Source organism: Streptomyces sp. ActVer (assembly GCF_027270795.1).
Taxonomy (GTDB): domain Bacteria; phylum Actinomycetota; class Actinomycetes; order Streptomycetales; family Streptomycetaceae; genus Streptomyces; species Streptomyces umbrinus_A.
Window position 1 is genome coordinate 1 of record NZ_JAPWHT010000017.1, and the last position, 49,749, is coordinate 49,749.

At 69.9% G+C, this 49,749-nt stretch carries 46 protein-coding genes and 5 pseudogenes; 21 read left to right on the forward strand and 30 right to left on the reverse strand.

The window, feature by feature from the left end; translation table 11 throughout:
- Positions 1-107 precede the first annotated feature (107 nt).
- Positions 108-602: an LURP-one-related/scramblase family protein gene (locus tag O3Q52_RS04900; RefSeq protein WP_269647546.1), complete on the reverse strand. Its 495-nt coding sequence runs from the start codon at positions 600-602 to the stop codon at positions 108-110.
- Positions 599-1,663, reverse strand: a complete 1,065-nt coding sequence (locus O3Q52_RS04905; protein ID WP_269647547.1) for a GlxA family transcriptional regulator — start codon at positions 1,661-1,663, stop codon at positions 599-601. Before O3Q52_RS04905 ends, O3Q52_RS04900 begins: the two co-directional genes overlap by 4 nt.
- Before the next feature lie 52 nt (positions 1,664-1,715).
- Here O3Q52_RS04905 and O3Q52_RS04910 point away from each other — a divergent pair, with 52 nt between their 5' ends.
- Positions 1,716-2,177, forward strand: coding sequence for a cupin domain-containing protein (locus O3Q52_RS04910; RefSeq protein WP_269647548.1), 462 nt, complete (start codon positions 1,716-1,718; stop codon positions 2,175-2,177).
- Between the two features lie 58 nt (positions 2,178-2,235).
- Here O3Q52_RS04910 and O3Q52_RS04915 read toward each other — a convergent pair whose 3' ends face one another.
- A complete protein-coding gene (locus O3Q52_RS04915; RefSeq protein WP_269647549.1) occupies positions 2,236-2,481 on the reverse strand; it encodes a DUF6458 family protein in 246 nt (81 codons plus the stop codon).
- A 199-nt stretch (positions 2,482-2,680) separates the two neighbouring features.
- Entirely contained in the window at positions 2,681-3,109 is a 429-nt protein-coding gene (tnpA, locus tag O3Q52_RS04920) for an IS200/IS605 family transposase (protein ID WP_269647550.1), read from the reverse strand.
- A gap of 50 nt (positions 3,110-3,159) precedes the next feature.
- Between tnpA and O3Q52_RS04925 the strand changes: the two genes are divergently transcribed.
- Positions 3,160-4,374, forward strand: a complete 1,215-nt coding sequence (locus O3Q52_RS04925; protein WP_269647551.1) for a transposase — start codon at positions 3,160-3,162, stop codon at positions 4,372-4,374.
- Between the two features lie 75 nt (positions 4,375-4,449).
- Here O3Q52_RS04925 and O3Q52_RS04930 read toward each other — a convergent pair whose 3' ends face one another.
- A complete protein-coding gene (locus O3Q52_RS04930) occupies positions 4,450-5,748 on the reverse strand; it encodes a M18 family aminopeptidase (RefSeq protein ID WP_269647552.1) in 1,299 nt (432 codons plus the stop codon).
- Between the two features lie 249 nt (positions 5,749-5,997).
- Positions 5,998-7,824 carry an acyl-CoA dehydrogenase gene (locus O3Q52_RS04935; protein WP_269647553.1) on the reverse strand — a complete coding sequence of 609 codons (1,827 nt, stop codon included), beginning with the start codon at positions 7,822-7,824 and terminating at the stop codon, positions 5,998-6,000.
- A gap of 284 nt (positions 7,825-8,108) precedes the next feature.
- Here O3Q52_RS04935 and O3Q52_RS04940 point away from each other — a divergent pair, with 284 nt between their 5' ends.
- Positions 8,109-8,606, forward strand: a complete 498-nt coding sequence (locus O3Q52_RS04940; RefSeq protein ID WP_269647588.1) for an SseB family protein — start codon at positions 8,109-8,111, stop codon at positions 8,604-8,606.
- Between the two features lie 218 nt (positions 8,607-8,824).
- Entirely contained in the window at positions 8,825-9,796 is a 972-nt protein-coding gene (locus O3Q52_RS04945; protein WP_269647554.1) for a pirin family protein, read from the forward strand.
- Positions 9,797-9,919: 123 nt separating this feature from the next.
- Here O3Q52_RS04945 and O3Q52_RS04950 read toward each other — a convergent pair whose 3' ends face one another.
- Positions 9,920-11,296 carry a cytochrome P450 gene (locus O3Q52_RS04950; protein ID WP_269647555.1) on the reverse strand — a complete coding sequence of 459 codons (1,377 nt, stop codon included), beginning with the start codon at positions 11,294-11,296 and terminating at the stop codon, positions 9,920-9,922.
- Between the two features lie 92 nt (positions 11,297-11,388).
- On the opposite strand from O3Q52_RS04950, the gene O3Q52_RS04955 reads away from it, so the two are divergent.
- Positions 11,389-12,549 carry an AI-2E family transporter gene (locus tag O3Q52_RS04955; RefSeq protein ID WP_269647556.1) on the forward strand — a complete coding sequence of 387 codons (1,161 nt, stop codon included), beginning with the start codon at positions 11,389-11,391 and terminating at the stop codon, positions 12,547-12,549.
- Here the strand turns inward: O3Q52_RS04955 and O3Q52_RS04960 are convergent.
- Positions 12,543-14,666 (reverse strand): annotated as a pseudogene (locus O3Q52_RS04960) (SpoIIE family protein phosphatase); the annotation flags it as partial. The gene O3Q52_RS04955 and the pseudogene O3Q52_RS04960 sit on opposite strands and share 7 nt — an antisense overlap.
- Positions 14,667-14,845: 179 nt before the next feature.
- On the opposite strand from O3Q52_RS04960, the gene aspS reads away from it, so the two are divergent.
- From aspS to O3Q52_RS04980, 4 genes are all read left to right on the forward strand, one after another.
- Entirely contained in the window at positions 14,846-16,609 is a 1,764-nt protein-coding gene (gene aspS, locus O3Q52_RS04965) for an aspartate--tRNA ligase (RefSeq protein WP_269647557.1), read from the forward strand.
- Between the two features lie 369 nt (positions 16,610-16,978).
- Positions 16,979-17,158, forward strand: coding sequence for a hypothetical protein (locus tag O3Q52_RS04970; RefSeq protein ID WP_269647558.1), 180 nt, complete (start codon positions 16,979-16,981; stop codon positions 17,156-17,158).
- Between the two features lie 143 nt (positions 17,159-17,301).
- The gene (locus O3Q52_RS04975) at positions 17,302-18,276 is read left to right on the forward strand and encodes an intradiol ring-cleavage dioxygenase (RefSeq protein WP_269647559.1); all 975 of its coding nucleotides are present in this window, start codon (positions 17,302-17,304) and stop codon (positions 18,274-18,276) included.
- Between the two features lie 219 nt (positions 18,277-18,495).
- Positions 18,496-18,918 (forward strand): hypothetical protein, encoded by a 423-nt coding sequence (locus O3Q52_RS04980; RefSeq protein ID WP_269647560.1) that lies wholly within the window; start codon positions 18,496-18,498, stop codon positions 18,916-18,918.
- Between the two features lie 71 nt (positions 18,919-18,989).
- On the opposite strand, the gene O3Q52_RS04985 is transcribed toward O3Q52_RS04980, so the two are convergent.
- Positions 18,990-20,450 (reverse strand): ATP-binding protein, encoded by a 1,461-nt coding sequence (locus O3Q52_RS04985; protein WP_269647561.1) that lies wholly within the window; start codon positions 20,448-20,450, stop codon positions 18,990-18,992.
- Between the two features lie 88 nt (positions 20,451-20,538).
- Positions 20,539-20,958, reverse strand: a complete 420-nt coding sequence (locus O3Q52_RS04990) for an ATP-binding protein (protein WP_269647562.1) — start codon at positions 20,956-20,958, stop codon at positions 20,539-20,541.
- Between the two features lie 248 nt (positions 20,959-21,206).
- On the opposite strand from O3Q52_RS04990, the gene O3Q52_RS04995 reads away from it, so the two are divergent.
- The 4 genes from O3Q52_RS04995 to O3Q52_RS05010 all read left to right on the forward strand — a co-directional run bounded on the left by O3Q52_RS04995 (position 21,207) and on the right by O3Q52_RS05010 (position 23,905).
- Positions 21,207-22,049 (forward strand): helix-turn-helix transcriptional regulator, encoded by an 843-nt coding sequence (locus tag O3Q52_RS04995; protein WP_269647563.1) that lies wholly within the window; start codon positions 21,207-21,209, stop codon positions 22,047-22,049.
- Positions 22,050-22,052: 3 nt separating this feature from the next.
- Positions 22,053-22,232, forward strand: a complete 180-nt coding sequence (locus tag O3Q52_RS05000; RefSeq protein ID WP_079053342.1) for a DUF397 domain-containing protein — start codon at positions 22,053-22,055, stop codon at positions 22,230-22,232.
- Between the two features lie 405 nt (positions 22,233-22,637).
- Positions 22,638-23,402 carry a hypothetical protein gene (locus tag O3Q52_RS05005; RefSeq protein WP_269647564.1) on the forward strand — a complete coding sequence of 255 codons (765 nt, stop codon included), beginning with the start codon at positions 22,638-22,640 and terminating at the stop codon, positions 23,400-23,402.
- A gap of 137 nt (positions 23,403-23,539) precedes the next feature.
- On the forward strand, positions 23,540-23,905 hold the full coding sequence (locus O3Q52_RS05010; RefSeq protein WP_269647565.1) for a hypothetical protein: 366 nt from the start codon (positions 23,540-23,542) through the stop codon (positions 23,903-23,905).
- Positions 23,906-23,968: 63 nt separating this feature from the next.
- Here the strand turns inward: O3Q52_RS05010 and O3Q52_RS05015 are convergent, their stop codons facing one another.
- Positions 23,969-24,454, reverse strand: a complete 486-nt coding sequence (locus O3Q52_RS05015; protein WP_269647566.1) for a hypothetical protein — start codon at positions 24,452-24,454, stop codon at positions 23,969-23,971.
- Between the two features lie 432 nt (positions 24,455-24,886).
- Between O3Q52_RS05015 and O3Q52_RS05020 the strand changes: the two genes are divergently transcribed.
- Positions 24,887-25,552, forward strand: coding sequence for a hypothetical protein (locus tag O3Q52_RS05020; RefSeq protein ID WP_269647567.1), 666 nt, complete (start codon positions 24,887-24,889; stop codon positions 25,550-25,552).
- 79 nt (positions 25,553-25,631) lie between these two features.
- On the opposite strand, the gene O3Q52_RS05025 is transcribed toward O3Q52_RS05020, so the two are convergent.
- The 3 genes from O3Q52_RS05025 to O3Q52_RS05035 form a co-directional block, all read right to left on the reverse strand.
- Positions 25,632-26,183, reverse strand: coding sequence for a hypothetical protein (locus tag O3Q52_RS05025; RefSeq protein ID WP_269647568.1), 552 nt, complete (start codon positions 26,181-26,183; stop codon positions 25,632-25,634).
- Positions 26,180-27,691 (reverse strand): HAMP domain-containing sensor histidine kinase, encoded by a 1,512-nt coding sequence (locus O3Q52_RS05030; RefSeq protein ID WP_269647569.1) that lies wholly within the window; start codon positions 27,689-27,691, stop codon positions 26,180-26,182. Before O3Q52_RS05030 ends, O3Q52_RS05025 begins: the two co-directional genes overlap by 4 nt.
- 106 nt (positions 27,692-27,797) lie before the next feature.
- Positions 27,798-28,496, reverse strand: coding sequence for a response regulator transcription factor (locus O3Q52_RS05035; protein WP_269647570.1), 699 nt, complete (start codon positions 28,494-28,496; stop codon positions 27,798-27,800).
- A 339-nt stretch (positions 28,497-28,835) separates the two neighbouring features.
- Here O3Q52_RS05035 and O3Q52_RS05040 point away from each other — a divergent pair, with 339 nt between their 5' ends.
- Together O3Q52_RS05040 and O3Q52_RS05045 are read left to right on the forward strand one after the other, a co-directional pair.
- Positions 28,836-29,654, forward strand: a complete 819-nt coding sequence (locus O3Q52_RS05040; RefSeq protein WP_269647571.1) for a DUF3152 domain-containing protein — start codon at positions 28,836-28,838, stop codon at positions 29,652-29,654.
- A 167-nt stretch (positions 29,655-29,821) separates the two neighbouring features.
- Positions 29,822-31,165 carry a polysaccharide lyase family 1 protein gene (locus tag O3Q52_RS05045; RefSeq protein ID WP_269647572.1) on the forward strand — a complete coding sequence of 448 codons (1,344 nt, stop codon included), beginning with the start codon at positions 29,822-29,824 and terminating at the stop codon, positions 31,163-31,165.
- Positions 31,166-31,221: 56 nt separating this feature from the next.
- Here O3Q52_RS05045 and O3Q52_RS05050 read toward each other — a convergent pair whose 3' ends face one another.
- Together O3Q52_RS05050 and O3Q52_RS05055 are read right to left on the reverse strand one after the other, a co-directional pair.
- Entirely contained in the window at positions 31,222-31,419 is a 198-nt protein-coding gene (locus tag O3Q52_RS05050; RefSeq protein ID WP_269647573.1) for a DUF397 domain-containing protein, read from the reverse strand.
- An 8-nt stretch (positions 31,420-31,427) separates the two neighbouring features.
- Entirely contained in the window at positions 31,428-32,279 is an 852-nt protein-coding gene (locus tag O3Q52_RS05055; RefSeq protein ID WP_269647574.1) for a helix-turn-helix transcriptional regulator, read from the reverse strand.
- A 223-nt stretch (positions 32,280-32,502) separates the two neighbouring features.
- Between O3Q52_RS05055 and O3Q52_RS05060 the strand changes: the two genes are divergently transcribed.
- On the forward strand, positions 32,503-32,919 hold the full coding sequence (locus O3Q52_RS05060) for an ATP-binding protein (protein ID WP_269647575.1): 417 nt from the start codon (positions 32,503-32,505) through the stop codon (positions 32,917-32,919).
- Positions 32,920-32,932: 13 nt separating this feature from the next.
- Here the strand turns inward: O3Q52_RS05060 and O3Q52_RS05065 are convergent, their stop codons facing one another.
- Entirely contained in the window at positions 32,933-33,895 is a 963-nt protein-coding gene (locus O3Q52_RS05065; RefSeq protein WP_269647589.1) for a helix-turn-helix domain-containing protein, read from the reverse strand.
- Between the two features lie 107 nt (positions 33,896-34,002).
- On the opposite strand from O3Q52_RS05065, the pseudogene O3Q52_RS05070 reads away from it, so the two are divergent.
- Positions 34,003-34,791, forward strand: a pseudogene (locus O3Q52_RS05070) (saccharopine dehydrogenase NADP-binding domain-containing protein); the annotation flags it as partial.
- 330 nt (positions 34,792-35,121) lie between these two features.
- Here the strand turns inward: O3Q52_RS05070 and O3Q52_RS05075 are convergent.
- The 5 genes from O3Q52_RS05075 to O3Q52_RS05095 all read right to left on the reverse strand — a co-directional run bounded on the left by O3Q52_RS05075 (position 35,122) and on the right by O3Q52_RS05095 (position 41,260).
- Positions 35,122-35,691 carry an RICIN domain-containing protein gene (locus tag O3Q52_RS05075; protein ID WP_269647576.1) on the reverse strand — a complete coding sequence of 190 codons (570 nt, stop codon included), beginning with the start codon at positions 35,689-35,691 and terminating at the stop codon, positions 35,122-35,124.
- 289 nt (positions 35,692-35,980) lie between these two features.
- Entirely contained in the window at positions 35,981-36,106 is a 126-nt protein-coding gene (locus O3Q52_RS05080; RefSeq protein WP_269647577.1) for a hypothetical protein, read from the reverse strand.
- Positions 36,107-36,149: 43 nt separating this feature from the next.
- Positions 36,150-37,886, reverse strand: coding sequence for a methionine--tRNA ligase (metG, locus tag O3Q52_RS05085; RefSeq protein WP_269647578.1), 1,737 nt, complete (start codon positions 37,884-37,886; stop codon positions 36,150-36,152).
- Positions 37,887-38,082: 196 nt separating this feature from the next.
- Entirely contained in the window at positions 38,083-39,765 is a 1,683-nt protein-coding gene (locus O3Q52_RS05090; RefSeq protein WP_269647579.1) for a VWA domain-containing protein, read from the reverse strand.
- Positions 39,766-40,336: 571 nt separating this feature from the next.
- Positions 40,337-41,260 carry a LysR family transcriptional regulator gene (locus tag O3Q52_RS05095; RefSeq protein ID WP_269647580.1) on the reverse strand — a complete coding sequence of 308 codons (924 nt, stop codon included), beginning with the start codon at positions 41,258-41,260 and terminating at the stop codon, positions 40,337-40,339.
- 227 nt (positions 41,261-41,487) lie between these two features.
- Between O3Q52_RS05095 and snpA the strand changes: the two genes are divergently transcribed.
- Positions 41,488-42,156 (forward strand): snapalysin, encoded by a 669-nt coding sequence (snpA, locus tag O3Q52_RS05100; protein ID WP_269647581.1) that lies wholly within the window; start codon positions 41,488-41,490, stop codon positions 42,154-42,156.
- Between the two features lie 106 nt (positions 42,157-42,262).
- Here snpA and O3Q52_RS05105 read toward each other — a convergent pair whose 3' ends face one another.
- The gene (locus O3Q52_RS05105) at positions 42,263-43,267 is read right to left on the reverse strand and encodes an endonuclease/exonuclease/phosphatase family protein (protein ID WP_269647590.1); all 1,005 of its coding nucleotides are present in this window, start codon (positions 43,265-43,267) and stop codon (positions 42,263-42,265) included.
- Positions 43,268-43,527: 260 nt separating this feature from the next.
- On the reverse strand, positions 43,528-44,304 hold the full coding sequence (locus tag O3Q52_RS05110; protein WP_269647582.1) for an alpha/beta fold hydrolase: 777 nt from the start codon (positions 44,302-44,304) through the stop codon (positions 43,528-43,530).
- A 77-nt stretch (positions 44,305-44,381) separates the two neighbouring features.
- Between O3Q52_RS05110 and O3Q52_RS05115 the strand changes: the two genes are divergently transcribed.
- Positions 44,382-45,704, forward strand: coding sequence for a PLP-dependent aminotransferase family protein (locus O3Q52_RS05115; RefSeq protein WP_269647583.1), 1,323 nt, complete (start codon positions 44,382-44,384; stop codon positions 45,702-45,704).
- Here O3Q52_RS05115 and O3Q52_RS05120 read toward each other — a convergent pair.
- The 5 genes and pseudogenes from O3Q52_RS05120 to O3Q52_RS05140 all read right to left on the reverse strand — a co-directional run bounded on the left by O3Q52_RS05120 (position 45,619) and on the right by O3Q52_RS05140 (position 48,095).
- On the reverse strand, positions 45,619-46,503 hold the full coding sequence (locus O3Q52_RS05120) for a hypothetical protein (RefSeq protein WP_269647584.1): 885 nt from the start codon (positions 46,501-46,503) through the stop codon (positions 45,619-45,621). The two genes, O3Q52_RS05115 and O3Q52_RS05120, sit on opposite strands and share 86 nt — an antisense overlap.
- A 297-nt stretch (positions 46,504-46,800) precedes the next feature.
- A pseudogene (locus tag O3Q52_RS05125) lies at positions 46,801-46,962 on the reverse strand (transposase); the annotation flags it as partial.
- Positions 46,963-46,966: 4 nt separating this feature from the next.
- Positions 46,967-47,623: pseudogene (locus tag O3Q52_RS05130) on the reverse strand (ABC transporter permease); the annotation flags it as partial.
- A gap of 67 nt (positions 47,624-47,690) precedes the next feature.
- Positions 47,691-47,934 (reverse strand): annotated as a pseudogene (locus O3Q52_RS05135) (hypothetical protein); the annotation flags it as partial.
- Positions 47,922-48,095 (reverse strand): hypothetical protein, encoded by a 174-nt coding sequence (locus O3Q52_RS05140; RefSeq protein WP_269647585.1) that lies wholly within the window; start codon positions 48,093-48,095, stop codon positions 47,922-47,924. The gene O3Q52_RS05140 and the pseudogene O3Q52_RS05135, both read right to left, overlap by 13 nt.
- A 310-nt stretch (positions 48,096-48,405) precedes the next feature.
- Between O3Q52_RS05140 and O3Q52_RS05145 the strand changes: the two genes are divergently transcribed.
- Positions 48,406-48,969, forward strand: a complete 564-nt coding sequence (locus O3Q52_RS05145; protein ID WP_269647586.1) for an SH3 domain-containing protein — start codon at positions 48,406-48,408, stop codon at positions 48,967-48,969.
- Positions 48,970-49,094: 125 nt separating this feature from the next.
- Here the strand turns inward: O3Q52_RS05145 and O3Q52_RS05150 are convergent, their stop codons facing one another.
- Positions 49,095-49,493, reverse strand: a complete 399-nt coding sequence (locus O3Q52_RS05150; RefSeq protein WP_269647587.1) for a hypothetical protein — start codon at positions 49,491-49,493, stop codon at positions 49,095-49,097.
- Positions 49,494-49,749 lie beyond the last annotated feature (256 nt).

Sequence of the window (49,749 nt, forward strand, 5' to 3'; positions counted from 1 at the left end):
ACCCCCGCTCCTCAAACGCCGGAGGGGCTGAATTTCAGTGGGGGTCTGGGGGCGTCAGCCCCCAGGGGAAGGGAATGGGTAGGGGCGGCGGGGGCGAGGAATCCGTCTCAGTCCGAGTCCCGTTCCCTTTCCGCCAGGTGGATCACGCATACCGCCACTGCGATCAGCAGGGCGGGATCCGCGTCGTCGCGTACGACCTCGACGCCGTAGGTCTCCCGGACCCGCAGCCACCGGCGGGAGATGTGGGCGAGGAGTTCGCCGTCGTACTCGACGACGAACTCCCGGTCGAGGATCTTGCCGCTGACGTCGAGCTCGGTCCCGTCGGCGAGGGCCACGCGGTAGTGGTTGCGGAGGAGTGACAGCCGCTTGCGGCGGATGGTCGCCAGCGGCTCACCACCCCGTTCGATGACCATCGTGTCCCGCAGGGCGAGCATCTTCTTGTGGATGTCGATCAGCACCCGCCCCTGCGCGTCCTTCAGCTCGAAGGTGTCCCGCAGCCGCATCGCCTTGCCGTCGACGAGGAAGGCCTTGCGGCCGTGCTCGTCCTCGATCCAGTAGTCGTCACCGATGCCCAGGAGCCGGTCGCGTACGAGGAATTTCATGCTCTTAGCGGTTCCCCGGCAGCAGGTCCGAAACGCCGTCGGTAGGCCGACGGGCTGAGCCCGGTCTCGCGGCGCAGCCGGGTCCGCAGGTTGGCGGCGGTGCCGAGACCGCTGCGTTCCGCGACGACGTCCAGTCGTTCCTCGCCGCGTTCGATGAGCCGGCAGGCCAGCGCCACCCGTTCGCCCGTCAGCCACGCCAGTGGGGTCGTGCCCAGCTGGGCACGGAAGCGGCGGTGGAGTGTGGCGGGCGACACGGCCGCGTGCGTCGCGAGGTCCGCGACCGTCAGCGGTTCGCCGATCCGGGCCTGCGCCCAGGCCAGCAGCGGTGCCAGGGACTCGTCCCGGACGTCGGGAAGTGGGCGTTCGACGAACTGCCGCTGCCCGCCGTCGCGATGGGCGGCGAAGACGAGCCGCCGGGACACGGCGTTCGCGATCTCGGCGCCGTGGTCGCGGCGCACGATGTGCAGCCCGAGGTCGAGTGCGGCCGCGCTGCCCGCCGCCGTCAGCACGTCGCCTTCGTCGACGAAGAGCACGTCCGGCTCAAGCAGGACCTTCGGGTGGAGCTCCCGGAAGAGGTCGGCCCAGCGCCAGTGCGTGGTGGCCCGGCGCCCGTCAAGGATTCCGGCTTCGGCGAGCGCGAAGCTCCCGGTGCACAGGCTCACGACGCGGGCCCCGCGGGCGTGGGTGCGCCGGACGGCGTCGAGTACGGCCTCGCCGCGCGGCACGACGTTGTCGGGGCGGCCGGGGACGACGAGGGTCTCCGCGTCGTCCACCGCGTCGAGCCCGGGCACCCCGCTCAGCGTGAAGAAGCCGTGGTTCATCCGGACCCCGGGGGTGGGGGTGCACAGCGTCAGCTCGTACAGCGGCTGGGGCAGACCGAGTTCGGGCCTCGGCAGTCCGAACAGCTCGGTCGCGACGCCCACTTCGAAGGGGTTGGTGCCCTCGTCGACGATCACGGCGACGCGGTGCGGCCGCCGCCCCTGAGACGAAGGCGGAGCAAGCAGCGCAGGCGGAGCAGACGGAGCAGGCGGAGTCGAGTGCTGCGAGGATCCTTGCGGCATGTGCGATTTCTAGCACTCGTATGCCCGGGCCGTCCGGCCGCACGATGAACCCATGGCCCAGACCCGAGCGACCCAGCCTCAAGCCACCCAGCCTCAAGCCACCCAGCCCCAAGCCGCCCAGAACAGCGAACCCGTCTCCCTCGCCGCCGCGCTCGCCTCCTTCGACGACCTGTGGAGCCCGCGCATCGTCACCGCCGTCAACGACTACGACGTACGCCTCGCGAAGGTCGAGGGCGAGCACGTCTGGCACACCCACGACCACACCGACGAGTTCTTCCTGGTCGTGGAGGGCGAACTGCGCATCGCCCTGCGCGAGCCCGGCGGCGAGCGCACGGTGGTCCTGCCCAAGGGGTCGCTCTTCACGGTCCCGCGCGGCACCGAGCACAAGCCGAGTTCACCCTCCGGCGCGGCGATCCTCGTCATCGAGCCCACCGGCACGCTGTCGGTCGGGGACCGCCACGAGGAGGTCCCCGACCATGTGGACGCCACCACCGGACACGTGCTGAACAGCTGATTCGTACGGCGGTCGGATGCCGGAGCCGTCGGTGGTCGGATGCTGAGGTCGTCGGTGATCAGGCGCCGTAACCGTCGCTGTACCCGCCGCGGCTGCGCTGCTCCTCGGTGACCACCGGTGTGGTGGGCGGTACCACGACCCGGCGCCGCTTGGCGATGCTGCTGAACGTCGCCACACCGATCAGCCCGACGATCATGAAGATGATGCCGACCAGGTCGAGGTTGACCCCCTGCATGTCCCAGTCGGTCGCGAACGTGAGGATCGCCCCTGCGGCGATCAGAATGATGCACCCGCCCAGGCCCATGGGTGTCGCCTCCTGTTTGAAACACAGTTCGTTCCGGGCCCGGAGACCGTGCGGTTCCCGGGTCCGGGGCGAGTACCCGGACCGCGTCCCTCCATCCCTTGTTCTTCGCAGGGAATCCCGGCCTTCAGGCCGGGCGGGAATGTGATCCTCGGCCCGGAGGCGCGAAGCGCCGGAGATCACTGCGCCTGTGTGATGACGGTCAGGCCGGTCGCTTCTGGTTCTCGATGTAGTCCTTGACGATGCTCAACGGTGCGCCGCCGCAGGACGCGGCGAAGTAGGACGGGGACCAGAACACCGAGCCTGTCCCGATTCGGTTGATCCGGTCGATGTACTCCGCGCGCAGGTATCGGGAGCTGACGCCCTTGAGGCTGTTGACGAGCTTGGACAGGGAGATTTTCGGCGGGTAGTGCACGAGCAGGTGAACGTGATCGCCTTCGCCGTTGAACTCCCGCAGCTCCGCGCCGAAGCTCTCGCACACGTCCCGCATGATCTCCTCGCAGCGCGTCAGCATCTCACCGTTGAAGATCTCCCGCCGGTACTTCGTGACGAACACCAAGTGTGCATGGAGGTTGAAAATGACATGATTCCCCCTTCGGACATCGGGATCTGGTTCCCAGCGCGGTGACATACACCAAGTGTAGTAGGATCAAGCGATCCCGACCGGAGGGGGTGGGCTGGATGATCCGTGCGTACAAGTTCCTCCTGCGGCCCACCGTCCGCCAGGCCCAGGCACTCGCTGAGATGCTGCGGGACCACTGCTCCCTCTACAACGCGGCGTTGCAGGAACGCCGCGATGCCTACCGGCATGTCTCGAAGACCACCGTCAAGTACGGGATGCAGTCGGCGCAGCTCAAGGAGATCCGGGCGTTCGACCCTGAGCGTCAGGGCCGCTGGTCGTTCAGCTCGCAGCAGGCCACCCTGCGCCGCCTGGACAAGGCGTTCGCCGCGTTCTTCCGCCGGGTCAAGTCCGGTGAGGTTCCCGGCTATCCGCGCTTTCGCGGGGTGAACTGGTTCGACACGGTGGACTTCCCGAAGGACGGGGACGGCTGCCGGTGGAACTCCACTCCGCACGACCCGACCGCCCGCGTCCGCTTCCAGGGCGTGGGCCACGTCAGGGTCAACCAGCACCGCCCGGTGTTGGGAAAGGTCAAGACCATCAGTGTCAAGCGTGAGGGCAAGCGCTGGTACGTCGTGCTGACCGCCGAGCAGGCTGCACCGGAGCCGCTGCCGACGACAGGCTCCGTGGCCGGTATCGACCTGGGCATCGCGAACTTCCTCGCCGACTCGAACGGCGCTTTCGTGCCCAACCCGCGCCACGGCCGCCGTGCATCCGAGAAGCTCAAGGCAGCGCAGCAGGCCCTGTCCCGGTTCCCGCGCTGCAAGGCGAAGGACCGGACCGCTAACCACCAGCGCGCGGTGGACAAGGTTGCCCAGATGCACGGCAAGGTGCACCGCCAGCGGCTCGACCACGCCCACAAGACCGCCCTCGGCCTGGTCCGCGCGCACGACTTCATCGCGCACGAAGACCTCAAGATCTGCAACATGAGCAAGGCCCCGGAACCCAAGCCCGACCCCGGCCGGCCGGGCACCTTCCTGCCCAACGGGGCGGCCGCCAAAGCCGGGCTCAACAAGTCGATCAACGATGCCGGATGGGGGGTGTTCCTGACGATCCTGCACGCCAAGGCTGAAAGCGCTGGACGGGAAGTGATCGCCGTGGACCCCCGCAACACCTCCCGTGAGTGCCCCGAATGCGGGCACACCGCCAAGGAGAACCGGCCCACACAGGAAAAGTTCCACTGCGTCGCCTGCGGCCACCACGCGCACGCCGACACCGTGGCAGCCACCAACGTTCTACGGGCCGGGCTGGTCCGTCGCAACGCCAACCCGGCATAGCGAGAAGCCCCCGGCCTCAGCCGGGGGAGGAGTCACGCAGGGGAGATCTCCGCGGCCTGCCCCTCCGGAGCTCGCCTACCCCTCCAGGAACCCCACCAACGAGTTCGCCAGCAGGAACGGGTCGGTGGCGCCGCAGAGTTCGCGGGCGCTGTGCATGGAGAGGATGGCCACGCCGATGTCGACCGTCTTGATGCCGTGGCGGGCCGCGGTGATGGGACCGATGGTGGTGCCGCAGGGCATGGAGTTGTTGGAGACGAAGGTCTGGAAGGGCACGTCGGCCCTCTCGCAGGCGGCGGCCCACACGGCGCGGCCCGAACCGTCCGTCGCGTAGCGGTTGTTGACGTTCACCTTGAGGATCGGGCCGCCGCCCGCGCGCGGGTGGTGCGTCGGGTCGTGCCGCTCGGCGTAGTTCGGGTGCACGGCGTGGCCCGTGTCGGAGGAGAGACAGACCGTGCCGGCGAAGGCGCGGGCCCTGTCCTCGTACGAGCCGCCGCGCGCGAACACCGAACGCTCCAGCACGCTGCCCAGCAGCGGCCCGTCCGCCCCCGTGTCCGACTGCGAGCCGTTCTCCTCGTGGTCGAACGCCGCGAGGACCGGGATGTAGGAGAGGGCCTCGTCGGCCGTCGCCACGCCGGCCAGCGCCGCCGTACCGGCGTGCACGGACAGCAGGTTGTCCATGCGCGGGCCCGCGAGCAGCTCCTTGTCGCGGCCCAGGTAGGCGGGCGGTTCGATGGAGTGGACCATCAGGTCCCAGCCGGTGGTCTCGCCCTCGGTGAGCCCCGACTCCTCCTCCAGGAAGCGGATCAGGTCGCCGTCGCGCACGTCGTCGCCCAGGCCCCAGATGGGCTGCAGATGCCGCTGCTTGTCGAGCTTGAGGCCGTCCGAGGTGACGGACCGGTCCAGGTGGATGGCGAGTTGGGGCACGCGCAGCAGCGGCCGGTCGATGTTCACCAGGCGCGTCGAGCCGTCCCGGAGCGACAGCCGTCCGGCGAGGCCCAGGTCCCGGTCGAGCCAGGAGTTGAGCAACGGACCGCCGTAGACCTCGACCGCGACCTGGCGCCAGCCGTGCGCACCGCTGTCCGGGCGCGGTTTCACCCGCAGGTTGGGGGAGTCGGTGTGCGCCCCGACGATGCGGAAGGGGGTGTGCGGCTCGGCGCCCTCCGGCACGTACCAGGCGATGATCGCGCCCCCGCGCAGCACGTACTTTCCACCGCTCGTCCCGTCCCACGCGTCGGTCTCCGCGACCTGCCGGAAGCCCGCCTTCTCCAGCCGCTCGGCGGCGTTCGCCACGGCGTGGTACGGGGACGGGCTCGCCGCCAGGAAGGACATGAGGTCGTCGGTGTGTCCGCGGTCGAAGCGTGGGGGTGTGCGCATGGGTTCACCTTAACGACGTACGAAGGCCCGCCCCCGGGGATGGGAACGGGCCTTCGTGAGGGGTGTGTACAGACGGTGGGACGGGTCCGGACGTTCGGCGCGAACGCGACGGCTCACGGCCTGATCGCCGACCCTGCGGGTGCGTGGGGGCTGGTCGCGCAGTTCCCCGCGCCCCTGAAGAAAGGCGGGGGCCGCGCCCCGCCTTTCTTCAGGGCCCCGGGGGCCGCAGCCCCCAGAGGTGGGCCCCGGTCAGAACGCCGACTCGTCCAGCTCCATCAGGTCCAGCTCGACGCCCTCGGCGAGCTTGCGCGCACCGGTGACGCCCGGCAGGACGTTCGCAGCGAAGAACTTCGCCGCGGCGATCTTGCCGGTGTAGAACGGCCGGTCCTTCGCCGAGGCCGTCTCCAGCTTCTCGGCGGCGACGGCGGCACCCTTCAGGAGCAGGTAGCCGACGACGACGTCACCGGAGGCCATCAGCAGGCGGGTGCTGTTGAGACCGACCTTGTAGATGTTCTTGACGTCCTGCTCGGTCGCCGCGAGGTCGGTGAGCATCAGGCCGACGATGGCCTCCAGCTCTACGGCCGCCTTGGCGAGGTGCTCGCGGGCGCCGGACAGCTCCTCGCCGCCGGTGCCGAGCGCCAGGAACTTCTTGATGTCCTCGGCGAGGGAGTTGAGGGCCGCGCCCTGGTTGCGGACGATCTTCCGGAAGAAGAAGTCCTGGCCCTGGATCGCGGTCGTGCCCTCGTACAGGGTGTCGATCTTGGCGTCGCGGATGTACTGCTCGATCGGGTACTCCTGCAGGAAGCCGGAGCCGCCGTAGGTCTGCAGGGACTGGGCGAGCTGCTCGTAGCCCTTCTCGGAGCCGTAGCCCTTCACGATCGGCAGGAGCAGGTCGTTGAGGGCCTCCAGGGCGGACGCGTCCTCGCCCTCGGCCTCCTTGACCTGGATCTCGTCCTGGAGCGCGGCGGTGTGCAGCACCAGGGCGCGCATGCCCTCCGCGTACGCCTTCTGCGTCATCAGCGAGCGGCGCACGTCCGGGTGGTGCGTGATGGTGACCTTGGGCGCGGTCTTGTCCATGAACTGCGCGAGGTCGGGGCCCTGGACGCGCTCCTTGGCGTACTCCAGAGCGTTCAGGTAGCCCGTCGACAGCGTCGAGATGGCCTTCGTGCCGACCATCATGCGGGCGAACTCGATGATGCGGAACATCTGGCGGATGCCGTCGTGCTTGTCGCCGATGAGCCAGCCCTTGGCCGGGTGGCGGTCGCCGAACGTCATCTCGCACGTGTTGGAGGCCTTGAGGCCCATCTTGTGCTCGACGTTCGTCGCGTACGCGCCGTTGCGCTCGCCCAGCTCGCCGGTCTCGAAGTCGAACTCGTACTTCGGGACGAGGAAGAGGGACAGGCCCTTGGTGCCGGGGCCGGCGCCCTCGGGACGCGCGAGCACGTAGTGGAGGATGTTCTCCGACATGTCGTGCTCACCGGACGTGATGAAGCGCTTGACGCCCTCGATGTGCCAGGAGCCGTCCGCCTGCTCGACCGCCTTCGTACGCCCCGCGCCCACGTCCGAGCCGGCGTCCGGCTCGGTGAGCACCATGGTGGAGCCCCACTGCTTGTCCACGGCGATCTTCGCGATGTGCTTCTGCACCTCGTTGCCCTCGTCGAAGAGGATGCCCGCGAAGGCGGGGCCGGAGGAGTACATCCACACGGCGGGGTTGGCGCCGAGCACCAGCTCCGCGTACGCCCAGATCAGGGAGCGGGGGGCGGTGGTGCCGCCGATCTCCTCGGGGAGGCCGAGCCGCCAGTACTCGGAGTCCATGAAGGCCTGGTAGGACTTCTTGAAGGATGCCGGGACGGGCGCCGTGTTGGTCTCCGGGTCGAAGACCGGAGGGTTGCGGTCGGCGTCCGCGAAGGACTCCGCCAGCTCGTTCTCCGAGAGGCGCGTCAGCTCTTCGAGGATGCTCTTGGCGGTCTCGGTGTCCATCTCCGCGAACGGGCCGGTGCCGTACAGCTTGTCGCGCCCGAGCACCTCGAAGAGGTTGAACTCGATGTCGCGGAGATTCGACTTGTAGTGCCCCATGGCGACGGCTCCGTAAGGGATCGGGGAGGTGGTGAGTCCTCGGTGACGAGTCCTCGCACCTGGTTCGAGTCTTTCGAGTCTGGCGCGCATCTGGTTCGCGTACCAACTAGTAGCTACGATGATGCTACCCGTCGGTAATAAGAATCAACCCCTGATTGCCCAAGTGTGAGCAGGGTCTACATTTCGGGGTCCACCTTCGGGTGGGAGTACACGGCTCCGCCACCTGTTCGAGGAAATCCGCCGTGGACGACCGGGCGGCCCGCCCCGCCAGTACTCTTGCCCCCATGTACGGCTACGACCAGAACGTGGGACCGGGGCAGCAGCAGTACACGCAGCCCCAGCCGCCGCCGCAGCAGCAAATGCCCGGTGGTGTCGGAGGCGTCGGCGGGTACGGCCAGCAGCCGCCGCTCTACCCCGAACCGTCGCCGCCGTCGCTCGCGGACGCGGTGCGCGCGTTCACCACGGGGTCGCTGACCCCCGAGGACTTCCAGCAGGTCTTCGCCACCTCCAAGGTCTACTGCCCGCGCGGTGACAACCCCGGATTCCTGGCGCTGCACAACACCCAGCAGCCCGTGATCCCGATGTTCACCTCGCTCAAGGAACTGCGCCGGTACGCCGGCAAGGAGTCCAAGTACTTCGTGGTCATCGGCGCCGAGGTGATCGACCTGCTCCCCACCGGCTACGGCTTCGTCCTCGACATGGAGGGCGAGCACCGCATCGTCTTCGACGCCAAGGCGGTCGAGCAGATGGTCGACTTCGCCATGCGCCGGATGTACGGCTGACCGCGGCTGCTCCACAGACGGCCGACAGGCACCGCCACGCGCAGACGGCAAGCGCGTACTGCCCGGTAGGAACGGCCCGCACGACCGGTTCGCACAACCGGCCCGCACGAACCGCTCCACACCGGAACGCCCGGAGGGAATGCCCTCCGGGCGTTCTGCGTTCCAGGTGGCAGAAAGTTCGACATTCAACTAAACTTCGAGCACAAGGAGGTACCGACATGCCTGCAGTGACCGTCGAGAACCCGCTGACCCTGCCCCGTGTGGCCGCGTCGACCGAGGCCGTGGCACGTCCTGTGCTCGCCGTGACCACCGCGCCGAGCGGCTTCGAGGGTGAGGGCTTCCCGGTCCGCCGCGCGTTCGCCGGGATCAACTACCGCCATCTCGACCCGTTCATCATGATGGACCAGATGGGTGAGGTGGAGTACGCGCCGGGCGAGCCCAAGGGCACCCCCTGGCACCCCCACCGCGGCTTCGAGACCGTGACCTACATCATCGACGGCGTCTTCGACCACCAGGACTCGAACGGTGGCGGCGGCACCATCACCAACGGCGACACCCAGTGGATGACCGCGGGCTCGGGCCTTCTGCACATCGAGGCCCCGCCGGAGGCGCTCGTCCTGTCGGGCGGTCTCTTCCACGGGCTCCAGCTGTGGGTGAACCTGCCGGCCAAGGACAAGATGATGGCGCCGCGCTACCAGGACATCCGCGGCGGCTCGGTCCAGCTGCTCAGCACGCCCGACGGCGGCGCGCTCCTGCGCGTCATCGCCGGTGAGCTGGACGGCCACCAGGGTCCCGGCATCACGCACACGCCGATCACCATGATCCACGCGACCGTGGCGCCCGGCGCCGAGCTCACGCTCCCGTGGCGCGAGGACTTCAACGCCCTCGCGTACGTGATGGCAGGACGCGGCAGTGTCGGTGCGGACCGTCGCCCGGTCCACACCGGGCAGACCACCGTCTTCGGCGCGGGTTCGTCGCTGACCGTCCGCGCGGACGAGAAGCAGGACGCCAACACCCCGGACCTGGAGGTCGTCATCCTGGGCGGCCAGCCGATCCGGGAGCCGATGGCCCACTACGGCCCCTTCGTGATGAACACCCGCGAGGAGCTGCAGCAGGCCTTCGACGACTTCCAGAAGGGGCGGCTGGGGACCATTCCCGCCGTGCACGGAATGACGGAGGGCGGGCTGTAGTCGCCCGTTCGACGCCCTCTCGACCCCCGGTCCGCGGTCGGCCCGCAGGGTCCGGTGCAGCACGAGACAGGCCCGAAGCCGCAGGTTCGTCCTGCGACTTCGGGCCTGTTTCGTTGTGTGCGGTCAGCCGCGGGCCCGCACCCGTACCCGTGCCGGACCCGTCGCCTGGAGGGTGATTCCCGCTGCCAGGGGGACCTCCGTGTCCAGGGCCTCCAGTTCGTACGAGCGCAGCAGGGCCGCCAGGGCCAGTACGGACTCCAGCATCGAGAAGTACTGGCCGATGCAGGCACGCGGGCCGCCGCCGAAGGGGAACCAGGCGTAGCGGTGGCGGGCCGCCTCCCGCTCGGGGGTGAAGCGGTCGGGGTCGAAGCGTTCCGGGTCGTCCCACAGGTCCGGGTGGCGGTGGGTGACCCAGGGCAGGACCAGGACGTCCGCGCCCGCCGGGATCAGGTGCCCGTCGACCTCCGCGGCCTCGACGGACCGGCGGCCGACCACCGGAGCGGCCGGATACAGCCGCATGGACTCCTTCAGCACCCTTGTCAGGTACGGGAGTTCGTCGAGGTCGGCGGCCGAGGGCGGCCGCCCCGACGGCAGCCGGTCGGCCTCCTCCTGGGCCCGCTTCTGGGCCTCCGGGTGGCGGGCGAGGAGATGGAGCGCGAAGGCCATGGACGTCGCGGTGGTCTCGTGGCCCGCGACCAGGAAGACCAGCACCTGGTTGCGGAGTTCGGCCGCGTCGAGGCTGCCGTCCTCCTCGCTGCCCGCCCGGGCCAGAAGGGAGAGCAGGTCGTCGCCCTCGGCGGAGGCGGTCCCGGCCGTCGCGTCGGCCGCCCTGCGCTCCGCGATGATCCGGTCGCAGACCGCGTACACCGTCTGGGACGCGGCCCCGGCCCGGCGGTTGGACGGGAGGGGCCAGGAACGCGGCAGGTTGACGGGGGAGAAGCCGCGCCGCGTCACGTACTCGCTGACCACGGGGAAGTTGTCGTGGATGACGTCGACCGTGGCCTCGACGTCCGCGCCGAACAGGATGCGGGAGACCGTGCGCAGCGCGAGCCGGTCCATCTCCCGGACCACGTCGACGACGCCGTCGGCCGCGTCCCGCCAGCGCTCGACCGCGCCGTCGGCCTCCAGTGTCACCGCCGTGGCATAGGTGTCCACCTGCCGTTTCGTGAACAGCGGCTGGATCAGACGGCGTTGGCGCCGGTAGTCGGCGTCCTGCGCGGTGAGCAGGCCGTTGCCGGCGGACTGCCGCAGCTCCTCGTAGAACTGGTTGTCCTTGCGGAAGTTGGCCGCCTGCGAGGCAAGGATCTGCTGAACGCCCTCCGCGGAGAAGACGCAGTGCAGCACCGTACGGACTCCCGGCGGCCCCGCGGAGAGACGCACCACGTCGCCGTGGTCCCGCCGGGCCCGGAGGAAGACGTCCAGCGAATCGCGCCGGAGATCGAGTGCCGAGCCGAGCAGGGGGAGGCCTTTGGGCCCTGGTATCTCAGTGATGGCGGCCATGGTTCGCATCATTGCGCACCCGTCCCCCGGCAGGTCCCCCTTTCAGCCCCTCCCGGAGCGCCGCCCCGACTGACGCATGGTCAGGTGGAGCCGTGCAGCCCCTGCTTCCGGAATCCGCCCGGCTCCTGCCCGAACCCGTACGCCGCGTGGCCGCCTGGTGCGTCGTCGCTCTGCTGGTGACCGGGGTCGTGGTGGTCGGGGTGCGGCTGTGCGTCGAGTTCAAGACCGCGGTGGTGCCGGTGCTGCTCGCGCTGCTCGGGACGGCGCTGCTCCGGCCGCTGTACGGGCGGCTGGTGCGGGCGAAGGTGAACCGGTCGATCGCGGCCGGTGTGACCTGCGCCGCCGTGCTCGCCGTCGTCGGCGGGGCCACGTACATCGTGGTGGCCGCGCTGATCGACACCGGTGACGAGATCACCGCCTCGCTCAAGCAGGCCGCCGAGTCGCTGTCCGAGCACTTCGGGGCGGCCGGCACCTCGCTCGACGACCTCGCCTCCAACGCCAAGGAGCTGCTGGGCAAGTTCGGCGGGACGGCGGCGTCCGGGGTGATCAGCGGGATCAGCGTCGTGGGCCAGGCCATCGCCATGGCCGTCCTCGCGCTGCTGCTCGTCTTCTTCTTCCTGCGGGACTCGCACCGGGCGGCCGGGACCCTGCGCTCGCTGGTGCCGCGGGGCTCGGGCGACATGGCCGAGGCGATGGCGCGGCGGGCGTACCGGGCCGTCGAGGGGTTCATGCGCGGGACGACGTTCATTGCGCTCATCGACGCGATCTGCATCACCGTGGGCCTGCTCGTGCTGCGGGTGCCGGGGGCCGTCGGGCTCGGTGCGCTCGTGTTCGTCGGTGCGTACATCCCGTACCTGGGCGCTTTTCTCTCCGGCGCGGTGGCGATTCTGGTGGCCCTCGCGGACCGGGGTTTCGTGATCGCGCTGTGGGCGCTGGGGGTCGTCCTGGCCGTGCAGGTCCTTGAGGGGCATGTGCTCCAGCCGATGATCCAGAGCCGGACCGTGCAGATGCACCCCGCCGTCGTCATGCTGGCGATCACCGCGGGTGCGTCCGTGGCGGGCATCCTCGGAATGCTGCTGGCGGTGCCCCTGACGGCGGCGGCGTTCGGGGTGATGGCGGAACTGCGGGGGCGTTACGCGTTTCCGGGGACCTCGGAGACGTCGGAGACCCCGGAGAAGCCGGGAACCCCGGGCTCGGCCTCGCCGCCCGGCTCCTCCCCGCCCGGCTCCTCCCCGTCCGGCTCCTCCTCGTAGAGCTCGAACCAGATGCTCTTGCCCTCGCCCCGCGGGTCCACCCCCCACGCGTCCGCGAGCAGCTCCATCAGCATCAGGCCCCGCCCGGAGGACGCCAGTTCGCCGGGGTGCCGCTTGTGGGGCAGGTCGTCGCTCCCGTCCGTCACCTGGATCCGTATCCGACGTGCCCCCGGCCCGCCCGTCATCTCGGCGACGAGCAGCGCGTCCGCGTCGGTGTGGACGAGGACATTCGTGATCATCTCGGAGACCAGCAGGACCGCCGAGTCGACCTGGTCGGCGGAGGCCCAGTCGTGCAGGAACTCCCGCAGCTGCTGCCGGGCTCCCGCGACCCGCTCGTGCTCGGCCTGTGCGACGGTCACCATGGTCCGGCGTACGGAGGGCCGCTCGGTCAGGGTGCCCCCGAGGTCGCTGTGCTCCCCCGCCCTGTTCAGCAGCAGCACCGCTATGTCGTCCTCGCGGCGGTCCACCAGCGGCCCGGTCGTGTGGTGGGAGGAGGGCCCGTGCACGGCCTGGACCAGCGCGTCGGCGAGCTCCTCCATGTCGCCGTCGTGGCTCTCCAGGATCCTGCGGATCCGCCGCCAGCCGGTGTCCAGGTCGTGCCCGCCGGTCTCGATGAGCCCGTCCGTGCAGATCAGCATGGTCTCGCCGGGCTCCAGGACGAGCCGCGTCGTCGGATAGTCGGCGTCCGGATCGATGCCGAGCGGCAGCCCGCCCGCGGTCGGCCGGGTCAGCACGGTCCCGTCGGCCATGCGTATCGCCGGGTCCGGATGCCCGGCCCTGGCTATCTCCAGGACCCCGCTCTCCGGATCGACCTCCACGTACAGGCAGGTCGCGAAGCGCAGGTCCGCGACCTCCTCGTTGTACGTGATCCCGTACAGGAAGCGTGAGGCGCGGGAGAGGACCGCGTCCGGGCGGTGTCCCTCGGAGGCGTACGCCCGCAGTGCGATCCGGAGCTGGCCCATCAGTCCGGCGGCGCGTACGTCATGGCCCTGGACGTCGCCGATGACCAGGGCGAAGCGGCCACCCTCGGGGCTGTTCCGGGAGGTGCCGCCGGGCAGCGGGATCATGTCGTACCAGTCGCCGCCCACCTGGAGTCCGCCGCCGGTGGGCACGTACCGGGCCGCGACGCTCATGCCCGGGATCTGCGGCCCCAGGGTGGGCAGCATCGAGCGCTGGAGGCCGTCCGTGAGCTCCCGCTCGGACTCGGCGACCCCGGCCCGCGAGAGGGCCTGTGCCAGCATCCGCGCCACCGTCGTCAGCACGGAACGCTCGTCGGGCGTGAACGTGACGGGGTACGTGAAGGCCGCCATCCACGCGCCCATCGTGCGGCCCGCGAACGTGAGCGGCAGGAACGCCCAGGACTGGCGGTCGAAGTGCTGGGCGAGCGGCCAGGCGGCCGGATAGCGGTCCCGGTAGTGGTCGGGCGAGGAGAGATAGACGGCACGGCCGGTGCGGACGACCTCCGCGGCCGGATAGTCCGTGTCCAGCGGCATCTGGGTGAACGGCTCCTCGTCCCCGGGGTTGTGCCCGTGGTGGCCTATGACCGTCAGCCGGTCGCCCTCCGCGCCGAAGACCGCGAGCCCGTCCGGCGAGAAACCGGGCATCGACAGGCCCGCCGCGACCCGCAGCACCTCCGCCGTGGACCGCGCCTCGGCCAGCGCCCGCCCCGCGTCCAGCAGGAACGCCTCCCGCGAGCGTCTCCAGTCACCCGTGACCGGCGTACGCGCGGCGGAGCCCGGCTGCGGTTCGGTGACCTCCTGCATGGTGCCGATCAGCTGGTACGACCTGGTGCCCGGGTCGATCGACGGCTTGGAACGGCTGCGTACGGTACGGATCACATGGCCCTGCTCGTCCATGACCCTCAGCCGCAGCTCGGCGAGTGTGCCCTCGACGACGGCGAGCTGGACGACCCCGTTGACCTCGTTCCAGTCGACGGGGTGGAAACGGGCGCGTACACCTGCCTCCGTGAGCACGGTCGGCTCCGCGGGCAGGCCGAGGAGCCGGGCGGCCTCGGCGTCGAGGGTGACCTTCCCGGCGGCGTCGTCCCACCTCCACAGGCCGGTGGCGAGGGTGGCGAGGACGTCCCCCACTGAGGGAAGGGGATCACCGATGCGCATTGCCCCACTGTATGGAGAGGTGAACGAAAGCTGCCACCGAGGCAGGTGAGACGCGGATGAGCACCCAGGGCCGGCAAGGTGGCGGAACTATTGCGAACGGCGATCTTGGGGCGGCCGGTAGGCTTGCTGTGTTTCACGTGAAACAACGCCCCCGACCGCGAAGACTGGATGAAACGACGATGCATCGGTACAGGTCCCACACCTGCGGCGAGCTCCGCGCCTCTGACGTCGGCAGCGACGTCCGGCTGAGCGGCTGGCTGCACAATCGCCGAGACCTGGGCGGCATCCTCTTCATCGATCTGCGCGACCACTACGGCATCACGCAGCTCGTGGCCCGCCCCGGCACCCCCGCGTACGAGGCCCTGGACAAGCTCTCCAAGGAGTCCACGGTCCGCATCGACGGCAAGGTCGTCTCGCGTGGCACGGAGAACGTGAACGCGGAGCTGCCGACCGGCGAGATCGAGGTCGAGGTGGGCGAGGTCGAGCTGCTCGGCGCGGCCGCCCCGCTGCCCTTCACGATCAACGCCGAGGACGGTGTGAACGAGGAGCGGCGTCTGGAGTACCGCTTCCTCGACCTGCGCCGCGAGCGTATGCACCGCAACATCCTGCTGCGTACGTCGGTCATCTCCGCCATCCGTCACAAGATGACGGCCCTGGGCTTCAACGAGATGGCGACCCCGATCCTCAGCGCCACCTCCCCCGAGGGCGCGCGCGACTTCGTGGTCCCGTCCCGCCTGAACCCGGGCAAGTTCTACGCCCTCCCCCAGGCGCCGCAGCAGTTCAAGCAGCTGCTGATGATCTCGGGCTTCGACCGGTACTTCCAGATCGCGCCCTGCTTCCGTGACGAGGACGCGCGTGCGGACCGTTCGCCGGGCGAGTTCTACCAGCTCGACGTGGAGATGTCCTTCGTCGAGCAGGAGGACGTGTTCCAGCCCATCGAGAAGCTCATGACCGAGCTGTTCGAGGAGTTCGGCAAGGGCCGTCACGTGACGTCCCCGTTCCCGCGCATCCCGTTCCGTGAGGCGATGCTGAAGTACGGCTCGGACAAGCCGGACCTGCGGGCCCAGCTGGAGCTCACCGACATCACCGACGTCTTCGAGGGCTCGGAGTTCAAGGCCTTCGTGGGCAAGCACGTACGTGCGCTGGCGGTGCCGGACGTGTCTGCGCAGTCCCGGAAGTTCTTCGACCAGCTCGGTGACTACGCGGTCTCGCAGGGCGCGAAGGGCCTGGCCTGGGTGCGGGTGGCCGAGGACGGTTCACTGACGGGCCCGATCGCCAAGTTCCTGACCGAGGAGAACGTCGCCGAGCTGACGAAGCGCCTGTCGCTCGCGGCCGGCCACGCCGTCTTCTTCGGCGCGGGCGAGTTCGACGAGGTCTCGAAGATCATGGGCGCGGTCCGCGTCGAGGCCGCCAAGCGCGCCGGGCACTTCGAGGAGGGCGTCTTCCGGTTCTGCTGGATCGTCGACTTCCCGATGTACGAGAAGGACGAGGAGACCGGGAAGATCGACTTCTCGCACAACCCGTTCTCGATGCCGCAGGGCGGTCTGGAGGCCCTGGAGACCCAGGACCCGCTGGACATCCTGGGCTGGCAGTACGACATCGTCTGCAACGGCGTCGAGCTGTCCTCCGGCGCCATCCGGAACCACGAGCCGGACATCATGCTCAAGGCCTTCGAGATCGCGGGCTACGACCGTGAGACCGTCGAGGAGCAGTTCGCGGGCATGCTCCGCGCCTTCCGCTTTGGCGCCCCGCCGCACGGCGGTATCGCTCCGGGCGTCGACCGCATCGTCATGCTCCTCGCCGACGAGCCGAACATCCGGGAGACCATCGCCTTCCCGCTGAACGGCAACGCGCAGGACCTGATGATGGGCGCGCCGACGGAGCTGGACGAGACGCGACTGCGTGAGCTGCACCTCTCGGTGCGGAAGCCTCAGCCGAAGTAGGGCCCTGCGGGCCCCGCTCTCCTCAGGTTCGGCTTGCGGGCCCGGCTCTCGGGTCGGGTCCGCGGGGCGCTCCGCTGGAGGGCGCTGTTTCGCCTGCGGGCCCGGCTGTGGCTGGTCGCGCAGTTCCCCGCGCCCCTTTGGGGCGCTTGGGGCGCGGGGTGGTGAGTTCCCTCAGTCCGGGGCGCGGTCGTAGCGGTGTATGCGTACCTGGAGGTTCATGCGCCGGGAATCCTTGCTGAGGCGGCGTCGCTCGCGTCGGCCGGCTTCGGCGTCGTCCAGTTCGCGAATGTGCCGTCGCCCGGCACAGCTGTTCTCGGCCAAAGCCGGAGCCGTGGCGTTCTGGACGCGGGCGGGGGGAGGACGGCCTGCGTGTCCACCGCGACGACGGCCACCTGTTCGTCGTGCAGATCTCCGGGACCGCCGCCGAGTGCGGAAGAGACCGCCGACGAGCTGCTCACCGGGCTCGCCGAAGCACTCGGGCGCGTGGACCGGGCCGCCCTGGTCCGCGACCTGTCGCGCCGCGCGGCCGAGACCCGCGGCAGCCGCTGAGCCGCAGGGGCCCGATCGCGAGCCGCAGGGCTCCGGCCGTGAGCCGCAGGGCTCGATCGATTCGCGCCACGTTCTTCATGAGCACAGCAACCCACAGTCCGTGCCCACGCCCTTGACAGTCTTCTTACCTAACTTCCCTGTCCATGACGGGAATCCAAGGAAACCAAACAGCCCAGGGTCCGAAACACAAGCGGAACGTGACGCGCCGCAAGGTCGTCGTGGCAGGCGGCGCGGCGGTGGCCGCGGTGGGCGTGGGCGGCACGATCGCCGCGACCGCGAACGCCGGCCAGACGAAGAAGGGCGCCTCACCGACCGCCTCCTCCACTTCATCGGAGACGTGCTACAAGCTCACGTCGGAGACCACCGAGGGCCCGTACTACATCGACGCGGACAAGCTCCGCCAGGACATCACCGAGGACCGGGAGGGCATCCCGCTCACCCTGCGCCTCAAGGTGATCGACAACGAGACCTGCAAGCCCATCAGAAACGCCGCCGTCGACATCTGGCACTGTGACGCGCTGGGCTTGTACTCCGGCTACGAGGACTCCTCCTCCGGTGGCGGCGGGGGCACACCTCCCAGCGGAACGCCCACCGATGTCCCGTCCGGTACGCCGACCGGCTCCCCGCCCGCGGGCGGCGGCGGTGGCGGCCACCAGGAGCCCACCGACGACAAGCGCTACCTACGCGGCACGTGGAAGACGGACAAGCAGGGCTTCGTCACCTTCAAGACGGTCTTCCCGGGCTGGTACCAGGGTCGCTGCGTCCACATCCACACCAAGGTGCACGTCAGCGGCACCTGGACGGACGCCGGGTACGAGGGCGGGAACACCTGCCACACCGGCCAGTTCTTCTTCGACGAGGAGTCGGTGCTCGCCTCGGCGGAGGTCGAGCCGTACTCCACGTCGACGACCGAGCGCACGACGCTCACCGAGGACACCATCTACGACCAGTCCGGCACGGCCGGTGGCCTCCTCAAGCTCAAGTACAAGAAGAACGGCATCGCGAAGGGCGTGCTCGGCACCATCACCATGGGCGTCGACCCGGACGCGACCCACGAGGGCACGGACGACGCGGTGCAGCCGGGCGCGTCGGCGACCACGTCCGCCTCCGCCTCGTAGTCCGCTCGGCGAATTGATCACAGGGCGGGCCCGGGGAGTGGGACCCCGGCCCGCCCTGCTCGCTCGGCGGCCATGGATCCGCAATGTGTGGGCACCTGATCAGGTGGCACACAGGATTCTCGTCGGAGACGCACAGCGGCAGGGAGTCTCATGGGCTGTGCGGGATGAGAGCCTCCCGCAGGAGACCGGCAGCGCCGGAGGAGACCACCGGAGGACATCATGGGATTCGCCGTGCTGCTCGCACTGCTGCTGATCGTCGGGGCGGTGGCCGCGGTCGTCGTACAGCGGCGGTCGAACGGCGTGGGCGCCATGTCCGACCTGGACGCGGAGGCCGAGGCCAACCGCTGGGTGGTCCGGCTGGGCGGCAGCCTGTCCGCCTTCACCGCGGGCGCGCGTGCCGACCGGACCGCGGCCCGCGAACTCTCGGCCGCCGCCGAACGCCACCGCACCGCCCGCCACCAACTCGCCAGCGCCCGTACCCCCGCCGAGTACGCGGTGGTGACGCGCACGGCCCTGGAGGGCATGCACCATGTCCGGGCGGCGCGCACGGCGCTGGGCATCGCCCCGCCCTCGGGCCTGCCGTCCGTGGGGATGCCGTCTCCGGGCCAACGCCGACACCAAAGAGATCACGTCCGGACGTAACCGGATCCCGTAACGAGATCCAGTAACGACATCCAGTCCGGACCTGGTGAGGCGACGCTGACGTTCCGCTCTCAGGACCAGGCGGAGATCACGTCCCGCGGGCCCCACACCAGCTCGACCCCGCCCCCCGTCCCGCTTCCGTCCACGGGGCCGGTCGCCCCCGACAGGGACACCACGGCCAGCCCCGTGGAGCCCGGAGTGAAGCCGGGAACCTGGGCGGCGCCCGTCCGCAGCGCGGTCAGGTCGTGCTGGTCGAACGGCGAGGCCAGCCACTTCACGGAGCCCGCGAAGCAGAGGGTGCCCGCGACGGGGGCACGGTCCGCGCCGACCAGATCGATCTCAGGGGAGAACTGCCGGTTCCACCAGCCGCCCACGAACTCGGTGTCCGGCCAGGGGAAGTCACCTGAGGCGGCGGCCAGTTCCAGTGCCTCGCGGATCAGCGGTTCGACGGCCCGCCCCCGCCAGGATGCCCATCGTCGCTGGACGAGCCCGTACGCGGCCTCGGACCTGCCTCGCCTCGACAGCTCCTGAGCGGAACGCATCGCGGCCAGATACAGACGAAGGTTGCTGTCGGCCACGCGATAGAGGGCGGGTTTGCCGGGGCGTGTGGAGAGCGGGGTGTCGGCGGCGAGGACACGCTTCTCCTCGGTGAGCCGCCGCAGCAGGGGGGACAGTATTCCGGAGGGCAGCGCTCCACTCTGGCTCCCGGCCGTCGCCGCGATGGTGGCGTGCGTACGGTCGCCGCTTCCCACGGCCTCCAGTACCCGGCGGGACTGGTCGGGGGCGGGGAACTCGGCCATGAGGGCAGCCTCGGGGACCCCGAAGAGCGGTGAGGCGGGATCGGCGCACTCGGCCTCGATGAAGTCGAGAGCCGGGGTGCCGTGCGGCCAGGCGCGCAGAATCCCCGGCAGCCCGCCGGAGACGAGGTGCGCGTCGATGGCGTCCGCCGCGTCCAGCCCCAGCGCGTCCCCGGTCTCGGCCGGGTTGAGCGGACCGAGAACCAGGTTGTCGGCCCGTCCGTAGAAGGGCCGGTCGTACGCCGTGAAGCGTTCCATCATGTGGAGATCACTGCCGAGCAGCAACAGGAGCACGGGCCGGTTGGCCATCAGCCGGTCCCAGGCGGTCTGCAGCGCCCCGTCGAACACGGGGTCCTGCTCGGCGAGCCAGGGCAGTTCGTCGAGGACGACGATGCTGGGGGATTCGGGCAGCACGGCCGCGAGCGCGCGAAAGGCGTCGGGCCAGTTGGTCGGCGCGCTCGCCGGTACGAGGTCAGGTTCGGCCGGGAGAGAGGACTCCCGCAGCTCGGCCATGAACGCGGCGATGCCCTCCACCGGGGAGGCCCCCTTGGTCGCGGTGAAGAAGACATACGGCCGCCGCGCCCTGTCACAGAACTCCTGCACGAGCCGCGACTTTCCGACCTGCCGCCGCCCCCTCATTGCAAGGGCAGCGCCCGCGCCGCCGGCGGTGACACGGTCGAGGCGCTTGCGGAGGAGAGCCAGCTCCGCCTGACGGCCTACGAAGGGTGTGGGCATGGGGCGCCTCCCGGACAGGGAATCTACGTAGATTCAATCTACGTAGATTCAATCTACATAACATTCCAACGGGTGCCCAGGCGGACGTTCACGCAGCCGGGGTGAGCTCGCACCAGACGTACTTGCCGGGCTCACCGCTGCTCCTTGCGTCCCGCTGGAGCGTCCAGCCCCAGATGTCCGCGCAGGTGTGGACGAGGGCCAGACCGCGGCCGTGCTCGGCGTCCGGTGCGGTGCCTTGTGACGGCCTCGGCGGGGTGGGGTCCGAGTCCCACACGCCGATGCGCAGGGCTCCGGCGGAGACGCGGAGCCGTATGGCGGCAGGGCCCTTCGTGTGCTGCACGGCGTTGGTGATCAACTCGGTCGCCAGGAGCTCGGCGGCCTCCGTGAAGTGGGGAAGGCCGTGGGCGGTGAGGATCAGACGGAGGGTGCGGCGGCAGATCGTGACGGCCCGGAGGTCGTTGGGGATGTGGAGGGTGTACTCCAATGGTTCTTCGACGGCTTCGGACATGCGTCAACTCCGGTTCGTGGTAAGTGAGATGGAGTGCGCGGCGGCTGTCGGGCGGTGGCTGTGTCGCTCCCGTCGTGGCATGGCGGGGCGGTGCGCTTCCGGGGTCCCGGGGTTCCGCATCGTGTGCGTTGCGTCACTGACGGTAGGGCCAAATGTTTCGCCCAGGCAAGTCGTTCGCGTAGCCTGACACCCGATCGGGGACGTTCAACCCCGTCCGAGGACCGTGTTGTTCAGGAAGTGGGGGCAGTGTGCCCGCGAGGATTCAGCCGACTGCTCGGCAAGTACGCCTCGGTGCTGAGCTGCGGAAATTGCGGGAGGCGGCGGGGCTGACCTCCCGGCAGGCGGCCGCGTTGCTGGGGACCAACCCGGCTCAGATGAGTCAGATCGAAGCGGGCAACGCGGGAGTCAGCGGAGAGCGCGTGCGCAAGCTCGGGGTGCAGTACGACTGCTCCGACACCGAGTTGATCGACGCCCTGGTGGAGATGGCGACAGACCGTACGCGCGGTTGGTGGGAGGAGTACCGAGGTGTGCTGCCCGCCGTCTTTCAGGACTTGGCGGAGCTGGAACACCACGCCACCTTCATGCGGGTGGTCGGTACCGTCCACGTGCCTGGACTGCTTCAGACCGAGGAGTATGCGCGGGCGGTGTTTGCGTACGTGGTGCCGGAACTTCCCGAGAACGAGGTGGAGTTGCGTGTGGAGCACCGGATGCGCCGCCGACAGATCCTCTCCGGAGCCCCCTACGAGGCGGTGCTCCACGAGTCCGTACTGCGCACGCGCGTTGCCGATCGCCGGGGTGCCCGTGCTCAACTCGACGAGTTGCTCAGCCAGTCGGAGCGGTCGAACGTAAGCGTGCGGGTGATCCCGTTCGACGCCGATGGGTTTGCCGGGGCGGGCGCGATGATGCTCTACGCCGGTGGGCGGGTACCGGCGCTGGACACCGTGCAGCGGGACGCCCCGTACGGCTCGATGTTCCTGGACGCCTCTGCTCGACTGCTGGCCATGCGAACGCTCTTCCGTAGGGTGGAGTCGGCAGCCCTGACGCCTGCCCAGTCTCGGGACTACATCAGCCGACTGACGAAGGAGCTGTGAGCCGTGATCCAGTGGCAGAAGTCCTCATTCTCCGGTGGCGGAGACGGCAATGAGTGCGTTGAACTCGCCCCCGGAGACGGCTTGTTGCTCCTCCGTGAAAGCGATGACCCCGCCCGAATACTCTCCGCCACCCCCACCGGCCTCGCCGCCCTACTCCACCACCTCCGGGCGAACCGTCCCTGACCGTGGACGACGACGAGGAATTCACGTACGCCCTCAAAACCGTCCTGCGAGACCTGCGCGCGCAATGCCCCGTACAGCCGGACATCCGCAAGGAGGACGACGAGTTTCGCGGGGTCATGCTCTACGGCCCCGACGGCTCGGGCCGGGGCGTGTACGCGGAGCCGGACGGCAGGCCCGCCATGCTGCTCGCCCACGTCGCGGACCAGGTTCAGGAGTGGGCGGTGGAGGCTCTGTGGGGGACGGGCAAGCCGGCGGTCTGGCCGCAGTGCCCGACCCATCCGGACACCCACCCTCTGGCCGCGACCGTGGAAGAGGGGGATGAGGCGGACGCGGTCCGGGTCTGTCCACAGACCGGCAGCACCGAGGCTCGCATCGGCGAACTGCCCGCGTCCGATTCCGGTGAGGGTGTCAGCAGTCGGGCGTTTCGGCGAGGTCGGCGCAACCGCTGCGGAGGGCGATCTGACCGTCGACAAGGGGACGTTGAAGGTCACGTCCGCCGTCGAGGGCATCGAGGGCGCCGACATCTCCGTGAACGGCGGCACGGTGGACATCCGCTCCAGTGACGACGGGATCAACGCGGCGGGCGGTACCAGTTCCTCGGGCAGTGGCGGAGGAGGGGGCGGAGGCGGTGGCGGCTTCGGCGGAGGTCCGGGTGGCGGAGGCGGCGGTGAGAGCGTCGGTGAGTACAAGCTCACCGTCAGCGGCGGCACCCTGGTCGTCGACTCCGAGGGCGACGGCCTCGACTCCAACGGCACCGCCGAGATCACCGGCGGCACGGTCGTCGTCAACGGCGACTTCGGCATCAGCGGCGGAGTCCTGCTGGCCGCCGGCAGCGCGGGCATGGCCGTCACCCCGTCCACCGACTCCGAACAGGGCTGGCTCTCCGCCACCCTCGACTCGTCGGTCCCGGCCGGCACGACCTTCCATGTCGTCGACTCCGACGGCAAGGTCGTCGCCACGTACGGCACCTCGAAGTCGATCCAGAACGTCGTGTACTCGTCCTCCGCGGTGAAGAGCGGCGAGGAGTACGAGATCCACTCGGGCGGCACGAAGTCCGGTACGGGTAGGGGAGGTCTGGCGTCCTCGGGCACCCTGGGCTCGGCCGAGCGCATCGCCACGGTGACGGCGGGCGAGGCACCGGAGGGAGGCTTCGGGAGCGGCCGGCGATAGGCGAGCTGTCGCACACCGTGGGCCCCGGGGCCAGACTGGAAGGAGGCGGAGATTCCCGAGACGCCGAGAATCCCATGAGCGGAGATTCCCGAGACGCGGACCCCGAGACCCCGCAGCGGACCGGCCATGGAGGAATCATGACGGCAACCACGCGGAACGACACACCCCTTGCGATCGAGGGCAACGGTGTGGAACTGCGCATGCGGGAAGTGGGCGGCGGTATGAGCGTCGCCTTCGCGAGCCTCCCCGGGGGCACGGACATGGCACCGGCGGTGAAGGGCCTGCCCGACGACCAGTGCCAGTGCCCCCACTGGGGATACCTCCTCAAGGGGCGGCTCAGGATGCGCACCAAGGCAGGGAGCGAGGTCTACGAGGCGGGGCAGGCCTTCTACTGGGCGCCCGGCCACGTACCGGAGGCGCTTGAGGACTGCGAGTACGTCGACTTCTCGCCGACGAAGGAGTTCAACGAGGTCATCGACCACGTCAAGGCGCAGATGAGCTAGGGCCGGGGCAGGGCAGCCTGTCCGGCGGACCGGTCGAACCCGCAGCGGAGCGGCGGCGCCGGATCACGTCTCGTACAGCCCGTCCCAGGGTGGGCCGAAGCCCAGCCGGTCCGGGTAGAGCTCGGCCCAGGGCTCCCCTTCGTCCTCGCCGGTCAGCATGCCGAACAGCACGCCGTCGACGGTGAGCCTGAAGGGGCGGACCGCGATGTCGGTGTACCGGCGCCGGGGGAGGCTCCTGAGGAGTTTGGCCAGGTGGGCCTGGGCCCGGGCGAGGACCGTGTCCTGGGCGTACTGGCCCTCCGGGGCGCGCTGCTGCTCGGCCCACGTGCCGGCACACCAGATGTCCGAGTCCCGGTAACGGCCCTCGGCGTCGAAGGTGTGGAGCACCGCGTAGAGACGTTTGTGCTCTTCCCAGCCGTCGTCCGGCCGGTACCCCTCGGGGAACGCGTACGTGATCGACCCAAGGAACTGCCCCTCCGCGTAGTGACCGATGGCCTCGGTGCGGTGGCGCGGCTCGTAGGCGATCGGGATGACCTCGGGGACTGCCATGGCGAAACCATACGGATGAATCGTGGACATGCCACAGGCGGGGCCACCGTAACAGTCCTCGGACTCCGGTCCGACTCCGGGCGGATGCGAGGTGTGTTCGAGACGTTCGTCGTGTTCGGCTCGTTTTCGACGGTTGTGCCTGACGATCGCGCCGAGGCAGATCGGCGGCTTCACGGCAACACCACTCCTGGCGACTCGACCCGGGAGACCGTCCGTACGCGACCCCGTCCGCCTTGCTGCGGCTTGCCGGGTGTCCGGTTTCCGATTCGCTTTCGCGCAGGAACCCATTGGAGTTTCGCGTGTCGGCTGATGTGTTGATCGTACGGGGGAGTCCTTCAGTCGTTGCGTCCGCGACCCGATGTTTGCAGAGGAAGCTCGAACTCGCTTCCGGTGCACTCGCACATCTGTACCTTCGGATCAAAGGAGCAATGCATGAGTCCTGAACTCAGGACAAGGTCCTCCCTGAGCCCCCTCGCCGCCCGTGGCGCGTGGCTGACCGGCGGGGCTGTTGCCTCGCTCGCTCTCATGTTCGCGGGCGTCGCGACTCCCGCATCGGCCTCGGTCACCCCGGCCGCCGACAGCGTCGTGGCCGGCCCGTCGAACGAAGACTGCAAGAAGGAGAACGGGCGCCAAGACAAGTACCAGCCGGAGGGGAAGGCCCAGACGCCCCCCGGACCGGGTCACGAACAGTGCGAGAAGCGGGACCGCGACAAGCAAGAGTGCTCGGACATCGACTCGATCATGAACCCCCTGCGCGGTATGGAGCTCAGCGCCGTGCTGAGTGGCGGCAAGGCATACGCCGGCCTTCGGGACCAGTCCCCGCTCGGCGAGTACAACTGGGACGAGATCAGTGACGAGAGCAACTTCCCCAAGAACGCCTGCTCCATCTCCATCAGTGTCTCGACCGTCGGGAACGACGCCTGGATCAAGGTGTTGACCACGAAGGGCCGCGTCTACGAGACGCACGGCAACAGGGCCGACGACGAGTTCATCTGGGACGAGGGCTGGGAGAAGCTGACCACCCCGGACGACGACAACGTCACGAACACCACCCGTGAGAAGGGTGACCTCGTGGCGCCGGTTCAGCCGAATTCCTGACACCTTCCTGGTTCGCCGCGCGCGCAGGGCTGCAGCCGGGCGCGCGCGGCACCCCGGGCCTCCGGGGCCGGTTGCCCGGTCACTCCGCCGTCGCGGATCCGGGGCACGTATCGCCGGAGCCCTCGGCCTGTCCGGCGCCGGGGATCGTCACGGTCACCTTCGTCGACGACGCCGTGTCGCCCCCGCCGCCGGAGCCCGCGGACACGACGAGGCGGGCGTTGGCGATCGTGCACGTCAGTTGAGAGAGGGCCGTCCTGGTCAGGGGCTCGGTGCCCCGGGGCAGTCCGACCGACACCCGCGCCCCGTCCGTCCGGACGGTCGGTGTGGACGCCAGCGGCGGAAGTTCCGTGGTCAGGCCCTTGCGGCCGAGGATGGCGTCCGGCCCCCGGAACAGCAGTTCCACCGCCGTTCCGATGTCGAAGGTGCCGGGGACCTGGCTGCGGACGCCGAGCAGCGTGTCCTGCCTGACGAAGTAGAGGACATAGGCGGGCCGTATGCCGGTGGCCGCCTCACCCGCCTCCACCACACCGGTCGAGGGAATCCCGCAGGACGAGAGCAGCAACGCGGCGGCCGTGAGCGAAAGCCCGGACCGCGCCGCCCGCCGACCGCGCCTCGTGAGCAGCGGCCTCATATCTCTCGTACCCCTTCCTCTTTCTCTTCTTCTTTCTCCTCTTCCTCTTTTTCCTCCTGGCCCAGGGGGATCTCGACCGTGAACACCGCCCCGCCGCCCTCCGCCCGGTTCGCCGCCCGGACCGTACCGCCGTGCAGCCGGACGTTCTCCACCGCGATCGAGAGTCCGAGGCCGCTGCCCTCCGACCGGGTCCTGGCGGTGTCCGACTTGTAGAAGCGGTCGAAGACGTGCGGCAGGACGTCCGCCGGAATGCCGGGCCCCCTGTCCGTCACCTCGATGACGGCCCACACCCTGTCGTCGGCGGCATCCGGCATCTCCCGTGCGTACAGACGCAGTTGTACGGGGCGTGCGCCGTGCCGCAGCGCGTTGCCGACCAGGTTGGCGACGGCCACGTCGAGGCGGCGCGGGTCGACCCGGCCGCGCAGTTCGCCGGGTCCGGGTAGCCGCGTGTCCACCGTGTCCTGCCAGCCGCGGGCGGCCAGGGTGCGCCGCAGGGACTCCGCGAGGTCGAGGTCGTCCAGTTGCAGGCCCGCCGCGCCCGCGTCGAAGCGGGAGATCTCCATCAGGTCGCCCACGAGCCTGGCCAGCTTCACGGTCTCGCCGCTGATGAGCCGTACGGCCATGGCGGTGTCCGGGTCGAGCCGGGCCGCGTCCTCGTCCAGGACGTCGGTGACGGCCGCCATCGCGGCGAGCGGGGTGCGCAGTTCGTGCGAGACGTCCGCGACGAAACGGCGGGCGCGGGCCTCCATGCGGCGCAGCTCGGCCACGGACTCCTCAAGGGCGGCGGCGGTCTCGTTGAACGTGTGCGACAGGTCGGCGAGTTCGTCGGAGCCGTTGACGGCGAGCCGGGTGTCCAGATGTCCCTCGGCGATGCTCCGGGTGGCGCGGCGCAGTTCGCGTACCGGGCGCAGCACTCCGCGGGCGGCCAGCAGGGCGAGCAGGACGGCGAGGCCGAGGGCGGGCACGACGGCGCGTCCGATGGCGGTGACCAGGGCGTCGACGTACCCCTGTTCGCCGGTCTGCGGCACGGTCAGGAATACCGCGACCCCGGACGCGGGGCGTTCGGCGGGCTCGCTGAAGGTGACCGGCAGGCCGACGACGAGCGAGGAGCGGCCGTCCGTCCGCACCCGCTGGAAGACGGCGGCCCGCCGGGAGCCCACGGCCGACCGCATGTCGGCCGACAGCTCGGTGAACGTGTCCTGTGGTCTGGAGGTGGCCCGCAGACCGCGATAGGTGGCCAACACCCGCCAGTTCTGCGCCGGTTCGGCGGCGGCCACCTCCTGCGCGACCCACTCCAGGTCGCTCTGGGCCGGAGGGTAGGCGATGCCGGGCGCCAGGCCGTCGACGTGTGCCCGCAGCCGTTTGATGACGGTGTCCTGGCTCTGCTGGAGCACGGCGATGCGGGCCTCCCGGAAGGTGAGGGCGCCGGTGGTGAGGGTGGCGACGACGGTGAGCAGCACGAAGGCGATGAGCAGCCGCCCACGCAGCCCGCGCAGCGGTCGCTTCACCGGGTCACCCGTTCATGACCGGCCCACCCGCGCGTACGGCCACCGTCCACGCTCCACCCGCGCATCCGGCCGCCGTCCCCGGCCCACCCGCGCATCCAGGTGTCGCTCACCGGGACTGGAACCGGTAGCCGAAGCCGCGGACGGTCTGGATGTAGCGGGGCCGGCCCGCGGGCTCGCCCATCTTGGTGCGCAGCCGCTTGACGCACGCGTCCACCAGCCGGGAGTCGCCGTGGTAGCTGTGCTCCCAGACCGCCTCCAGCAACTGCTGCCGGGAGAACACCTGGCCGGGCGAGGCGGAGAGGGTCAGCAGGAGCCGCAGTTCGGAAGGGGCGAGGGCGACCGGCACACCCCGCCGGGTGATGGCCAACCCGGCCCGGTCGATGGTCAGTTCGCCGTCGTCGCCGTGGCTCTCGATCTTCGGTATGCCGCCGGGGTTGGGCGTGCCGCCGACCCGGCGCAGGACCGCGCGGATACGGGCTTCGAGTACGCGTGCCTGCACCGGCTTGACGACGTAGTCGTCCGCCCCGGCCTCAAGCCCGACCACGATGTCCGTGTCGTCGCCCCGGGCGGTCGCCATGACGATCGGCACCTGGTCCTCGGTACGGATCCGGCGGCACACCTCAAGACCGCTGAGGCCGGGCAGCATCAGGTCGAGCACGACGACGTCCGGCCGGAAGGACCGCAGCAGGGCCAGCCCCTCCTCGCCGGTCCCGGCGGCGGTGACGTCGTGCCCCTGACGGCGCAGTGCGAGCCGGACGCCCTCCCGAACGGCGCGGTCGTCTTCGATCAGCAGGACGCGTGGCATGTGCTCAGTATCCGTACGGCTCGGGGGAGTTGAGGCAGGTACCGGCGTCGGTGGGGGAACTGTTACGGGACGATCACATAGGCCGGACGGGTGATCGACCGTTATCTCTTCGTTATCCGCTGAGCGATATCCCATCACATGCCGTACTCACTCTTGATGACCATGAACACGACTGCCCGCCGCACGAAGCCGTCCTCGACCAGGGGGTCCTCCGCCTCCCGACCGTCCCGGCGTCGTCGCAGAGGTTCCGCGCAATCCGGTGGTCCGGGGCGGTCCGGCGGGGGGTCCGGCGGGCGTGGCCGGAAGAGCAAGGGCCCGTTACTCGGCGGCCTGGCGGCGGTGGTCGCGTTGGTGATCGCCGCCGCTGTGGCCGTGAACTGGACGACGTCCTCGTCCTCCGACGCCGCCGACGGATCCGCCTCCTCGTCGCCGTCCGTTCCGTCGCCGGACCCGACACCGGAACCGAGCGGCGGGACGGAGTCGGCCGAGGCGAGTGGGAAGCCCGACGAGAAGGCCGGTGGGAAGGCCGACGCCGAGCCGTCCGGGAAGGGCAGCCCCTCCGCCTCCTCGTCCTCCTCCGCGCCCGAGATCCCGGCCTCGGGTCCCGGCACGTTCGCCACCGCCGGCGGCGGGAGCGGGACCGTCGGGAAGGGCAGCCGGGTCCTGAGCTACAAGGTCGTCGTCGAGGACGGCCTCAAGCAGTCGGCGGCCGATGTCGCCAAGCAGGTGGAGGGCATACTCGCCGACCCGCGCGGCTGGACGGCCGACGGCCGGTCGGGTTTCCGTCGCGTCTCCGGCGGTACGTCCGACTTCGTCGTACGGCTCGCCACGCCGGGAACGGTGGACGCCATCTGCGGCAGGTACGGCCTGAACACGCGCGGCGAGGTCAACTGCAACGTGGGCAAGGACGTTGTCGTCAACCTCAAGCGGTGGCTGCTGGCGACGCCGGTCTACGCCGCCGACGTGGACGCGTACCGCGCGCTGATCATCAACCACGAGGTCGGCCACTTCCTCGGCCACGGCCATGTGACGTGCCCCGGAGCGGGCAAACCGGCCCCGGCGATGATGCAGCAGATCAAGGGGATGCTCGGCTGCAAGCCCAACGTCTGGCCGTACGACTCCAATGGACGGTTCGTCACGGGGCCGGCCGTGTCCTGAGGGCGCCCTGAGAAGGACGTGAGGGGTGCCCTGGAGGAGGGCCTGAAACGCGCTGTCAGGAAAGAGGGCAACCTTTCCGGCCGCCGCGACCACAGATGAGTCGAACCCCGTTCACACGGGCTCCACACAACGCACGAGCCCCACAAGAACCACGTAAGGACTCATCCGTGGCATCCCCCTCCCACCGCAGGTCCCTCCGCAAGCGGCGCACCGCTCTTCTCTCCGCCGCTGCCGTGGCGGCCGCGGGTCTCGGCGCCGTCCCCTTCGTGATGAACGCGAACGCGGGTGTCGTCGACCTGGCGCACCAGGCCCTGCCCGCCAAGGACGGCTGGGCGGCGTCCGGTTCGGGCACGACCGGCGGTTCGAAGGCCGACGCCGCGCACACCTTCACGGTCAGCACCCGCGCCCAGCTGGTGAAGGCGCTCGGCTCGGCCACCGACTCCACCCCGAAGATCATCAAGATCAAGGGCACGATCGACGCCAACACGGACGACGCGGGCAGGAAGCTGACCTGCGCCGACTACGCCTCCGGCACGGGCTATTCGCTGTCCGCGTACCTGAAGGCGTTCGACCCGGCCACGTACGGCAAGAAGGCGCCCGCGGGCACGCAGGAGAAGGCCCGCGCGGCGGCCCAGACCAAGCAGAAGAAGAACATCGTCTTCCGGGTCCCGGCCAACACCACCGTCGTCGGCGTCCCGGGCACCAAGGCCGGGATCACCGGCGGGAGTCTGCAGGTGCAGGACGTCGACAACGTCATCATCCGCAACCTCTCGCTCACGGCCACCGAGGACTGCTTCCCGCAGTGGGACCCGACGGACGGTTCCTCGGGTGAGTGGAACTCCAACTACGACTCGGTGACGCTGCGCGGCGCGACCCACGTCTGGGCGGACCACAACACGTTCAGCGACGCGCCGTTCTTCGACAAGTCCGAGAAGACGTACTTCGGCCGCAAGTACCAGATCCACGACGGCGCCCTCGACATCACCAACGGCTCGGACCTGGTGACCGTCGAGCGCAACCAGTTCACCAACCACGACAAGACGATGCTGATCGGCAGCAGCGACACCGACAGCGTCGGCAAGCTGCGCGTCTCCATCCACCACAACGTGTGGAAGGGCATCACCCAGCGCGCCCCGCTGGCCCGCATCGGCCAGATCCACCTCTACAACAACGTCTACGACACGACGACCCTCAACGGCTACGCCCCCAAGTACAGCCTCGACTCCCGGGCCAAGGCCCAGGTGGTGGCGGAGCACAACTCCTGGACGCTCCCGTCCGGCGCGAAGGTCGCCAAGCTCCTGAGCGGCGACGGCACGGGCTCGGTCGCCGGCACCGGCAACCTCGTCAACGGCAAGTCCACGGACATCGTCGCCGCGTACAACGCGGCGAACTCGAAGAAGCTCAAGACGACGGTCAACTGGAAGCCGACCCTGACGGCAGGCCTCCAGACCTCGGCGAGCGGCCTGCCGGCGGAGCTGCTGAAGACGACGGGCGCGGGGGTTCTTTCCTGACCTTGCCCTTCTGAAGGCACGTGAGTGGCCCGGGACTTGGCGTCCCGGGCCCACTTTTATACGCCGCCGAGGCTGCCGGAGCGTATGCCGTGGAGGAGATGGGATAGGGGCGTAGGAGTGGTGACGAGCTGTATGGAGGGGTCGTCGCTCTCGCGGAGATGGATGGTGCGGGAGGTCGAGGCGAGTTCGACGCAGTTGTTGCCATCGCCGCCGCCGGAGAACGACGACTTCTGCCAGTTCTGGGGCGTGGTCATGGTGCGCCTCACAGTTCCTTCGTGAGCCTGTGGATGAAGTCACGCGACCGTTCGGGTTCGAGTGACGCAGCCTTCACTTTACGGAAAAGCGTTCGAAAGGCGCTGAGCTGGGCTTTGGAGTCGATGAAGGCAACGCCGTGAGGTGCATCGCGTACGACCGTGTCCAGTTCGGGCACGGTTCCGGCCGCGTACATCATGGTGCTCCAGGCTCCGGCGAAGCCGTCCAGGTCGAAGGGGACGACCCGCACAGTGATGTGGTCTGCTTCGGAGAGTTCCAGGACGCGCTTCAGCTGCGCCCGTGAGGCGGCGCGATCGCCGACCCTGATGCGCAGCGCGGCTTCATGGATCACCGCTTCGTACGGGATGGGGGCGGGGCCCTCGACAACGAGCTTGCGCTCCATCCGGTGGCGAACTCGCAACTCCGTCTCGTATGAAGGGAGTTCAGGGACCCGGTATGAGAAGACGGCTCGGGCGTAGTCCTCTGTCTGAAGAAGTCCTGGGACGTACAGGGACTCCACATCGTGCCGTTGCACGGCGTGGTGTTCCAGCTCGGCGATGTCCAGGAACGGTGTGGGCAGCAGGCCCCGGTACTCCTCCCACCAGCCGCGCGTCCGATCGCCCGCCATCACCACCAGCGACTCGATCAACTCCGTGTCCGTACAGGAGTAATGAGCGGCAAGCCTGCGCAGGCGCTGTTCGCTCACACCCCCGATCCCGGACTCCATCTGGCTCATCTGCGCAGAGTCGGAGCCGATCAGCGTGGCGGCTTCGCGTGCCTTGAGCCCTGCGGCTTCGCGTAGTTTCCGCAGTTCAGTGCCCAGGCGTTCCTGGCGTGCGGTGGGCTGCCGTCTACGCGGCATGGCTTCCTCCTTGCCCCAACTGTCATGAGGCAGTGACTCGTTCGAGGGGCAGACTTCGACTGCGGCTTGCGTGGCACCAAATTTTACCCATACCGTCAGTGATGCGACGCGCACTCTGTGAAATCAACGGGGCCTGGAAGCGCACCGCTCCGTCCTGCCACGACGGCTGCGGCATGCCACCTTCCCCCACCTCAACCCCTCACTCGCGAAACGGAGTTCACGCATGCCGCAAAACGCCATCGAGCCATGGGAGTACACGCTCCACATCCCCCACGACCCCCGCGCGGTGACGGTCTGCCGCCGAACCCTCCGCCTGATCCTCACGATCCACGGTCTGATCCGCCTCACGGACGTCGCCGAACTCCTCGCAACGGAGCTGATCTCAAACGCCGTACGCCATACAAAGGGCCCCGCCGCCCTACGCCTCCGCTGGCGCGACGGAGTCCTCCGTATCGGAGCGTGGGACGCGAACCCCGAACCCCCTGACCCCGCACCGGCGTTGGGCCAGGACTCCCTGGACGCGGAGACAGGCCGAGGCCTGACCCTCGTCCAGGCCTGCGCCGACGTCTGGGGCTGGCACCCGCTTGCCAGAGGCGCCGACCGGGGCAAGTACGTGTGGTGTGACCTTGGTGCCGCGTAGCGCGGAGGGCCGATCAGAAGCGTGTCGAGCCGGGCAGGGACGCCGTGCGGAACGTGCGGCGGTACGTGTCCGGGGGGACTCCGATCGTGCGGTTGAAGTGGCGGCGCAGGGTGGTGGCTGTGCCCATTCCGGTGGCTGTGGCGATTGTGTCGATGCTGTTGTCGGTGGTTTCCAGGAGTTCCTGGGCCCGGCGGATGCGTTGGGTCAGGAGCCATTGCAGTGGGGTGGTGCCGGTTGCCGACCTGAAGTGGCGGCCCAGGTTGCGGGAGCTCATGCGTGCCTGGCGGGCCAGGTCCTCGACGGTCAAGGGGTGGTCGAGGCGGTTGATGGCCCAGGGGAGCAGGTCGGCGAGCGGGTGGTCGTCCCGGGCGGGGACCGGGGCGGCGACGAACTGGGCCTGGCCGCCTGCCCGGTGCGGGGGCACGACCAGGCGGCGGGCGACGGCGTTGGCGACCGACGAGCCGCGGTCGAGGCGCACGAGGTGCAGGCACAGGTCCAGCGCGGCGGCCTTGCCCGCGGAGGTGAGCACGCTGCCGTTGTCCACGTAGAGCACGTCCGGGTCGACCTCCACCTCTGGGTAGCGGGCGGCCAGGACGTCGGTGTGCGCCCAGTGCGTGGTCGCGCGCCGCCCGTCCAGCAGACCGGCCGCGGCCAGTACGAACGCGCCCGTGCAGAGCGAGGCCACGCGGGCGCCCGCCTCGTGGGCGGCACGTACCGCGTCGACCAGGTCGGCGGGCGGGTCCTCGTCGACGTCCGCCCAGGCCGGGACGATCACGGTGTCGGCGCTGCGGAGTTGGTCGAGACCGTGGTCGGGGTCAAGCCGGAACCGTCCGACCCGCACGGCTGCCGACCCGCAGACGGACACGTCGTACCAGGGAGCGGCCACGCCGACCGGCGCGGAGTCGAACACCTCGTACGCCACGGACAGTTCGAAGTGCAGCATCCCGTCGGTGACGGCCAGCGCGACAGAGCCCATGTCCGTGTCCACACCCGTTGTCCTGCCCGTGTTCATGTCCGGAATTGTATGGGGCGTGTCGTTCCGGACACTCACGGTGGGGCGCCCGCCCTCGACAGGATGTCCGTATGAGATCAGAGGCGGGGTCGGGGCAGACGGTGGCGGTGTTCGGTGCGTACGGGCACACCGGGCGGTTCGTGGTGGCGCAGTTGCTGGAGCGCGGGTTCGTCCCGGTCCTCTCCGGCCGTGACGCCGGCCGGCTGGGGGAGCTGGCGGCGGCGTACGGTCCCGGGCTCGACGTCCGGCCGGCGTCGGTCGACGACGCGGCCGCGCTCGACCGGGCCCTGGCCGGCACGGCGGCGGTGATCAACTGCGCCGGGCCCTTCGCCACGACCGCCGCTCCCGTGATCGAGGCGGCCCTGCGCGCCGGGATCCCGTACGTGGACGTCGCGGCGGAGATCGAGGCCAACGCCGACACGTTCGCCCACTTCACGGACCGCGCCCGCGCCGCCGGAGCGGTGATCGTCCCAGCGATGGCCTTCTACGGCGGCCTCGGCGACCTGCTGGTCACCGCCGCGATGGGCGACTGGACGACGGCCGACGAGGCGCACGTCGCGTACGGCCTGAACAGCTGGCACCCCACGCCCGGGACCCGCGAGGCGGGCAGGATCTCCCGGGAGCGGCGCAACGGGCGGCGCGTCCGCCACACGAACGGGAAGCTGGAGTACCACAACGACGCCCTGCCCACCCTGAAGTGGCCCTTCCCCGAACCGATGGGCACCCGGGCCGTCATCGGAGAGTTCACGATGGCCGACGTCGTCACGATCCCCAGCCATCTGACCATCCCCGAGGTGCGCACCTACATGACCGTCGAGGCGGCCGGGGACCTGGCCGCCCCGGACACCCCGGCACCGTCCGACAACGTCGGTCTCCAAGTCCACGACCACGTCTCGGAGACCGACGTCATGAGGGTTCCCGGTTCAACCGACAGCGTCGGCGGAGTCGGGCCGGGGACTCGTTCGATCAGGACGACGGTCCGGTCTCCACTGCCTGAGCGTGCTCACCGGAACGGGGACGGAGCGACAACGGACACCTCGACAACTGCATCGGCCTGCGAAACAGCACCGAGCACGCCCGCTGATCATGCTGGCGCACCGGGAAGTTCCAAGATTTCCGACAGAGCCAAGCTGAGCAGGGTCGGGGACTGGAAACGGAGCGGCAGCCACCGCGCCAGTCCCCGACACGACTCAGTATGGTTGCAACGTCCAGTGCTGCAGGGGGCTGCCCGTCTCGTTCCAGATGCCGACCGGGTTGCCATTGAGGCCACCGCTGCTGGCATAGGCGTCCATCGGCGCGGTCCCGTTGCGCTCCACGTAGATCTTGTAGAAGTTACCGGCAGGCACCAGCTTAAGATCCTGCGACGCCGAACCGTTGCAGTCCCATAGCTTGAACTGCCAGCCGATGGCGCCTTGGGACTCGGCAGGGTAATCCAGGCAGCGATTACCTTCCGGCGTCTGACGCTGGTTCACGAGAGCGTAGGGATAGCCGGGGTTGCCCGAAGCGACGAGCCGCCACTGCTCGGTGACGCCGTCGTTGCAGTCCCACAGCCCGACGCCGTTGCCGTTGCCGCCGCCGCCGGACCAGAAAGCGTCGAGACAGCGCCCGGTGCCGCGATTGACGAGTCGGAAGACATCAGCCAGCAAAGTCGCATCGGTTGAGTTGGAGCGGGTCGGCGCCGCCGTCGCTGAGGTGAGCGATCCGGTGATTAACGCTGCGGCGACGGCCAGCACCGCCAGCGCACGGATGAAGACGCGCATCAGTTCCCCCTATTCGAATGAATGTTTGAATGCCGTCTTGATCGGTGTGTCCGAGGTGAGGTGAGTTCGGGTTCGGACGCGCCGTCAGCCAGCAATTCCGGAGCAGCCTCTTGAGGATGAAGGATTCGGCATACCCACGGTCCTGACATCTGTCAGGGGTTCGCGAGCGGCCAACAAGACTCCGGCACGCCCTCCGGGCAATCCCAGCGGTCCTGGCCACGGCGCCGACGACCGCTGGTGCGCGTCCATCGGACGCTGCCTGCAGCGCGGAGGTTCGCAAACAGGCACTTCACGAGGTGCCGCACTGCGTCACGTCATCGGTGATCGTCCCCAGGACGTCGTCCGAGATGGTGACCGGTGTGACCGCCTTGGAAACGGGGTGGCCGGACGTCGTACGGCCATGACGTCCGGCCACCCCGTTTCCGGATGCGCGGGGCTGTGTTCGTACTACTCCGGGGTCACTGCTCCGGTGCGCCGCCGAAGCGCTCCTTGTACGTTTCCAGGTCCTCGTCCGTGATCTTGGCGAAGAGGACCGGGGGGACCGTGAAGGGGGTGCCGGCGGGGAGGAAGGTCAGGGACTTCGCCTCGGCCTCCGTCGCCCAGGTCGCCGTGTCGTCCTGGAGGGCGAATGCCGAGCGCATCGCCTTGGAGGAGGCCGGGATGAAGGGTTCGGAGATGACCGAGTAGAGGTGGATGAGGTTCATCGCGACGCGGAGGGTGAGGGCCGCGCCGTCCGGGTTGGTCTTGATCTCCAGCCAGGGGGCCTTCTCCTCCAGGTAGGAGTTGCCCGCCGACCACAGGGCGCGCAGGGCGGCCGCGGCCTTGCGGAACTGGAGGGCCTCCATCTGGGTCTCGTACTCCGAGAGAAGGGCCGCGATCTCCTCGCCCAGCTTCGTCTCGGGCTCGCCCGCCTCCGCGCCCGCCGGGACCTCCTCGCCGAAGCGCTTCTTGGAGAAGGAGAGGACTCGGTTGACGAAGTTGCCGAGGGTGTCCGCCAGGTCCTTGTTCACCGTGGCCGTGAAGTGCTCCCAGGTGAAGGACGAGTCGTCCGACTCCGGGGCGTTGGCGATCAGGAAGTAGCGCCAGTAGTCGGCGGGGAGGATCTCCAGGGCGTGGTCGGTGAAGACGCCGCGCTTCTGGGACGTGGAGAACTTTCCGCCGTAGTACGTCAGCCAGTTGAAGGCCTTGACGTAGTCGACCTTCTTCCACGGCTCGCGCACGCCCAGCTCCGTGGCGGGGAACATCACCGTGTGGAACGGGACGTTGTCCTTCGCCATGAACTCCGTGTAGCGGACCGGGTTCTCGCCCGTGTCCGCCTCGTACCACCAGGACTTCCAGTCGCGGTTCTCCGGGTCCTTGTCGGACCACTCCTTCGTCGCGCCGATGTACTCGATCGGGGCGTCGAACCAGACGTAGAAGACCTTGCCCTCGGCGGCCAGCTCCGGCCAGGTGTCCGCCGGGACCGGGACGCCCCAGTCGAGGTCACGGGTGATCGCGCGGTCGTGCAGACCCTCGTTCAGCCACTTGCGGGCGATGGAGGAGGCCAGCTGCGGCCACTCCGGAGCCTTCTCGGAGGTTCGCGCCACCCACTCCTCGACCTCGTGCTGGAGCTTCGACTGGAGGAGGAAGAGGTGCTTCGTCTCCCGGACCTCCAGATCCGTCGAACCGGAGATCGCCGAGCGGGGGTTGATCAGGTCGGTCGGGTCCAGGACGCGGGTGCAGTTCTCGCACTGGTCGCCGCGGGCCTTGTCGTAGCCGCAGTGGGGGCAGGTGCCCTCCACGTAACGGTCCGGGAGGAAGCGGCCGTCCACCGGGGAGTACACCTGGCGGATCGCGCGCTCCTCGATGAAGCCGTTCTCGTTCAGGCGGCGGGCGAAGTGCTGGGTGATCTCGCGGTTCTGCGGGCTGGAGCTGCGGCCGAAGTAGTCGAAGGCCAGCTCGAAGCCGTCGTAGACCGCCTTCTGGGCATCGTGGGCCTGGGCGCAGAACTCGTCGACCGGGAGGCCCCGCTCCTTCGCCGCCAGTTCGGCCGGGGTGCCGTGCTCGTCCGTCGCGCAGATGTAGAGGACGTCGTGGCCGCGCTGGCGGAGGTACCTGGCGTACACGTCCGCCGGGAGCATGGACCCCACCATGTTGCCCAGGTGCTTGATCCCGTTGATGTACGGAAGGGCGCTGGTGATGAGGTGTCGAGCCATTGCGGGCTGCTCCCGGGTCGTTACGTGGGGTGACGGTTCGGTGGGTGATGCTTCGATCGTCGACCGTCTTACGAACCTTGAAATCGTAGCCGACATGGGTGGGCCGCCCGCTCCCCCTTTCAAGGGGTGGGAGGCGGGCGGCCCGGTGGGTGCTGCTGGGTGTTCCTGGTTGTTCCTGCTGGGTCTTCCTGCGGGGCTACGGGCGCCAGTTCGCCAGTACGCCCTCGTAGACCTCCGTGTCCGTGAGCTCGCGCGGGGTCGGGCCCGCGTGGAAGAACGCGGTGTTGTCCGTCTTGAGCTTGCGGAGGTAGTCGAAGGCCTTGTTGTCCTGCTCGCCGAACGCGATGAAGGAGAAGAACACGCCGGGGTGGTTCTTGGCCGCGTCCGTGAGGGACTGGGTCGCGGGGGTCTTGGCGTCCGGGGCGCCGTCCGTCTGGAAGATCACGAGGGCCGGGGCCGTGGGGGCGTCCGACTTCTCGTGGTGGGTGAGGACTTCCTGTACGGCGGCGTGGTAGCTCGTACGTCCCATGCGGCCGAGGCCTGCGTGGAGTTCGTCGATCTTGTTCTCGTGGTCGGGGAGGGCGAGTTCGCCGGTGCCGTCCAGTTCGGTGGAGAAGAAGAAGACGTGGACCGTGGCGGTGGGGTCCAGGTGGGCGGCCAGGGCGAGGGTCTGTTCGCCGAGGGCCTGGGCGGAGCCGTCCTTGTAGTACGGGCGCATGCTCGCGGAGCGGTCGAGGACGAGGTAGACCTTGGCGCGGATGCCGGTGAGGTTGTGCTTTTCGAGGGCGGAGGTGGCGGCGTTGTAGGCGGTGAGGAGGCCGGGGGCGTGGGCCTTCACCTGGGTGAGGGTGGTGGCGGGAGCCGCCTCCCCGGACTCGGCTTCGCCTTCGTCCGCGCCGGATTTCCCACCCGCACCGCCCGTGACGCTTTCGTCGTCGGCTGCGAGTGGCCCCTGTGGGTCCTCATCACCGTCGGCGGCCGCGGGCTCATCCGCCTGCGCGGTGACGGGCTCGGCCTCGGGGGTGACCTCGGCAACCACGGGCTCGGCTTCGGGGACGGCCTCGGCAACCACGGTCTCGGGTTCGGGCTCGACGACCGGCTCGGGCTCCGGGGTCACGTCGGCGACGACGGGCTCGGGCTCGGCTTCGACGACCGGCTCGGGCTCGGCCTCGACCTTGGCCTCCGGCTCGGCGTCGACCACAGGTTCGACCTTGGTCTCCGCCACTGCTTCCGCCTCCACGACGGGCTCGGGCTTCACCTCGGCCTCGGGCTCGACGACCGGCTCGGGTTCGACGACGGCCTCGGCCACGGGCTCGGCCTTGGCTTCCACGACGGGCTCAGCCTCGACGACGGGCTCGGCCTCGGCCTCGACAACCGGCTCGGGCGCGGCTTCCACAACCGGCTCAGCCTCGGCCACCGGCTCGGTCTCGGCGACCGGCTCAGGCTCGACTTCCGCAACCGGCTCAGCCTCGGCCACCGGCTCGGTCTCGGCGACCGGCTCCGCCGCAGCCGTCGGCTCTGCCACCGGCTCCGCCTCGACCACCGGCTTGGCCTTGGCCTTTTCAGCCGGCTCAGGCTTCGTTTCCGGTTCTGCCGTCGGAGACGCCTGCTTCGGGACCGTCACATTGTCGAAGGCCGCCGAAACCAGGTCCTCCACCACTGAGGCCTTGGGCTCGGTGGCGGGGGCCGGCACCATGGCCTCCGGCTGAGCCGGCTCGGCCGGTGAGCTCGGCTCGGCCGCCGTAGGCACCGGCTCGGGAGCCGTCTCCTGTCGGGCCGCCGGCACGCTCGGCTCGGCGGCAGGGGTGGCGGCAGCAGCGGCAGCGTCCCCCTTGCGTGACTTTCCGAACGCATTCCGCAGGCGGGTGAGAATGCCCATGTGCGCAACCCTTCGCATGAGTTGGTTCCGTCAATCCCTGGCCAGGACGGACACGTAAGGTTAGCCGCAGGATTTGGAGATCTTGGGCAGGGTCGATTATGGCCTCCAAGTTAGGGTCCCCTTACCTTCCCTTTGCCTCGACTCCCCTGCGGACTCCGGGGGTTCACCCGCCGTTCACCTCACGGCTGCGCCTGTGAACGTGCGTGCCCATAGCGTCACGCCGGACACAGACATAGGGGAGTGAACGTGCGCAACCTGCTGCCGTTGATCGGCTCGACCGGCTCACACCCGGGCGGCCGTTCGCGTCCTCGTCGCGGTCCAGCACCCGGGCGAGATCACCGGCGCAACCGTCGAGAACCCCGCCAGCATCTGGCCCGACGGCCCCGGCAAGATCGTCCGCCCGTCGGTAGTGGCGGTCTGGCGCAAGGACGGCTGCGACATCGGCACCTGACCCACAACAGGGGGTGCCCTCTCCAAGAAGAGGGCACCCCCTGGTGCTTTTGTCTTTTAGGGGCGCGGGGAACTGCGCGACCAGCCCCCACCGGGCCCGCACCCGACACACGACCGCACCTCAAACACCCACCCGATCCAGCCACTCCCGATACCCCGGCGCCTCCCGGGCAACCTCCGAGTACGCCTCCCACAGCCCCGGAAAAACAGAGTCCAACTCCCCCTCCGTACGCGCCGCGAGCAAAAGCCGCACACCCAGCGGATCCCCCTGAATCCGCCGAACCGCCATCGCCGGCCCGGGCTGACACGTCGGCTGGCACACCGTGACGACCTCACCGGTCGAGACGAGTGACGCGGCCGTGTGGTAATCCCCGTGCAGCACACGGGGACTGAGCCCCGCCGCCCGCAGCATCCGATGCACCGCGTCCCACTCGCCGTCCACCGTTGGATCGATCATCCAGCGGTCCTCGGCCAGGTCGGAGAGCTGAACCTCCGAGCGCGCGGCCGCCGGATGGTCGGCGGGCAGGGAGACGAACTGCGGCTCGCGTTCGACCAGGACACGCAGGGCCAGCCCCTCCGGCACGCGCAGCGGACAGCCCTCCACCTCGTGCACGTAGGCGACGTCGAGCCGGCCGTCGGCGAGCATGCGCAGCAGCGCGTTCGGGGAGACGTCCATCTGGAGGACCGGCTCCCGCTGCCGCGCGCGCAGCCGCCGCAGCCAGCCCGCGAGGGCGCGGCTCGCGGTGGAGCCGATCCGGAGCTGGGGACCGTCGTCGTCCTTCGCGGCGGCCCGCGCCTCCGCGACCAGGGCACGCATTTCGGCCACCAGCGGGCGGGCGCGGCCCAGGACGACACGGCCGAGCGGGGTCGGCCGGCAGCCGGTGCGTTCGCGGAGGAAGAGCGGGCCGCCGAGCTCCTGCTCGATGCGCTTGAGCTGGGTGCTCAACGAGGGCTGGGCCACGCCGAGTTGCCGGGCCGCCCGGTGCAGGCTGCCGGTGTCGGCGATGGCGCACAGTGCGCGGAGGTGCCTCACCTCGAGCTCCATGCGGTGAGCCTAGGACGGCCGCACGGGCCGCACCAGACGCACAAACCCCAACTGATGGGGGCGAGTTGGGTTGGATACTGATCGGTAAGTGATCATTGATCGACCATAGATGATCGTTTCCGACCGGGTGATAGCTGCGTCCTATCTCCGATTGCCATCATCACAGCTGCCCCACAGACGCAGACACTCACCGATGACGACTTCACCCCCCACTCAAGGAGTCATCGATGCGACTGTCCACCCGTCTGTCCACACCCGTTCTCTCGGCCGCGGTCGGGCTCGGCCTCACGGCCGCCGTGCTCGGGGCCGTCCCGGCCTCCGCGGCGCCCGCACCCGTCGCTCCGGCCGCCCCCTTCGCGGGCTACGACGGTTCCGGCGAGGAGGCCAAGGCCAACAAGGCGTTCTTCGACGCGGTGCTGAAGTCCGTGGCCGAGAAGCGCGCCGCGAACCCGAAGGCCGCCGCCGTCACCGTCGTCTACAACGCCTCCTCCGCGCCCTCCTTCAGCGCCGAGATAGCCCGCAGCACCCAGATCTGGAACAGCTCCGTCTCGAACGTGAAGCTCCAGTCCGGCTCCAACGCCGACTTCACGTACCGCGAGGGCAACGACTCACGCGGTTCGTACGCCTCCACGGACGGGCACGGCAGCGGCTACATCTTCCTCGACTACGCGCAGAACGAGCAGTACGACTCCACGCGCGTGACCGCCCACGAGACCGGGCACGTGCTCGGGCTCCCCGACCGCTACACCGGGCCCTGCAGCGAGCTGATGTCGGGCGGCGGACCCGGCACCTCCTGCACGAACGCGAACCCGAACTCGGCCGAGCGGGCCCGCGTCGACCAGCTGTGGGTCAACGGCCTCGCGAAGGCACTGGCGAAGGTGAACCAGGACCGGTAGGTCCCCCCTGGATGCACCACCCACCCCCCACTGACGTGGGCCGTCCCTCCTGCACAGGGGCGGCCCGCGTCGCCTTTTCGGCCCGGCGTCAGCAACTGCCGCTGATCTACGAGTTCTTGAAGAGAGTCAGGTCCACGACGAGCGCCCGGTGGTCCGTGTTTCCGAGGTCCAGGAATCGGGCCCGGTTCGCCGAGAAGTCCCGGGACACGAGGACGTGGTCGATCTGGGCGCCGAGAGGCGGGGCCGTCCGGGCCGGCCAGCTCGGCGTGCGGGCGTCGCCGGTGAGGCGGGCGGCGTCCCCGAAGCCGGCGTCCAGGATCCGGCGGAAGGCCGCGTGGTCCTGGGAGGCGTTGAAGTCGCCCGCGAGGACGGTGGGGCGGGTGCGGTTCGCCGCCGCGTAGTCGCGGAGGTCGGACAGTTCCTCGCGCCAGGTGGACAGGTTCGTCGGCAGCGGCGGCATGGGATGGGCCAGTTGGAGCCGGATCTCGTGGCCCTTCACGTCGGCCGTGGCACCGGGCATGCCCATCGTCGCGGGGATGCCCGCGGCCGGCTTGAGGGGATGGCGGCTGAGGATGACCGAACCGTCGGAGCCCGCGCCCTCGACCACCTGCCGATAGGGATAGGAGCCCTTGCCCACGGCACCGCCTGCGTTGTCCCCCTTGCTCCCCGTGTCCTTTCCGAAGGCCTGCTGCAACTTCTCCTCGCATCCGTACTCGCATTCCTGGACGAAGACGAGGTCGGGGCGCTGGTCCCTGATCGCGTCGATGAGTTCGTCCGTGGCCTGGCCGAACTCGACGTTCGAGGTGAGTACGCGGAGTTCGGCGACCGGGGCGCCCTTGGGCTGCGACGTCTTTCCGTACGGCTCGATGTACCAGGCGAGCGCGGCGAGCACGGCCAGGCTCCAGACGAGGCCGAGGCGCCAGCGGGTGAGGGCGGCGAAGAGGAGGGCGACGGTGGTGGGGGCGAGGAGCCAGGGCAGGAACGCGAGCAGTTGGGGTACGGGGGTGATGCCGTCGGTGTCCGCGATGCGGCACCCGACGACTGTGCTCACGCCGACGAGCAGGAGTGCGGCGAACCAGGCGCCGGCCCGGGTTCCGCCGTGGCGGGACACCGGGACGTCGTCCGTCCACTCGTCTGTCTCAGCCGTTGCGCTGCGCAAATTCGCCCCCTTCCGTTTGCTGGATCCTCCCTTAAAGACGGGGGATGCGGGGGGACGGTTGAGGGCTGCTGCCGGGTGCGGGTGCGTCGTGGCTGGTCGCGCAGTTCCCCGCGCCCCCGAAAAGCGGGGCTGCGCCCCCTGGCTTTTGCCTTTGGGGGCGCGGGGAACTGCGCGAGCAACCCCCACCGGCCCGCAGTCGACGTACGGCCTGTTCAGAGGCGGCCCAGAAGGGCCGCCAGGGCCGCATTGAACTGCTCCGGCTGTTCCAGGTTCGGCATGTGGGCCGCTTGCGGAACGACCTGGAGCACGGAGCCCGGGATCGCCGCGTGCATGGCCCGCGCGTCCGCCACAGGCGTGTACTCGTCGTCCTCGCCGACCACCACCAGCGTCGGAACGGTGACGCGGGTCAGCAGTTCGCCATAGTCGGGCCGTTCCGCCCGCCCCCGCAGGGCGGCCGCCGCGCCCTCGGGGGACGTGGAGGTCATCATGCGGTGCACGTGGGCCGCCACGTCCGGGTGGGCGTACGGGGACACCATCCTGTGCAGGACCTCGTCGGCGTACGGCCGCATGCCCTCGCGGAGCAGGCGGTCGGCCATGTCGTTGCGGGACTTCTTGCCGGCCGGGGTCTCGGCCGCCGGGAACGTGTCCGCCAGGACCAGCGCCCGGACGCGCTCGGGGAACTGCCGGTAGCACTCCATGACGATCTGGCCGCCCATGGAAAGACCGGCCAGCGCGAACTCGCGTACGCCCAGGTCGTCGAGGAGGGCCGCGATGTCCTCGGCGAACGTGGCGAGCGGGGTCACCCCGGGTACCACCGGGGACCTGCCGTAGCCGCGCAGGTCAGGGGCGATCACCCGGCGGTCCGGGGAGAAGGCGGCCACCTGCGGGGCCCACATGGTGCGGTCGAAGGGGTGGCCGTGGATCAGGACAAGGGGCACCGAGGTTGAGGCATGCGCGCCTTTGTCCTCGTACAGGAGGAAGGGAGCCATGTTCAGGACCCTAGATTCCGGGAACTCCTCGGTGCAATAAGATCTTTGCCCTCGGTGCAATCCAGGGAGGGGTGGGCGTGGAGGACTATCGGCGGATCGCCGACCGGCTGGCCGAGGAGATCCTCACGGGACGGCTGAAGGCCGGTGAACGGCTGCCGCCGCAGCGGGTGTTCGCGAAGCGGCGGCGCATCGCGGGGTCCACCGCCGGGCGTGTGTACGGGGAGTTGGTGCGGCGGGGCCTCGTCGTCGGGGAGGTCGGGCGCGGCACCTTCGTACGGGCGGCGCCGGTGCCGTCGGGACGGGCCCTCGCCGAGCCGGCGACCGCGGCGGTCGTGAACCTGGAGCTCAACTACCCGTCCGTGGAAGGGCAGTCGGAGCTCCTGGCAGGCGGACTCGTGCCGCTGCTGCGGGCCGATGTGCTGGGGGAGGTGACCCGTACGGTTCCCGCCACCGGGACCGCCTCCGCACGCGAGGCCGCCGCCGGGCTGCTGGCCGGATCGGGGTGGCGGCCCCACCCGGAGCAGCTCCTCTTCGCCGGGAACGCACGGCAGGCCATCGCGGGCGCGCTCGCCTCGCTGGTACGGCCCGGCGGGCGGGTGGGGGTCGAGGCGCTGACGTATCCGCTGGTCAAGGAGATCGCGGCGCGGATCGGGTGCGTGCTCGTACCGCTGGAGACGGACGGGGAAGGGCTGCTGCCCGGGGCCGTCGCCGCCGCCCACCGCTCCGCTCCGCTCTCCGCCCTGTACGTCCAGCCGACCCTGCACAATCCCACCTCGGCCACGATGGGGGACGCGCGCAAGCGTGAACTCGCCGAGGTGGTGCGGGAGTTGGGGCTGCCTGTGGTGGAGGACCGGATCTGGTCGTTCCTGCACGAGGAGGGTGTGCCGTTCGCCGCGTACGCCCCCGAGCGCGTCCATGTCGTCGACGGGCTGTCCAAGCGGGTCGCGCCCGGGCTGACCGTCGGCTTTCTCGTCGTGCCCGAGGGGCGCGTCGAGGCGGCGGCGGGGGCACTGCGGTCGGGCGGGTGGACGGCGGGACGGTTCGCGCTGGAGGCGGGGACGCGGTGGATCCAGGACGGGGTCGTGGACCGGCTGGTCGCCGACCGGCGTGCGGACGCCGCCCGGCGGCAGCGGGTCGTCGCGGAACTGCTCGACGGATTCGCCGTCCGCGCCGATCCGTGTGCGTACTACGCCTGGTGGGAGCTGCCGTCGCCGTGGCGTGCGGACACCTTCACGGCGGCCGCGGCGGCGCGCGGGATCGCGGTCACACCGGGGCCCGTCTTCGCGGTGGGGGCGCAGGCGGCGCCGGACGCCGTCAGGCCCGGGCTCGCGTCGGTTCCGGTGCCGGCGCTGGGGCAGGCGCTGCGGACGCTTCGCGACGTCGCGCGCGGTGGTCCATGAGCCAGGTCGCGGCGGCGACGGTGAGGCCGAGGGCCAGGATGAACCAGGTGGCCGTGCGAAGGGTCGAGGTCAGGGCGTCGTAGACCGTGCCCGCCGCCGCCCGGGACACATGGGTGGGCAGGTCGGCGAGCGTCAGGGCGCGGCCGATGACCGTGGAGAGGGCCAGCAGGGCGGCGCCCAGGGCCATGCCGAGTGCCGTGGCCGTGACGGCCTGGCGGCGGCGTACGGCCAGCAGGATGCCGCCGACGGCCAGGGCGACCGCCGCGATAGGGAGCCAGAAGCCCGCGATCTCCAGCACGTGGAACCCCTTTCGGAGCGTGCTCAGCTCCTGCGCCTCAAGGACCGTGATCTCGGTGTGCTCGACGGGGATGCGGTTCGCCAACGGGACGCGGTCGTAGGACAGCTTCGACTTCAGCTGCTGGGTGACCGGTGCCAGGTCGAGAGTGACGGCACCCTCGCGGCCGCTGCGCAGGGCCCGCAGGACGGCGTCGTGGGCGGCCCGGTTCGCCGTGTTCCAGGCGGCGCGGAAGGCCTCCGTACCGGTGAAGGACCGCACCGCCCTGCGCACGTACGCGCGGACCTCGCTCTCCAGCGGTCCGACCTCGATCTGGTTCATGACCCCGTCGGTGACCGAGTCGGCGATCGCGCTCTGTACGTCGGGCCCGGCGGCGAGGGGCGCCATCGTGTCGACGTACCGTCCGGTGTCGCCGATCTCGTACTTCGCCCATGCCGAAAGCCCGCCCAGCGGCACGAGGACGCAGGCGAGCACGATCAGCAGCGCCGAGAGGACTTTCCGCACCCCTCAAGGAAGAACCCCGGCCGTGACCCCCGCCATCGGGGCACGGCCGGGGTGACTGCATCCGGGCCTGGATTGCGTTCTTCCGGGGGACATCGGGCCCCCGGGAGAGTGTGTGGTGGTGGAACCGCGCTACCGGGATTTATTCGCAGTGCATCGGGCTTCAGCCCGGTGGTGAAGCGAATCTGATGGCTGCGACGCGGAGCGTCGCAGGTTCTTGTCCGGCGGAGCCGGATGACGTGTTCCTCGCTCGTGGCGCGGAGCGCCGCGATGGCTGGTCCCGGCGGAGCCGGGCGATGCTCACACAGGCCGGTTCTGCCGTTCGATGTACTGCTTGACCACGGAGAGTGGGGCGCCGCCGACGGTGCCGGCGAAGTAGGAACCGGACCAGAGTTTGCTGGCCCGCCAGTAGTGGCGTACCAGATCGGGGAACTCTTGGCGCAGGCGGCGGGAGGAGACGCCTGTCGCTCAGGAAGGTCAGCGGGAACAGGATCATCATGCTGACGCCCATCACCGACTTCTCCGTGCGCAGCAGCAGGCCGAACATCGTCCACACCCAGGAGAAGGCGAAGGAGAAGACGATCAGGAGGAGCACCCCGCCGACCACTCCCTGGACGCCGCCGTCCGGGCGGAAGCCCATGATCAGACCCACCGACAGCATCACGACCGACGCCATCGCGTAGCGCAGGGCGTCCCCGAGCAGATAGCCGACCAGCGTCGACGGACGCCAGATGGGCAGCGAGCGGAAGCGGTCGAAGACACCCTTCTCGATGTCGATGTTGACCGCGAGGCCCGTGTACATCGTGATCATGGTGACGGACATGACGAGGATGCCGGGCAGCAGGTACTGGATGTACTCGCGCGGGGAGCCCGCCAGGGCGCCGCCGAACAGATACGTGTACATCAGCACCAGCATGATCGGGAACGCCGTCACGTCGAAGAGCTGCTCGGGCACGTGCTTGATCTTGAGCATCGCGCGCCAGCCGAAGGTGAGGGACGTCCGGATCGCGTTCGGCCGCGGCGGGCGCTCGGTGGCGACGAGCAGCGCGGCCAGGCTCTCGGTGCTGACCGGCGCGAGGTCGGCGGTGTCCGTGCCGTTGGTGGGCTTGGTCGCGGTGCTCATGCCGTGGCCTCTGCTGCCGTGTCTGCTTCGTCGGCGGCTGGGGTGAGGTCTCCGCGTGGTCGGACTTGCCGGTGAGGGCGAGGAACACCTCGTCGAGACTCGGCCGGCCCAGGGAGAAGTTGTCGACGGTGATGCCCGCGTGGGCCAGCTCGGCGAGGGCACGGGACGCCTTCTCGGCGGCCCCTGCGCCTCCCCCCGGACTCCGTCTGGGGGGACCCCCATGCCGGACCGTTGCCGACCCGGGCCGTCAGTGCCACCGGGTCCGGCTCCAGCTGGATGTCCGCGTCGAGGGCCTGCCTCAGCAGCCGCTCGCGGCGTCGGCTCCGTTCGGACCGAGCAGGCCGTACACGGTGCCGGCCTCGATGCGCAGGTCCACGCCGTCGACGGCGCGGTTGTCGCCGAAGGTCTTCACCAGACCCGCGGTCTCGACGGCCGGCCCGGCCCATTGGCCGGTGCGGTTCTTGCTCGTCATGTCGGTCCGCCCATCCGCGTCGTTCTCTCGTCCCTGCTGTCGGTTTTCGAGGTCCTTGAGGTCTTCGAGGTCTTCGAGGTCTCTCGCGGCGCTTCCGTAGCTCTCAGGGTGCGTCCGCGGGGCCCGAAGAGCATCGGTCTGTCGATGCAGTCCTCGATCGGTCTCGAGATGCAGACCCTGGGGCGCACGAAAACTCATCGGCGGGGAGGCAGGAGATTTCTCCGTCGTTCTCCCTGGGCTCCGGTGGAGGGTTCACCCGAACGGGTGTTTCCTGGTTCTGGGGACGGAGGCGGGGAGAAGGAGGCCGATCATGGGCATCACTCCGGCCCTGCGGACCCTTGCGATCGCCCTGGTCAGCGGCAGTGTGCTGACGGTGGCCGCCGCCGGTACGGCGACGGCGGGCGGCACGGCTTCCGCCGGTTCGGCGGCAGGAAATTCCGGTCGCGGCGGCTCCGAGGATCCGGTGTGGGGCACCGTCGTCTCCCGCGGCGACCTGAATGTGCGGGCCCGTCCCGACACCGGCTCGGCCGTACTCGCGCGGCTCTCGCCGGGCAGCCAGGACCGGGTCGCCTGCGTGGCGCGCGGCACGCACGTGTTCGGCAACCCGCACTGGTACTGGCTCGTCGGGGCGCGTGCCTGGGCGAGTGCCGCGTTCGTGGACATCGGCGGGGCGGGGGTGCCGCGGTGCTCCGACCCCGGCGAGGGGGACTGGAAGGACCGGTGGCGCGACGGTTCGGGGGGCTGCAACGGCTGCGACGACGGTTCCTGGAGTTCCTCCGGCTCCTGGAGCGCGTCCGGTTCGTGGAGCTGGAGCTTCTCCGGCTCCTGGGACGCCTCGGGCTCGGGCTGGGAGTGGGTGCCCGGCGGGCGGTGAGTCCGAGGAGAACGGGTGGCCCGGGACGGGGAGATGTGGGTGAGGCCCGGGCCACCCGCACACGTACACCGGCCTGTGCCCGATGGGCACAGGCCGGTGTACGTCGTTCGCCGTCGTCCGCCGGTTCAGTCCTCGGTCGTGTAGTAGCGGTAGAACACCATCGCGAACACGCCGGCGGCGATCACGAGGGAGATGCCCGAGGACTTGAGGATGCTGGCGTCCGTGAGGCTGTAGAGGAACCCGAACGAGATGCCCGCGAACACCGCCCACGTGAGGGCCCGGGCCTCCCGGGGGAGGCGTGGGGCGACGGTGTGGATGCCCTGGGCGACCACGGCGAACAGGACCGCCGAGACGACGCCCAGGAGGACGTTCCAGCCGGTGATCGGGCCCGAGTGGCGGTCGATTCCGGATGTCCAGAAGCCGTAGATGATGCCGCCGAGCGCCGGGATCGCGAGTTTCGCGGAGGCCGCGGCCGTTCTTGTGGCGGCGGTGGGTGTGCGTGGTGCGGGTGCCGCGTGAGTCATCGGGCACTCCTCTCGTTCGCCCCTGCCTTCCAGAGCACACCTGGGGGACGCCCCTGGCAAGTCGTGTGTCGGGTGCGGCTTGGCTGCCGCCGGCTTGTGTGTCGGGTGCGGGTGGGTGGGGGCTGGCCGCGCAGTTCCCCGCGCCCCTGGGTGGGTGGGGGTCGGCGTGGTGTGTCGGGTGCGGGTGCGTTTCGGCTGAGCGCGCAGTCCCCCGCGCCCCTGAAAGCGGGGCTGCGCCCCTGGCTTTTGTCTTTCA

What these genes read in the sequence shown, in the direction of transcription:
- O3Q52_RS05065 (WP_269647589.1), bottom strand. Translation starts at nt 33,895, where the DNA reads ATGGGCTCTGTCGCGCTGGCCGTCACCGACGGGATGCTGCACTTCGAA.
- O3Q52_RS05025 (WP_269647568.1), bottom strand. Translation starts at nt 26,183, where the DNA reads ATGAGGCCGCTGCTCACGAGGCGCGGTCGGCGGGCGGCGCGGTCCGGG.
- O3Q52_RS04925 (WP_269647551.1), top strand. Translation starts at nt 3,160, where the DNA reads ATGATCCGTGCGTACAAGTTCCTCCTGCGGCCCACCGTCCGCCAGGCC.
- O3Q52_RS04980 (WP_269647560.1), top strand. Translation starts at nt 18,496, where the DNA reads ATGGGATTCGCCGTGCTGCTCGCACTGCTGCTGATCGTCGGGGCGGTG.
- O3Q52_RS05060 (WP_269647575.1), top strand. Translation starts at nt 32,503, where the DNA reads ATGCCGCAAAACGCCATCGAGCCATGGGAGTACACGCTCCACATCCCC.
- snpA (WP_269647581.1), top strand. Translation starts at nt 41,488, where the DNA reads ATGCGACTGTCCACCCGTCTGTCCACACCCGTTCTCTCGGCCGCGGTC.
- O3Q52_RS04940 (WP_269647588.1), top strand. Translation starts at nt 8,109, where the DNA reads ATGTACGGCTACGACCAGAACGTGGGACCGGGGCAGCAGCAGTACACG.
- O3Q52_RS05145 (WP_269647586.1), top strand. Translation starts at nt 48,406, where the DNA reads ATGGGCATCACTCCGGCCCTGCGGACCCTTGCGATCGCCCTGGTCAGC.
- O3Q52_RS05150 (WP_269647587.1), bottom strand. Translation starts at nt 49,493, where the DNA reads ATGACTCACGCGGCACCCGCACCACGCACACCCACCGCCGCCACAAGA.
- O3Q52_RS04900 (WP_269647546.1), bottom strand. Translation starts at nt 602, where the DNA reads ATGAAATTCCTCGTACGCGACCGGCTCCTGGGCATCGGTGACGACTAC.
- O3Q52_RS05015 (WP_269647566.1), bottom strand. Translation starts at nt 24,454, where the DNA reads ATGGCAGTCCCCGAGGTCATCCCGATCGCCTACGAGCCGCGCCACCGC.
- O3Q52_RS05010 (WP_269647565.1), top strand. Translation starts at nt 23,540, where the DNA reads ATGACGGCAACCACGCGGAACGACACACCCCTTGCGATCGAGGGCAAC.
- O3Q52_RS05035 (WP_269647570.1), bottom strand. Translation starts at nt 28,496, where the DNA reads ATGCCACGCGTCCTGCTGATCGAAGACGACCGCGCCGTTCGGGAGGGC.
- O3Q52_RS05050 (WP_269647573.1), bottom strand. Translation starts at nt 31,419, where the DNA reads ATGACCACGCCCCAGAACTGGCAGAAGTCGTCGTTCTCCGGCGGCGGC.
- O3Q52_RS05020 (WP_269647567.1), top strand. Translation starts at nt 24,887, where the DNA reads ATGAGTCCTGAACTCAGGACAAGGTCCTCCCTGAGCCCCCTCGCCGCC.
- O3Q52_RS04990 (WP_269647562.1), bottom strand. Translation starts at nt 20,958, where the DNA reads ATGTCCGAAGCCGTCGAAGAACCATTGGAGTACACCCTCCACATCCCC.
- O3Q52_RS04930 (WP_269647552.1), bottom strand. Translation starts at nt 5,748, where the DNA reads ATGCGCACACCCCCACGCTTCGACCGCGGACACACCGACGACCTCATG.
- O3Q52_RS05110 (WP_269647582.1), bottom strand. Translation starts at nt 44,304, where the DNA reads ATGGCTCCCTTCCTCCTGTACGAGGACAAAGGCGCGCATGCCTCAACC.
- O3Q52_RS05095 (WP_269647580.1), bottom strand. Translation starts at nt 41,260, where the DNA reads ATGGAGCTCGAGGTGAGGCACCTCCGCGCACTGTGCGCCATCGCCGAC.
- O3Q52_RS04915 (WP_269647549.1), bottom strand. Translation starts at nt 2,481, where the DNA reads ATGGGCCTGGGCGGGTGCATCATTCTGATCGCCGCAGGGGCGATCCTC.
- metG (WP_269647578.1), bottom strand. Translation starts at nt 37,886, where the DNA reads ATGGCTCGACACCTCATCACCAGCGCCCTTCCGTACATCAACGGGATC.
- O3Q52_RS04945 (WP_269647554.1), top strand. Translation starts at nt 8,825, where the DNA reads ATGCCTGCAGTGACCGTCGAGAACCCGCTGACCCTGCCCCGTGTGGCC.
- O3Q52_RS04950 (WP_269647555.1), bottom strand. Translation starts at nt 11,296, where the DNA reads ATGGCCGCCATCACTGAGATACCAGGGCCCAAAGGCCTCCCCCTGCTC.
- aspS (WP_269647557.1), top strand. Translation starts at nt 14,846, where the DNA reads ATGCATCGGTACAGGTCCCACACCTGCGGCGAGCTCCGCGCCTCTGAC.
- O3Q52_RS05055 (WP_269647574.1), bottom strand. Translation starts at nt 32,279, where the DNA reads ATGCCGCGTAGACGGCAGCCCACCGCACGCCAGGAACGCCTGGGCACT.
- O3Q52_RS04910 (WP_269647548.1), top strand. Translation starts at nt 1,716, where the DNA reads ATGGCCCAGACCCGAGCGACCCAGCCTCAAGCCACCCAGCCTCAAGCC.
- O3Q52_RS04985 (WP_269647561.1), bottom strand. Translation starts at nt 20,450, where the DNA reads ATGCCCACACCCTTCGTAGGCCGTCAGGCGGAGCTGGCTCTCCTCCGC.
- O3Q52_RS04935 (WP_269647553.1), bottom strand. Translation starts at nt 7,824, where the DNA reads ATGGGGCACTACAAGTCGAATCTCCGCGACATCGAGTTCAACCTCTTC.
- O3Q52_RS04975 (WP_269647559.1), top strand. Translation starts at nt 17,302, where the DNA reads ATGACGGGAATCCAAGGAAACCAAACAGCCCAGGGTCCGAAACACAAG.
- tnpA (WP_269647550.1), bottom strand. Translation starts at nt 3,109, where the DNA reads ATGTCACCGCGCTGGGAACCAGATCCCGATGTCCGAAGGGGGAATCAT.
- O3Q52_RS05090 (WP_269647579.1), bottom strand. Translation starts at nt 39,765, where the DNA reads ATGGGCATTCTCACCCGCCTGCGGAATGCGTTCGGAAAGTCACGCAAG.
- O3Q52_RS05140 (WP_269647585.1), bottom strand. Translation starts at nt 48,095, where the DNA reads ATGACGAGCAAGAACCGCACCGGCCAATGGGCCGGGCCGGCCGTCGAG.
- O3Q52_RS05075 (WP_269647576.1), bottom strand. Translation starts at nt 35,691, where the DNA reads ATGCGCGTCTTCATCCGTGCGCTGGCGGTGCTGGCCGTCGCCGCAGCG.
- O3Q52_RS04905 (WP_269647547.1), bottom strand. Translation starts at nt 1,663, where the DNA reads ATGCCGCAAGGATCCTCGCAGCACTCGACTCCGCCTGCTCCGTCTGCT.